The organism is Sphingomonas sp. BK069 (assembly GCF_014193405.1).
GTDB lineage: Bacteria > Pseudomonadota > Alphaproteobacteria > Sphingomonadales > Sphingomonadaceae > Sphingomonas.
Genome location: NZ_JACHZH010000013.1, coordinates 1 through 57,671 on the forward strand (window position 1 = coordinate 1; position 57,671 = coordinate 57,671).

Here is a 57,671-nt window from a genome sequence, read left to right on the forward strand (position 1 = left end):
GGGTTAACCCCGCCCGTTGCTTCACCTGCGCTCATGCGCGACAACACCGGTCAGTCTCTGGTTGCCGCTGGATGAAAGGCGGGGGTCACGTCAGGGCGCTTCGACGTCCATAGCAAACATTCGCTCCGATAGCTGTGGAACCGCAAAGACCTAAGAGCGAACGTTCATATCGCCTGGTCAGCTCTCAAATGCAGAATGCGTTGCGGGGCGGCGCTCAGATGCTCGGGCTGACGCTCACACCGAGTGCGCGCCTCTGGCTGACTCATCCGCAACGCGGATAATTCCCAGTGAGCTATACTCACGGCCGGTGACCTGGTCGCTGTTGCATCCCCATGCGTTCGCGCTATGTTCGAAGAAGGGGGTGCGCGTGGCCTTTCAAATCCTTTCGCTTTCTGGGGGCGGGTTCCTCGGCCTCTACACCGCCGCCATGCTGGCGGAGCTGGAGGAGCGGTCGGGCAAGCCGCTGAACCAGTGCTTCGACCTGATCGCGGGCACCTCGATCGGGGGCATCATCGCGCTCGGGCTCGCCGCCGGGCGCTCGGCCAGTGACATCCGCGATGCCTTCATCGAACATGGACCACACATCTTTCCCCGAGCCCAGCCGAAGACGAAGACCGCCTCGTTCGTCCGATTCGCGCGCAACGTGCCCAAGCCGCTCTACGGCGCCGCTCCGTTGCGCGACACGGTCGAGCAGATCGTCGGCAAGGACACCCGCATGTCGGACCTGGTCCGGCCCGTCGTGATTCCGGCCGTGAACCTCACCAAGGGCGGCCCCAAGGTGTTCAAGACCGGGCATCATCCGCGCTTCGTGTTGGACTGGCGCCTGAAGGTGGCCGACGTGGCGCTCGCCACCTCCGCTGCGCCCACATACTTCCCGGCGCACCGGATCGACGATGAGCTCTTCGCCGACGGCGGCATGTTCGCGAACTCGCCCGACATGATTGCGATGCATGAGGCCGAGATGTTCCTCGGCGCGCGGCGCGATGACATCCGAGTGCTCAGCGTCGGTACGACCACCACCGACTTCGCCATGTCCAGCTCGCTCGACCCGGACTTGGGGGTGTGGGGATGGACAAGAAACCAAAGGCTTACCGACGTGATGATCGGGTCGCAGCAGGCATTGACCAACGATATGATGAAGCACGTCCTCGACGACCGGTACATGCGCATCGACCGCCGTCAGGCCGACGAGCAACGCCGGGAGCTGGCGCTCGACGTGGCGACGCCAGGCGCGGTCACGAACCTGCAGTCGATCGCCCGCGCCTCGTTCGCCGAGGTGTCGGGGGACGACCGCCTGCGCGCCTTCCTCGCGCACGAGGCGCCGCCATTCACCTTCGTCAACGCGAGCATCTGAGGCCCCATGTCCCGCGCCGCACGCCTGTTCCATTCCAAGTCCGACCAGACGCTCTACTCGCGCATCACGCCGTCCAGCGACCAATTCGCGACGCAGCAGGCGCGGTGGAACGACCTGGCCGACTTCCTGAAGTCGCGGCTCAAGGACGACACGGGCTACGCGATGAGCACCTGGCTCCAGGGCTCCTACAAGTTCGACACCCAAATCCGCCCGTGGGAATCCGGCGCCGAATTCGACATCGATCTCGGCCTCTACTTCGAATGGTCCGGCGACGACGACGACGGCGAATACGAGCCCGAAGGGTTCAAGGAACTCGTGCAGAACGCGCTGCTGGACTATGCCGACGACAGCGAGAACGACGCGTCGGGTGTCGCAGATCCGAAGGAGCGCTGCTGCCGCATCGCCTTCAAGCCCGACTTCCACATCGACGTGCCCTCCTACCATTTGGACCGCGGCGCCGACCGGCGCGCTCTTGCAACCGAGACCCGCGGATGGGAGGAGAGCGATCCCAAAGCGGTCTACACCTGGTTCAAGGACCTGCACGGGGACGTGGCCGACCGCGCACAGCTGCGGCGCCTGGTTTGCTACTCCAAGATGTGTGCGGCGCTGAAGATCGAGGACGAGACCGCGCGACCGTCGTCGATCATGCTCACCGTTCTGGTCGCCGAGGCGTTCGGCGAACTCGACCGATCGGACCTGACCGACGATGACGACGTGCTGGAGAAGACGATCACCGTGGTCGCTGACCGGCTGGACGCCGATACCGAGGTCCCCAATCCGGCCGACACCGGCGAGAACCTCAACAGGCTGACGGCTGATGCCAGCAAGGACCTCGTCGCGCGGCTGCGCGAGTTCGAGGATACCGCCCGGCGGGCCAATACCGCCACCAGTGAGGAGAGCGCTGCCGAGATCTGGACCGAGGCCTTCGAGCACTTCTTCCCCATGCCCGAGGACGTCGACGGCGAGAATGGCGGCGAACGCAGCGAGGCGACCGTCGCCAAGAGCACAGCGCTGGCGGCCTACGCCTTTGACCCCCGGATCTACATCCGGGCCGTCTCGAGGGACAACGACAGCTACGTCCGCGATGGCGTGAACTCGATCGCCACGATCGTGAAGAACTGCTCGATCCACTTCGAGCTGATCAACGCGGACGAGCTGCCGGCCGGCGCCTCGGTGCGCTGGACCGTCCGCAACCGCGGGCACGACGCCTGGAGCAAGAACGACATCGGGCATTTCGCCGGGGCGGAGCGCACCGCCGACGAGCATTCCGCCTACAACGGCAACCACGCCATGGACATCACCGTCTACCAGTGGGGCCGCATAATCGGCCGCCGTCGGGTTGAGATCAACGTGCGCGGCGGCGTCGTGCCGCCGAGGAACAAGCCGATGAAGCGCATCCTCAGGCGCCGCTAGATTCGGCCACGTAGCCCTAGGAAGAGAGGAAAAGAAGCACGTTCAAAATCGGCGGATCGTCCAGCATTCCACCAATCACGCAAATCGGTGTTTGCTGAAACTAGCGGCGGCTTCCAGGATCTGTAGCGGCAGGCGCAATGACCGTCATTTGGGGCGCGTAGCTGCCGATCGGCTACCGTTGAACGAAGGGACGCTTACGCCATCTCAGCGCCCGTAAGCGGACGGGCCTTAATGCACCATCCGCGGGCGTTGAGGCCCCCTCCCCTTCGCCTGAACGGACGTCTGTTTTCTCGCGACGCTCGCCCGAAAGCCGACAGGCCGCTTACCACCCTCGGCAGGCACTCAAGCCCCCCTCCCTGCCCTATGAAGGAAGGCTGGTTTCTTCCGGGTCAAAACTGCAAACATGCAGCGCGCCTGCAGCCGAAGAATCGGCGGGCAAATCGATCGATGAAAACGCACGGCCCGCGTTGACCCAGTGCAAGCGCCAGCTTTTGCTTTCATGTTCAGGATCAGAACCTGTGCCACGGATTCTCGCGGGTCGACGTGAGCCACTCGAGCGTGGCTCGTTCGTTCCAACGTGCCGTAGCCGTGAGAGGCGCTTTCCTCGACAATCAGTCAGGCAGACGATCGCATCCCGTCCGCATATCTCCGCTGTAACCGTGCGGGTGCAACCGTGCGGGTCGCCCAGAACGCCACGAGCAAGCGCGTTGCATCTTGGCGGCCTGCTTGCCCCCTCCCCTGCTCCCCAGATCGTTCCCTTCGCTCCGATACTTCTATTTGGCCTTGTTGCGGGCCGCCTCGGCCTCCTCAGCCAAATCCAAGAGAAGCCTCATTGCCTCCCCCTTCCTCATGCGATGCCTATACGCGAAATCGTCATAGCGATCGCGATCCTCCGGCGTCGTCCGGATGTGAAAATTTGCGGTGTAGACGGCAGCTCGGACGGGCGGAGGCGCGGACGCGGGCTTCGGTGCCGTATCGCCGGGCTCGGACTTGAAGCCAAGCCGCTCCCCGCCCTGCCGCGCGGCCGCGCGCTGTTCTGCCGTCGGCACAGGAATATCATCATCTTCGTCGAGCGCGAAATTCGCGAGGCCGGGGCGAGCGCTGCCTTTGGTCATGCCGATGCCTTTTCGTTGAGGAGGGTCAACACGTCGACGGTGAACGCCGCCGCATTCGCACGGGCGGTCGCGAGCGAGCCGACGTCCGTTGCCTTCAGCGTCGCGAGCGTCCCGCCAAAGCTGAACAGCGCGCGGAACGCGCCACGATCCGCCAGTGCGGTGCTAATCACAGGAATGCCAGCCTCTCGAAGTCCGGCGATGATTTGCTTGAGGTCGCGCGGCCATAGGCGGGCGGATGCCTGGGTCTTGGCCAATACCGCCGCGAACTTGAGCGGCTTGTCACGGTGCTTCGAGACCTGCTTAACATTCTTGAACGCACGCGCTGCTTCGTTGGAGTCGAGCGCCGAACCCTGAATTGGAATCAGCGCAAGGTTGGAGACGAGGAGCGCGTTCGTTACTCGTCCAGACGCCCTTCCCTCTAAGTCGACAATGACGAACTTCGCGCGCTTGCGTGCCTCGGTGATCGTGTCGATAATAGTCTCCTCGTCGATCTCCTCCAGCACATCAATGTTCTCAGGCTTGCCGTTCAAAGCTGCCCATTTCGACAGGGGGAAATTTGGGTCGGCGTCGATCAAGATGACATTGGCACCTTGGGCCGCGAGCTCCGTGGCGAGGAGCAGCGCGGTCGTAGTCTTCCCCACCCCGCCCTTGGGTGAAAGCAGCGTGATGACGGGCATTCGAACCTCCAACTTGCACGTTCCCGTGACACGCTGCGTTAAGGCGGTTCGAGCGGTTCGGCAAGCCACAGCGGTTCGAGCAGCCGCAGCGGAGCGCGCGGTTACAGCAGCACGAGGAAACAATACGAAGCGCGGTTGACGAACAGCCGATGCCCTTACGAGGTGTCCGCTCGGCACGCCCCCTTCCCTGCTTGGCAAATCGGCGCACGTCGGCTTCGCGTCCGAGCGGCACGCGCACATTGCCGAATCTTTGTGGCGTTCATCGCCGACCTGGTGGCCGAGAGGCAGACCGAGGTATCCTCGCCTAACTATCGACACACGCCCGACAGCTTCGATTCTCCATTCCCGCCGCAGGAAAGCTCCGAACCAGCTCGGTCGAACGCAGCGTCAGCTCGACAATCGAGAGGAAGTCCGTCTCGATCGGACCGGTTCTACAACTCGCACATAAGTCTTATGTGACTTCAGGGCCGTTGCGAGTTGGCGCGCGTGAGGAGTCAGCCCGGGTGGAGCGCCGGAAGCGCGCGGAGCACGCCGAGAGTGGCGGGCACCGAAGGCGCTGCGGGGAACGGAGAATGCGAGCCGTACGGAGCGTACGGAGCGTACGGAGCGTACGGAGCGTACGGAGCGTACGGAGCGCACGGACTGAGCGGGAAGGCCAGACGGGGCGGAGCAGGGGGGGGGGGGGCGCGTGGAGCATGCGGAGCTTGTGAAGCGTGTGAAGCGTGTGGACCATGCGGAGCTTGCGGAGCTTGCGGAGATTGCGGAGCTTGCGGAGCTTGCGGAGCTTGCGGAGCTTGCGGAGCTTGCGGAGCTTGCGGAGCTTGCGGAGCTTGCGGAGCTTGCGGAGCTTGCGGAGATCGCGGAGATCACGGAGCTTGCGGAGATCGCGGAGATCGCGGAGCTTGCGGAGGTCCCGGAGCTTGCGGAGATCGCGGAGATCGCGGAGATCGCGGAGATCGCGGAGATGGCGGAGATGGCGGAGATCGCGGAGCTTGCGGAGCTTGCGGAGCTTGCGGAGCTTGCGGGGATTACGGAGATTACGGAGATTACGGAGATTACAAAGATTACGGAGATTACGGGGATTACGGAGATTACGGAGATTGCGGAGATTGCGGAGATTGCGGAGATTGCGGAGATTGCGGAGATTGCGGAGCTTGCGGAGCTTGCGGAGCTTGCGGAGCTTGCGGAGCTTGCGGACGAGCCCGAGCGGGAGGAGCGGGCAAGGCGAGCGGGACGTGCGGAGCGTACGAGCGGGAAGGGCCGAACGGGCGGAGCAGGGGAGCGTGTGGAGCGTGTGGAGCGTGCAAAGCGTGCGGAGCGTGCGGCCCGTGCGCAGCAGAGGGAGCGTGCGGAGCGTGCGGAGCAGGGGGAGCGTGCGAAGCGGGCGGAGCAGGGGGAGCGTGCGGAGCGTTCGGAACGAACGGAGCGTACGGAGCGTACGGAGCGTACGGAGCGTACGGAGCAAACGGATCGAAAAGAAGGGGCCAAGCGGGGGGAGCGTGCGGGAGCGTGCGGAGCGTGCGGGAGCGTGCGGAGCGTGCGGCAAGGTACCGGGATGGGCTGAGCCGAGTGCTTAAGCGCTTTTGGTGTCTCCTCGCCGGCCCAGCTATCTGCAGTCGACCGAAACAGATCGTGTTTGCGAGTTTGCGGTCTTATAACTGGGGCCGTGGTTTGAAGGGGAGGGGAGGGTGCTTCAGGCCCGCGTGTCGACCGTCCATCCGATCCTCTCCTCCCTCCTCTTCACTGCCTCGGCGCGACTGCTGCCGGTGCCGCCGGACCGTTCGCAGGCGGTGACGCTCCAGTGGTCGGCGTGGTTGGGGCAGGAGTGGGCGCAGCCGCGGGTGCGATCCGCGACTGCGCCTGCGTCGTCAGCTTCCGGAAGGCGTCGAGCATGGCAAGCGAGGTGATCTTGCCCATGTCGGTGCTGGTGTAGGTTCCGCCGAGGGCACCGACGCCGGCGTTGTTGAGGAGGCCTCCTCCAAGCACGGAGATGTCCTTCTTCCGCGCAGACCCGGTCGCGATCGCCTGCTGTATGCCCGTCTTCACCTCGACGAGGGTGAGCATCGTTTGGCTTGATTTCACCTTCTGCTTGAAGCCGAGGCCGCCCGGGAACATCGATCCGAGCCCGCCTCCGCTGCCACCGGAGTCATTGTCAGAGTAGAGCACCTTCGCCTGCAAGAGGTAGTCGGCCGCCTTGAGCGTCGCCTGGTTGTTCGCTCCGGCGACCGAACCACCCGCAGCTAGCTGCCGCTCACGCTGAAGAGCGTCGAACCCCTCGCCGCGATCGACGACCTGGAAACAGCCCGACTGAGCGACGAGCAGCTTGAGAAGGGGGAGGGGGTCGACACGCTGATTGCCGCCATTCTGCGCCTGCGCCATCCGCATCATCGCGGCTATGCCTGGCGGCAGGCCTTCCTCTGTGCCGCCTGCAGCACGTTCCTCTACCAGCGCGATGGTCCCAAGCGAGCGGTCGCATCGCGGCACCTCAGTGGTCTCGTCGATGCCGATGCCGCCCTTGCCGGTCTTCTGTGCCAGCGCTGGCGCCGTTGTCAGCGCCAGCACCGATATGAGTGCGAGTGTCCTGTGCATTGTACCCTCCCTTGGTTTAATTCAGTGGCTTCGGATTTTTGATGTTGATGCTCGTATGGAGAGTGCCGGCCGGCGATTGATGAAGATCGATGCCGGCTCCGCGCCGACGCGTGAAGACCATCGGTCGCACGACCGTCTCGTACGTCGTCGACGGCCCGAAATAGCTCGTCGTCCCGTGCCATTTGTCCCCCTCGATGATTTTCATCCGGTAGGTGCCAGGAGGCACGGGCACTGTGACATCATCGTTACGGTGAACATAGACCGAGATGACGTGAGCGTCTGTCTCGCGCTTGAAAAGCTGGACGACGGCGTTGGCCTGGTCGGTCGCGACTTTCATCTGCGAGGTAGCACTGCGCGGATCCACGTCGTTGCTCACGGTGACAGTCCCAGTGGCGGGGAACGCGATCTCTGGTGTTCTGTCCGGAAACCAGCCCGCCCTCTTTGCCTCGCGATACGCCGGGATGAGGATGCCGACCGCTGACAGCAGCAGCACCAATCCCTGAAACGGATGCGGTTTGAAGAGCGGAGGGGAAGGGCGAAAGCGTCCCTTCTGATAATCGAAGCCGCGGTTCTTGGCGGCGAATCACGCACCGCCTCCGGTGCCGCTTGCCTTCATCTTGATTGGCTTGCCAACCCAGCTGGCGCTACCGAGCGGCACCGTCTTCTTGTAGCCGGCGCCGGCCTGCTCACGCCGTGCCTTCTTGTCGTTCCAAGTCGTGTCGCCTTGGTCGAGGCCCTGACGCTTTCGATAGCGCTCGCGCATGTAGTCACGGTCATCGAGCCCCATCAAACTGCTCCCCTTGTCGAAGTTGCTGCAGGCGCCTGCGACGGTGGATTGCTGCCAGCTGGGCGGCAAAATCAGCTATCACCTCGCCATAGAAGTCGGCGACCTCACGCTCCTCGCGGCACTCGGGCGCCAACGTGGCCGCTGCGAGGACGAGATGGGCAGCGGCGACGTTCGATCGCTCCATGACCTTGAAGGCCAGCGTACGATACTCGGCCGCCAGCTCGGCCAGATCCTCGCCACCTTCGGTGACGTCGTTGGCAACGAGCCGCGTCACGCGGGCTGTTCCGTGAACGTCGCCGCGACGGGGGCACGGAGGTGGCCCACAAAGGCAACGACGTCATGGTAATTGGGTTGGACACGACCGGGTATCCGGACCGTCCGGTAACCGGCGTAGCCTGTCATCTCGTCGCGCACGCGGTCCCGAGCGGCGTGGTGACTTCGGTCGTCGACCTCGATCAGCGCGAGGATGGCGCCAGTCGCTCGATCCTGCGCTACGAAGTCGACGATCTTCTGCGAGAACGCATTGCGATCCGAAAGCTTGCGCTTGCGCAGCGGGTTATTCGGCACCTGCAGCAGTGCGCCCATCGCGACCTGGGCGTGGATGCGGCAATGGGGCAGGGCACGCTCCAGCGTTGTCAGCATCGCTGTTTCACGCGCGGTCAGGAAGCGCTTGGCAATCGGCCGCGGTGGACCGAACAGGTTGCCGGCGCCGATCGCCTTTAAGATGGCCACGACGCATACGATGGCGACAAGCAGGGCTATCGACCGGTCCACTGGGCACCTCCAGCCGACTGCAGAGCGCGTCTTGCCGCGACGTTCTGACCTGTCTTGTCCGGCTTTCCTGCGAGATGGACCGGCCGGCCCCTAGCTGCCTCCATCTCGACGATGCACGCGATCGCCGCGGCGATCATCGGATCTCGCCCACCAGGTCCGCAAGCCATGAAAAGGATACTGCCGGCCGCGCCGGACAGCCAACGTCGGAGCGAGACGCGAGGCATCTTACCCTCGTGTGGCTGGAAGCTACAGCTCAGAACCAGGTAGGCGAGCACGGAGAACGACAGCCGATCCGCCTCGTCACCAGATGCAAGGTCGAGGCGTTCCAGCCACGATCTCACCCGACCGGGTTGCAGCGAAAGGGCCCGCTGCCGCACGCCGGCGAGACTGCCATGCGGCTCGCTGGCTTCGCTGTGGAGGAACTCTTCGACCAACAGTGCGGTCACATGGTGGAAGAATAGCCCGCCGTCTGGCGAGGCGGTGATCGCCTCTGCGGCTCGCGCGAAATCCTCATTCGAGCGATGGTCGGCGAAGAAGTCCCAATTCCCGAATGCCGGGTTGAGCAAGAGATCGACCTGCTGGTCGGCGATCGTCGACGGCAGATCATAGCCAGTGTCGATGATGACCACACGCTCGCCATCACGCCTTGCGAGCCCGACAAGCTCCTCGAGCAGTGCTCCCGGAAGGGTGTCCAATGTGCCTTCTACGATAAGGGTCATGGCGGTCCTCACATGTCCAGGCCAAGGTGCTTCTGCGGCAGCCCGGGTATCTGGTCGGCGATCGCGGGCATCGCGGGCAGGGCGCTCAGATCGTCCATATTGAGCGGCCGCAGCCCAAGTTCGTCATCCTTGCGCAGCTCGGCCGGCTTCTCGCGGTCCTCGCCATTCTTACGGTCGAGCGACGGCGCGTCGGCCTCGAATTGCTTCGGATCGGAGTAATCCGTCTCCGACTTGCCCATGTCCGGCAGATCGGTGAGATCGAGGCTGGCGACGTCGATGAGCGTCTTGCCAACCTCGTCATGGTCGAGCGACGCGACCGCGGCGCTCAGGGCATCGTCGGCCGCCTGGTTCCGCGAGGAGGTGCCGTCGATGTCGAGGCGGCCCAGGCTCTCCAAGGACGCGGTCTTGTCACCGCGGTTGCGATCCAGCTGCCGCTCGAGCTTCTGCTGGTTGTCGACGACCATGGTCAGGTCGAAGCGGATACGGGTGACCCCAACGTTGAAGAGGCGCTGATTGGAGAGGTTGCGCTCGTAGCTGAGCATCACCGTGATGGCTTTGTTGGTGGTCACGCCCTGCGCCATGTGCATGTTGAGCGAGTAGGCGAGGTCCATCCGCTGCATCATCGGATCGCCCTTCTCGAGCGTGAGCTTCTCCTTGTTCGCCAGCTCGACGGTGACCTTTCCGCCCTCGATCCCCGTGATGGTGGCCAGCGAGGCATTGTCGATGCCGCGCTCCTTGTCGTTGTCGGTCCAGCGGATGCGATCGCCCTCGTGGATCTTGATCGTCTCCAAGGTGGCGAGCGACATGCGATCCCGGCCCATCATGGGATCGATCTTCTGCGGATCGAACCTGATCCGTTGACCGTCTTTGCGGATCTCGACCTTCCCGTTGGCGAAGACGCGCGTCACCTCGCCCGAGCCACGTTTGAGGTCGAGCTCGGCGACGTAGCCCTTTACCTCGAGCCGCTGCCCCTTCTCGTAAGACTGCGCGTAGCGGAGATCCTCTTTCGGCAGGTTGACGTTCTGGATGACGGTGATGAACAGCCCGTCGCCCTTGAGCGTGCCCTCATTCAGCAAGCCCTTCTGCACCGCCTTGTTGATGGCCGCTCGGGTGGCGCGGCCGGAGGCAAAGATGGCGGTCTCGGCCCGCTCGGCAGGTGTCAGCTCCAGCCACATCTCGGAGGCCTTGGCCGCGGGATCCTCGTGCTCAACCACCTTGTCGCCGAGCACCTTCATTGCCTGGCCGGAGCGTCCGATATTGGCGAGCGCGGCCACCGTCTTCAGCTGGTCGCTCTGCTGGCGCAGGTTCTCATCCATGCGCGCCATGCCGATCCTGGCCGCCTGCATCATCGCGAACGCTTTGCCGGCGTTGATGGGGAGGAGCTGCTGGCGATCACCGATGAGGGCGATCTTCTCGATGCCGAGCGCTTCCGCGATCGTCAGCATCTTCAGCATCTGATCGTTTGACACCATCGACGTCTCGTCGACGACGATGACGGTGTCCTTCAACTCGTCGCGGCGGGCCTGCGCCGCGGGCGTGTTCGGGTTGGTGGCGTACTTCTCGTTGTGCCAGACAAAGTGAGCGATCGTCTCGGCGCTGACACCGGCCGCCTCCATCTGATCGACCGACATCTCGCGGGTGGGGTTGGCGTCCGGCCGCGCCATGCCCTGCTTCATGTCGGTGACCATCTTGTTCTGGAAGGCAAGGCCGAGCACCGACTTCCCCTCGGCCTCCACGACGCGGGCGACCGCCTGCAGCATGGTCGACTTGCCGGCACCGGCGATGCCCTGGACGGCGACGATGCGGTCCGTGGTGGAGACGATCAGCGTCGCGGCTGCGAGCTGGCCTTCGTTGAGTGGGTGAGGGGAGGCGGCCTGCAGGCGGTCCGGAGCCTCCGAGGGCGCCACCAGCGCCTTTCCGCTGTCCTTGCCTGCCTCGACCCGCTCGAGGATCCTCTCCTCGGTCCTGAGCGCCTCCGGCGTCGTCACGGCTGCCACCATCCGTCCCTCGTGACGGATCTCGCCCGGCAGCAGCTTGCCCTTCTCGATCAGCTGCTCGATGCGGGCTTCGACCTGCTCGATCGTGACCGCGGATATGTTGTAGTTGAGCGCCTTCTTGGCGATCTGGTTCTTCTCGATGGCAGCCTCGTTCTCGCTGAGGCTGCGAATGGCCGAAGCGACGGCTATCTGCGCGCCCGCCTGACCGGGCGTCTGCGACAGGCGGACGATGCCGCGATCAATCAGCGGATCGGGCGAGCGCAGCATGCCGGACACCGTCTCGCGCGCGACCTTCACGGCGTCGGCGATGGCATGGTAGCTGCGCGCGATCGGACCGGCGGCTTCACGCTGCTCCATCTTGGCAGCGAGCCGCATCGCGTTGTCGAGCAGCTCCTTGCCGTCGAACCCCTTCTCGGCCGCCTCCTTCATCCACTCGAGCACCAGGCCGTCGCGGTCCTCGATGCTGAGTTTCGGATCGCGGGTGGTGACGGTGACGCCGTCGCGTCCCTTAGGAGAGACGATGCCGAGCTCGGCTGCCTTCTCGAGGATCTGTTCGCGGCGCTGGCTGAAGGTGTCGAGCACCTCCTTCGGCACGCCGACGATCTCGAACGTACCGTTCTTCCCGCTGGCCACCAGCTGGTAGCCGAGCTTCTCCAGCTCGTTGCGGAGGTAGGCGTGATAGATCGCGCCGATGAGGGTGTTGTTGGCCCAGATCTTGTCGGCGTGCAGCGCGTGCCACTCGCCGTCCGGCCCCATCGTCATGTTGCCCGTGATCGCGTGGATGTGGGCCTGCGGGTCGAGCGCCCGGCTCGTGTCGTGCTGGAAGAGCGCATAGACCAGGTTGCCGGTCTTCAACGTCTCGGTTTTGCCGTCCTTGGTAATGCGCGTCTCGGCGAGGTTCTTCTCGACCCAACGCATTGTCTGCTGGACCGCCTTGGTGTGCGCGCCGTCGGGACCAAGAATGCGCTTGTCGCCGGCGATATAGGCCATGATCGACACCGACTTCGGCGCCGAGAAGGTGAGGTCGTAGCCTGTGCGGCGCCCGGGGCGCTGGTCGACCTTCTCGCCCGACGGCAGCTCGCCGTGCAGGACCTTGCTGAACGCCTCCTGCGTGACGGTGCCGGTGAGGCCGGCTGCGGCCGCGCCTTCACCGCCCCACAGGCTGACCTCACCGGCCTTCTCGTCGGTGTAATAGGCACCGGCGACAAAGTCGTCCTTGGTGAAGTATTTCGCCGCGCCCGAGGCCGACTTCACGCTCGCGATCGAGTGCATGTCAGTCGCCCATGCCCAGGCCGTCGTCGATCTCGTCGGGGAAGGCGTCACGTGCCTCCCGGATCGACAGATCCTCCGAGCGTTCGTCCATCGACATGCGATCGCCGCGGTCGCGGTGTTCGGGCTGCGGTGTGACGCTCTGGCCGTTCATCGACTGCGCCCGCTCGTCGCGATCCTCCTCGCCGGATCGCTCCGAGGAGGATGCCGCACGCGGGTCACTGCTGCCCCGCGCGGTGGCATCGAGCGACAGGCCGTCGTTCGACCGATCCAGCTCGCCCTCGGTCGGCTGCGAGAGGATGCTGGCGGCGAGGTTGTTCGCCTCATTCGCCGGCGTCACCTCATCCTCCGTCAGCGCCAGCGACTCCCCACGCCCGCCTTCGTCATCACCACCTTTCGGCTTGCCTCCACCTCCGCGCGCACCCGACCGGGCGTCGTCCGGCTTGTCCGGTTTGCGGGGCACGAAGCCCTCGGCGACCTTGGGGTAATGCTCCCACTCGAGCTGGATGCGCGCGGCGGGGAAACCATCGGGGAATTTGATGAAGCCGTGCATCGACGGCAGGTTCGTGATGTCGTCGGGAATGACGAGCGGCTCGATCTGCTTGCGGGGCGTCAGGGTCGAGGCGTCGCGGGTGCTGTTATAGCCGTAGCTATAACCCTCATCCATTTGCCGGATTTCGCGGTTCCCGATGTACCGTGCGCACTGCTCGGCGGTATCGAGATCGGCCGCGGCGAGGATCAGCTTGGTGCGTGCGAGCGACGAGAGGTTGCGCGCGTTTTCCTCTCCGTAGACCTGCACCAGCTTGTCGAAGGAGTGCAGGCCGAGGATCATCGCCCCGCCGTAATTTCGCGCGGTCTGCAGGCCGCTCTCGATGGCCGGCAAGCGGTGCAGCGCGCCCAGCTCGTCGAACATGAACCAGGTCCTGAGCGACCGGGTTTTCGCCATCGTCATGAGCGAGTGGATCGCGAGGTTGGACCACAGCGTCAGCAGCGCGCGGTTCATCTCGAGGTCGGTGTAGTTGGAGGTGATGAAGAGGATCGAGCCAGGCTTCTTCTCGCCCGTCATCCAGCCCTTGATCGAGTAGCTCGGGCCGGTGTCGGGGAGGAAGCGGAGCACCTGCGCGTTGGTGTTGAAAACGGCGCGGATCGACTCCGCCATCTTGGCCGCTTCCGGAGCCGTGATGGGGTCGGCGATCGTCTTGGCGAGGTGCTTGTGGACCTGCTTCAGGTCGGCCGTCATGAGGTTGTCGGCCAGCGCCTGGTTCGACATCATGTTCTTCTCGATGAGCTTCATGCACATCTCGATGAACAGGGTGCGCGCGGCGAGCGCCCAGAAGGGCTCGGCCGCGCCGCCATCCGACGGGATCAGGGCCGCGGCCGCAGCGGTAAGTTCGCTGTAAGTGCTGCAATCGTTGAAGATCGACCAGGCCGGGCAGCGCGCGTCGAGCGGGTTCAGGATCGTGTCGCGCTCGGGGTCGTAGAAGGCCTCCACATAGGCGCCCGTCAGGTCGAAGATCACGGCGCTGTCCTGGCGCTCGCGCATCTGCTGGATGTGCTTGCGCAGCGCCGTGGTTTTGCCCGAGCCGGTGGTGCCGAGCAGCATCGTGTGCGACTGCTCGAGGCGGTGCGGGTAGGGGATGCCGGCAATGTAGTAAGGGTGATGGATGCCGCCCGCTTTCCGCGCGCCGAACGGCAGCTTCAGCACCTCGTTCGCGGTCTTGCCGGGGAAGAGGGTCTGAGCCTCCTTCACGAACTCAATCTTGTTGTGCTGGACGATCTCAGCGTAGAGCAGATTGCGCTCGACCAGCATGGCACCGCGCTCGTGGCGTTCCTGGATCATGGCCTTGCCGCGGCGCTTCGAGAAATCGACGAACCAGATGGCCAGCGGCACCGTCACGCAGGTGGCGATCATCATCGATCCCAGCACCCCGCGAACCGCCTTGTCCCACGCGCGGGCGACCTCCGGAACGTAGGGCACGTAGCCCATGATCGTGCGGTGCAGGCTGTTGTCCGGCATGCGCAGGTCGACCTGCTTCAGATTGTCGAGCGCGACCCAGTTCCAGAGGCTCGACAGGATGCGCATGCAGATGAGCTGCACGTTGTTCTCGTCGAGGGTGATGGACAGGATGATGACATAGGCGAGGGCGAACACGCCGAGCCACATCAGGACCGGCAGCTTGGCCCCCTGCAGCCACATCAGCACCTGGGTGTTCAGGAGCTGCGAACCGCGGGTGAAATTGCCCGAGTTGCGGGGTGTATCGCCGCGGGAGGAATGGTGCTCCTGCGGGATCGCCAGGCGGTTGTTGCGGATGTCGCGCCGCATGCCCTTGGGGTCATCGCGCGCCATGGTATCGCTCCATGCGGCGATCCGTTTCTAGCACCAGCGTATCGCGCAGCTCCGGGTGTTCTTCCCGAATGATCGCGTCGAGCGCGACCTGCGTATATTCGGCGACGCGAAGGTGGCGCAGTTCGCTGGCCGAGAAGCGCTGGTGGCCCTCGAGATACTGAATGATTGCAGACCGCAGGATCTCGGCCATCGATCGATTTTGATCGACGGCTAGCTGTTCCAGTCGCTGCAGGTGCTCGGGTTCGAACCGGACGGTCCGAGCGAACTTTGAGCGTTTCAAACCAACCTCCTAGCAGGGAGGATGGTGGGCACTTCGACCGTTTTGCTATATTCTCTCTCGGCCGGCCTGGCAACAGCCGTCGTAGGCTGTGGTTAGAATACGCACCGGTGAGAACTTGTTAAAACGGCGGAAATCTGCCAGTTCTCAAACGGGTTCAACCCGGTGCGCAAACGAGTTCAACCCGGTGCGCCCTCGAAACGGGCAGAAAACCCCAGAAATCAGGGAAAAACGGCAAGCGAAGCTTGCGTAGGGTGTGCTGTCAATTCAGCACATGGTACGCGCGAATAAGGCTGGCGTACAAAGCGTTGAACACGACCTGATTACCGCCTTTCTGCAGGGATTTAGGCGCGCGGGACAGCGCGCCTCGATGCCGCTCCGAATCGCTCTCCAACGCGGCCTGTTCCCTCTTTGGCCCGCTTTGGGGATCAAATAGCCATCACAAGGATCCGAACTACTTGCGATCGCCTGAGGCACAGCAGACCAGGGTCGCTTCGCTGCTACTTGCTCCGCCACGGGCGGTACCCGAACGCCTACAAAGCCTTCTATGAAGCGATTGGCCCACGTGCGCGGCTGTGGGAGCTGCAACTAGAAGCTAGCTTGAGGGCTAAAGCGACACGCGAGAGCGACGGCTCTCTGAAGCCGGCTTTGTCGCAACGGGCGAGCGCAATTCGCGAGCGACGACGTTTGTAAAACCGGAATTTAGAGGGCGCGAAGCTCGCCCGGCGCCTTCTCAAGCTTCAAACCGCTTTCGGCGGCGGCGGCTTCCGCTTCGCGTTCAAGATCCGGCGCGGAAGGCCGTTTCGAGCGACTGGGTGCGAGGCGGTATGCCGCTCGCCGGCTAGCCGTCAGGATCATCAGCATAGCAGATCGGCCGTCCGATCTGTGCAGGATCAAAGATCGCTGGCGGTTCCGTTTCGGCCCCGTGTTCTTTGGATCAGCGATCGTGTCAGAGGAAGGCCTGCGCGGCCCAGACGCCACTATCCGGCGGGCACATGTTGGACGCTGCGACCAGCTTGGCGCTTGCCTCCAATTGGATGCAACGGCGAACGACGTGGACCTGAACTTTGCGTAAAAGGTCGGGAGGCGATTCTCCGTCAGCGAGCGCGAACCCGGCCGCGGGGGACGGTCGTTGTGGGGGGGGGCAGATGGACGTCGCTGCGCACTCATTGGTGAAGGACTTCGACCCATGGGACTGCTGGATCGCATCACCTCGTTGTTCGACGATTGGCATGCCTCGCCATGCCTCTCGACGACCATTGAGCCTGCTTTAAACCCCGCTAATGGCCTGCCGATGACCGGTGGCATCGGCGGCGTTGATGTGCTCGGCAATACCTTCGGCACTGACCTGACTGCGCACCGTCATGACGACAACGTGAAATAGACTGCGCAGCCCAAGAAATCGGCGACCTAAATTGCGGCCCTTCATTGCGGTCCCGTTGACCATGCGGCCGCCGCAGGTAAGACACAGGGCCGTGGACATGGCGCCGGCTCCGCACCGTGCAGTCCTGCGAGGGTGACAGCGCGAGGGACGCGCGTCCGGCATGCCGACGAGCTTGCGTCGGTGGTTAGCTGCCGTCCGCTTTCGGGAACCGGCCGGCGAAAGCCGCTGTTCGTTCAGCGGACAGGGGAGGGGGCTTGAGCGCCTGCCGGGATGGAAAGCGGAATGGCCGCTTTTGCCGGCGATCGCGAAAAAGTGGACGTCCATACAGGCGGCCTAGCGGGGGGGCTTGAACGACTGCAGCTGGGGGGTAAGCGGCCCGTCTGCTTTCGAGCATTCGACACCGGTAAGCTGCCCCTGTTCGGAAACCGGCGCAGGGCGCTACAAACGCCCGTTGATGGTGAACCAACGCGTGATCTTCGTACCGGAATGCACGTCATGATAGCGCCGCGGGTGGCGCGTCGGTCAATGGATCAACGACGCTAACGAGCGCCGGATGCTCTCGCGTTTCGGTCGGCGGGCGAGGCCCACGGGCGCCGTCGCGCGCGCCTACTGGGCGGCCGCGCCGCGGAGCCCGAGGGGGACGCCGACCCACTGCGCGTCGTGCGAGCCCAGCGGGCAGCCAGCCTCCGGGGCGCCCGGGTCGGCGCCGAGCGCGCGCGCGATCTCGTTGAGGGCCGCTCGCTGGCACGCGACCGTCGCCTCGGACCGGGTCGCCGGCCGGCCGGAGCGACCTGCGGCCGACGGAGGTCGCCGTGTTAGCGCGGCGTCGATCGCGTTGCGCGAGCTCAGCGACAGCGACCAACTCATGGCCGTCTTGCGACCCGCCAGAAGCGGCCCGAGGTTGAAGGTCGCGCGGTAGGTGTCCGTCAGCCCGACCGCGCGTAGGGAAGAGAGCCGCTTAGCGCCGAGCACGCCGCGCGAAGTGCGTGTGCCGTAGAGAGCGCCGACGACGGACCGCACCCCCGCCGCAACGCGGAGCGTCGATGCCTCGGGCAGGGCCACTCCGAGGCTCGTCGCCGCGCTGTCGGCTGGGTCCATTTCATTTGGATAGCGGGCCAGGTTGTCGACCGAGTGCGGATCGCCAGGCGCGTCGTCGTCGTTGTTGATCTCGATGATGAGGATGGGGCGAGACCGCCCCACCGTGGCGCGGATATGACGCGCCACGTCGTAGAGCGTCTCCAGCCCCCCGTTTTCGAAGTAACCCCCGTCGACCAGATGGAGCGTTCCACCGGGCGTCGGCACGGTCGCGGCGGGGCTGATCAGCGGAAAGCGGGCGGAGTTCAGGATCGCCGTCGCCCCGGATACCGACCGGCCGAACAGGTCGACGAAGTCGTGGCTGTCCTCGAAGACGGCCGGCTCGACGCGGATCGGGGCGGTGATGACGCGCTTCCCGTCCTCGACCAGCGTGCCGTTGGCAAGGACGAGGGGAACCCAGGGACCGCCAGCCTCGAGCGAGCTCTCCCAAATCGCGAGAAAGTCGGCAGCAAGCTTCCCTGCCTGCGGCGCGCAGCCCGTGCGCCGCTGCCCCACGGCATCCGTCCAGCCGATCGACCAGCCCTCCTCGAGCGAGCTCGCCCGGTCGCGGAACACAGGCAGCGGCATCGTCGACTGGGTCAGGTCGGGATACAGGAGCCCGGCGATGGCGGGCGACAGGTAGTCCGCACCCACGAATGCGCGGTCGAAGGCGAGCCGCGCGGCTGGATCGTAGGGGCAGGACGCGCCGTCGACCTGCTGGTCGGCGAGCCACGCCGCGTATCCGGTGGCCGCGAGCGTTCCGCCCGAGACAGAGCTAATCGCGAATACCTGCCGGCCGAACCTGCCGCCAGTCCGATCGTCAAAAGCCCGCAGAACGGCGGCTGTCCAGTATGCCGCGCGGGAGGCTCCGCCTGCCGTCGCGACCAAGATCACCGGACCTCCAGGCGTCCGGCGCTCCCACGCGGCGAAGGCGGCGTCCAGCGTCGGCCTTCGCGCGACGAGCTGGGAGGGGACGGGCGAGACCGCGTGGTTGTCGTTGGTGGCGCTGAACAGCACGATCAGCAGCAAAACGACGCTCACTACCGGCAGACGCGACCCGAAGAGAATGAGCAGCAGGAAGCTCGCTAGGGCGATGACCGAGCCGACGGCCCCGAACGCGATCGACGCCGCGCCCACTCCGACGGCGAAATGCGTGCGCACGACGGGTGTCGAGAAGAGGACTAGGACCGCCACGGACATGGCGAAGGTCACGCCGACGAAGGCCTCGTCGCCGAGCGTAAGGCTCAGATCGTGTCGGCCGCCGAGCCTGCGGAGCAGGGGGGCCAGCCGCCCAGAGGGGCGGACCCACCAGCTGAGCCGCAGCCGCCTCTCGACGAGGGCGCGCCGGCGCACAAAGAAGCCGGCCAGGACCAAGGTGGTGCCGGCGAACAGGCAAAGGGCGATCCACACGTCGCGGAGGTGCTCCCAGCCCGTCACCATGACCGCCGCGGTGCCGGCCAGAAGGGGTCCTATTCCGAGCAGGCGCCGCAGCCAGCGGAAGCCAGCAGGCTCCTCCCGCGAGACCCTAGCGCGGGTCAGGAGGTGCGGCCAGTACCACGCGATAAGGCCGCTCCACACACACGCGGCCAGAAAGCAGCCCCATCGGAAGTAGGATCGAATGGCAGCCTCGGTCCACCAGCCCTGCGGATCGCGTATGTAGCTGTTCGCGGAGTCCACCAAGTCCCGCACCACGTCGAGGCCCTGGGGCCGCGCGAGGATCATGATCCCGAGCGTGATCACAAGGATGGAGATACGCGCGTCCATCAGGCGGCGCCACTCGCCGCGGCGCCGCAGCACCCACGACCTCAGCCTCGCAACCCAACGCCATTCGCCAGCAACCTGCGACACAAACCGCTTCCCCACGTCCCCGGTCTCGACGATGCGCCGTTCCGCGATCGAGGTCGAGCCGCAGATCGCGGCCGCGAGCATCACCCCGGGCGAGCGGAGGTGCGCGGTCAGTCGATCCGGCCGATGATCTCCTCGAGCAGGCGGACCCGCCGCTCCGTTGCCTCGGCTGCGCGGCTGTCTATGGCGTGGTTAATGGTAACGGCCTTGGACCGATGCAGCCCCCAGCTCTCCCACTGCCGCAATCCGCCTCGCCGGGTCGCCAGCTGCTCGCGTGATGCCTTGAGATAGCCTCGCATCGCGACCACGTCGATGTCGGGCCGGGCCTGAAAGGATTGTTCGAGGCTCCGCTGCAGCATCTCGTCATCCGCCGCCATGACCTCCGTGAGCAGCTCGGAGAGCCCGGACCTGATTAGTCCCGACGCCGCCAGCTCGTCGAACGCGACCAGGTCGGCAAGCAGGTCCGCCCGTCGCGCGCCCTCAACACGGTCGGATCGCTCGTTCGCTTTCACTAGGAGATCGAGGATCCCGTTGAGCGCCGGCGTAACCTGCAGCTCCAGCTCCGGGTAGGTCGCGGCGATCCGATCGGCCTCGGGAAGGAGCGCCTTGGCGAACGCGTTCGAGATCGCGGTCTGCCTGGCGGAGGGCGTAAGCACCCGATCCCCGTCAAGAGCGGACATCGCCTCGACGTTGCGCGGCGCGAGAGCCGGCCTGAAGATCTCGGCCGTGACGTCGACCATAAAGTCCATGTCGTCCAGGGCAGCGGGCGTGACACGGTGCATGGCGAGGCTTTGGAACGCTAGGCAACCGGCCGCAGCGAATACATGGGCGACGAGCGCCGAGCAGAAGATCCCACGGTCGCCAATGAGTCCGATGGTGGCTGCAGGAAACACGGACCCGATCGCCCCCGCGAGCGAATAGTCGCGTCCCACCTCGTATTGCGCCAGCCGCGCCGCGCGGGCCGAGATGCGCAGATCGGGATGCCGCAGGACTCGGACGTTCGCGATCTCGTGCGCGAAGCATCGCGCGAGCGAAAGCGTGCTTACTCCGGAGCCGATCGCCTCCACGAAGCTCGGCGGCGAGGAGCAGATCAGCGCATGGCTGAAGCGGCCGTTCGTCACCCGGCGGATGACCATGGAGTCCTTGTTGCCCTTCCGCCCACTGGCCTCGACATTGCGCGTTAGCAGGATGTCGCCGGGCCGCAGTGCGCCGACGTCCGGAAGCTGCACCATGCGTGCATCATACCGCGATGAATGGCTCGGGTCCGCCATACCGTGAATATAGGCACCGCTGCGCATCTAGCCAACCGCGTGCCGACGTGCGCCGGCTCGGGCCAGAGATTTGGACCGACGCGCTGGGATCGCGGTCTCGTCCGCTTCTGGCCCGAGCCGCATCGCGAGCAGCCTGTCGCCTATTCGGCTTTCGACGTCGGTCCGCCTTGTCGGCTGCGGCGGGGTCGCCCCCGGCCGTCATGGGACGCCGAGGCGACGCTCGCACTCTGCCAAGATCTCGCCTTCGATCCGGAGGATCAGCTGCAGATGGATGGCGATCATGGCGTGCATATGCCGAAGGCGCTTGAACAGCCGCAGCCGGCGTTGCGCCAGGATCTCGTCATAGGCGGCGGCGTTGGCCTCGTGCCTGGCGAGAGCTGCCTTCCGGCCTGGCAACAGGGCGCGCAGCCCGGCGGCGAGCACAGGCAGGTCGAGGTCGCGGGCGGAGCCCACGTTAAGCCGGGCCCTCTCGATCAACCGGCGACCGGCCGCCGCGGCCAAGTATCCGTCCGCCAGATGGAAGTAACCACGCCGGTCGAGCTCGTCGACCAGCCGGTCCGAGATGGCGCGCGCCACCGGCTCGTCCAAGACTTGGAGCAGGGCCATGGCCTCGTAGAGATCGGCCGGCGGCGACGTGAGCCCCTTCCACGGCGGCATGGGGATGGCTGGGTACATGGGCCGGATCAGCGCGAACACCGCCTGCACCACTCCCATCTCCGCAGCCATCGGGGATGCCCCATACGCCCGGTCGCGGTTCATGATCTCGGTGGCCACGGCCCTGACCGCGCCCGTCGGCTCGATTAGCGGCGGCGGCGTGACCGGTTCCAGACATGCGTCACGGATCAGCATGTTGGGCGTGACTTGGTGCGGCGACAGGTCGGCAAGGAGGGGGTAGCCAGCGCGCTCGTAGGCCGTCGCGACCAGCTGGGAGCAGAATAGCCGGGTCGGATCGAGCCGGGCGAAGGGCGTGATCGACGTCAGCGCACCCAGGAGATCGTAGCCCCTGTGGGCCATGCTTCTGCTCACGACCGCCGCGGCCGCACCTGCGGCGGGGTTGGGATGGCGCAGGGCAAGCCAGTTCGCCGGCTCACGTACGGGTACGCGCGCGAAGCCGATCGGGCGCACGCCGCCTTTGACCGCCTCGAGAAACTCACCGCCGCCAATCCAGATCAGGGCGTGGCTGTATCGGCCGCGATCGACTGCGGTGATGAGCGGGCTGAACTTGCCATGGCCGCGCTCGAGAACGACGTCACCGGGAAGCAGGCGGTTCTGGTCAAAGCACCATAGACCCCCGGCGGGTCCGTCGGCGCGCTGCTCGTCATCCATGACCAATCTCCGTGATGGGCGCAACGGCGACGTGCCGCAGCTCGTGGAGAGCGTGCCGTGGGTCTCCGGCGTCCCGCCCGCGGACCGCGGCAGGCAGATAGACCAACCGCGTCCATCCGCAACTCCAGAGCCCGACGGGCTCCGTCGAGCCTACCGCAGGTGCCGTAGACCGTCCGTCCTCGGAGGGTTGGAACCTGAGCCGTTGGATGTCGTCGTGCTCATTGCAGGGCGCCACAGCTGATGCGTCGTATCGGCCTGACCCTCGAGGACGAATCGATCTCAAGGTTGCAGCGCCCGCGAAGCGCAGCTCCATTCAGACGGTGATTGTCTGCCATTAGCCCGGCGGGACCTAGCCATCAGGCGAGCGAGCCTCGCCCGGCGGGGTGGGGGTGTAGTAGCGTCGGCTGATCACGGGTGCCGGCGGAGCGTGGGTAGAGCATGAAAGACCTGGGGATCGACATCTTCGACGCGCGGGACCTCCGCGAGCGGCTCACCGGCGGCCGCACCTCCGGACGCGAGGTGGTCTTCCTGGCCGGGTCGGCGCTGAGCGCGCCCTTGGTCGAGGGAGGGCCGGGCTCGCCGGGCGTCTGGGGCGTGGTCGAGCTAATCGAGCGGGAGTTCGGCGAGGAGCAACGTGGCAGACTCCGCGCCGAGTGCGACCCCGCAGCAAATCCGTAATATGCGGCTTTCCAATTTCTGCTGAGGCGCCGTGGGCAGCAGGAGGTGAACGGCGTCATGAGGAAGGCGGTGGCTCGCGCACGACTGCTGCCGACGGATGGGCCTGCCACCCCGTATGAGATCGGTGCGACGACGCCGAAGGACGTCTGCCGCTCCTTTGACGCGGATCTCGCCGGTTGGCACCTCGCGCCCGGCGTCGAGGCGCTGGCCCGCCTCGCGGCCGGTTGGCCGGACCGGTTTGGCAGGACCGTGCTAACGACCAACTTCGACCCGCTCCTGTCGGTCGCGGTCGCTCGAGCCGGTGGGCCGACCTTTCGCACGATGCTCCACCGGCACGGAGACATCGGGCAGTCCACCCGGGTCGTCCACCTGCATGCTACTGGCACGGCGCCGACACGCTGCACACGCCCAGGCAGCTTCTGAAAATAAGAAGGATTCGGGTGTGCCGGTGGGGCGCCGAAGGCGGTTTGTGCCTGCGTCAGGTGCGCCCGTCTGCTGCAAATAGACGCCCCGGCTACCAAATAGCATCCACAAGACGGGCTGGTTCAGCGTGCCACAAAGGGACTAGCGCTACTCAGCCTGTTCGACCGGTGCGCGCCCAACGCCCAGCGACCTTTCTCATTGAGACTCATGAACGAGTTTCTCAGAGGTGAGCTCCGTCGCTTGTTGGCGCGCGTAGCGAAACCAGTTGTAAGCCCCTATGGTCCGCCAGAAGCGAGTCAAATTGAGGGCCTTGGAGGGCCGAAGCATGGTGACGTACGGGACGGTCGCGGAGGAGGTTACGGGAGCTGAGGCCGCTGTCGTCGAGCAGACCGACCTTATGGGCAAGGGGACCGGTGTGGAGGTCGACGATGCTGCGCCCGACGGCGCTGAATCGATCGCCGAGCCCTTCAACCCGGAGGACATCGACGTCGTCACTCGCAACATGACGGTGAACCTGCTTCTCTCCCGGACGAAATCCGGCATGATCGATTTGCAACCGGACTTTCAGCGACGGTGGGGCGTATGGGATACACGTCGGCAGACCCGTCTGATCGAGTCCCTCATGCTACGCATTCCACTACCTGTTTTGTATGCCGCTGAGGACGATGATGAGCGATGGGAAATCGTCGACGGTATTCAAAGATTGTCCACGATTGCCCGATTTGTGGAGCCTAAGGCAATCGACAGTGCGCCCCTCGTGCTATCGGGATTGGAGTACCTCAGCGACTACGAGGGTAAGCGTTTTCCCGACCTCAGTTCCCGAATGCAGCTGCGTCTTCAGGAAACGGAACTTATCATTCATTTGATCAAAAAGGGCACCCCGCCCGAAGTCAAATTCAACATATTTGCCAGGATCAACACGGGAGGAATGGCGCTTTCTCCGCAAGAACTCCGGCACGCAATAACTCCCGGAAAGGCGCGCTCCGTCCTTGAGGAATGGGCAGCATCCAGCGCGTTCAAGAGCGCGACCGATGGGAGTGTGCAGGCTATTCGGATGGACGATCGTGAACTCGTTCTCCGCTTCCTAGCTTTCTACTGCCTGGGGCTGGACAGCTATAGACAGCCCGATATGGATGGTTTTCTGATAACCGCCATGAAGTCCATCAATGAGCTGTCTGAGGAACGTTTGGCGGAGGTCAGTCTTCATTTTTCACAGGCCATGAGCACCGCCCGCGCGGTCTTTGGTAATGATGCTTTCCGTAAGCGCTTCTCCGACAACGCTAGTCGCCTGCCGATCAATAAGGCTCTGTTCGAAGCAATCTCCGTCAATCTCGCCCGCCTCTCAGACCAACAGGCCAGAACGCTGATCGCCCGTGCGTCCCGCGTCCGCCAAGGCCTCATCGAGCTTTGTAACACTCGAGCATTCGAGTCGGCGATTTCGCAAGGAACGGGTGACGTGCGGAAGGTGCGTAGGCGCTTTGAGGGAATAGCGGAATTGCTCGAAAGGGTTCTGTCAGGTGCTTGATTTCCTCGCACTCAAGAACTTCAAGAGCTTCGAAGAAGTCGAAGTTAGGCTGGGCAACCTCACCCTGCTGTCTGGACTGAACGGCAGTGGGAAGAGCACCGTGGTTCAGGCCCTCGGGCTACTTCGCCAATCTTTCGATGCAAATTTCCTCCTAGCTGGAGAGGTCGCGCTGAATGGCGAGCTGGTCGAGATTGGGACTGGGCGTGACGCGCTGTATCACGGGTTCGACGCGCCGGAAGTTTCCATATCTCTCGGCCATTCGGATGCGGCAGGCACGCGTGACCTGACCTGGATCATGCAGGTTCAACCCGATGCAGACGTCCTGTCGTGCAGCCAGCAGCCTGAGCACGGTTCCCTGCCTCCTTTGAACATTCTGGGAGAAGGTTTTCAGTTCCTGCGAGCTGACCGGATCACGCCTGCTGTGGCCTTCCCGAAGTCGCAACATGCTGTTCGTCAGCGCCGCTTTTTAGGCGCGCGGGGTGAGTTTACGGCACATTTCCTGCTGGAGTTTGGGGAGGAAGTGAGCACGTCGCCGTTGGTCCGCTGGCATGGTGAACCAGACACACAGAGCCTCGGGGCTCAAGTGAACGCTTGGATGCAGGAGTTCAGTCCGGGAGTACGGGTGGACGCAATCCAGGTTCCGATGACGGACTTCGTTCGACTCGTCTTCTCCTACCGAGGGGAAGCCGCTGCTTATGGTGAGCCGTTACGTCCGACGAACGTGGGTTTCGGATTGACCCACGCCTTGCCGGTGATTGCCGCGTGTCTAGCGGCTCAACCCGGTACAATGATGGTGATTGAGAACCCTGAGGCCCAGCTTCACCCGCGTGGTCAAGCAGCGATTGGCAGGCTCCTTGCGCTAACAGCAGCGGGAGGCGTCCAAGTCATCGTGGAAAGTCATAGTGATCATGTGCTCAATGGTATTCGGCTGGCCATCAAAAATGGTAAGCTGAGCCCCGAGGACGCGGAGTTGCACTTTTTCAGCCGGGCTCGTGGGGCCGCCAGCTCGTACGAGACGCCTACCGTAGATGAGGCAGGTCGTTTGTCCTATTGGCCCTCAGGCTTCTTCGACCAATGGGAGCGAAGCCTAGATCGCCTGCTCGACTGAACATGCCGCTCCAGCTCTTCCTGAATGAACTGACGCTCACGGCAGAGGATCTCTCGCATGCCGAAGCAGTAAGAATGCTAAAGGGCATCGTCGAAGTCGCAAAGGCGGCTCGCGCCGTCAGCGGTGCCGCCGTTCTCAACTGTGAGTGCGCAATCAATGCCCTTCCACTCGGAGCCAACTTCACAGTGGCGGCGGTGAGAAACGCGGGCGACTGCGTGACTGAAACCCTCTTTCTGAAGACGCTGCAGGACAGGGCGCCATTGAACCAAGCTTTGCAGGACCCTGGTGCGCCCGATGCCTCAAACGTCGAATACAAACTTCCTGAGGACTCTCCCGTATCGCCTGGAGCTGCTGCTCAGGCGCTGGGCCTTTCTCATCTTCTAGACGGACTAACCGTTAGTTTGCCCACCCATGCGCACTGGCGTGGTCCGGAAGTACCGCTCGATCGGCTCGAGTTGCTCGGAAATGGAGAACTGCAAAGCGCAGCCGTAATTGCGAGAAATGCCTACTGCGCGGATGACGTGAGCTATCATTCCGAGGCGTTGCGGCAGCTGAGTCTGCCGCAATTTAGCAGCGGGGCCGAGCTATGGTTGAACCGGGAGGCTCTCCTTCCACGTCTTCGCTTCATACCTCGGACACGGGCTCAGATCGAAGGAATACTCGAAGGTGATCCTGTCCTTGAGTCCGTTTGGGGCAAACTCATGGGCATAGATCGAGCTATCGAAACATGGCGTCGGACCGGGGGCGCCCGACCGAGGTTCCCATTTAATGTGCGGCCCGAGAGCCGCAGCCGAATGGGGCTAGTCGCCTTCAACGACGCGGATGGTAACTCTCGCGCATTCAGTGATCATACCGACTTCGCTCCGGGTGAGGGTCGCATCCACTTTATCGTTGGGGTGGAACCGGACCGGCACGCGCTGATCGGCCATGTCGGCCGAAAGCTCGGTATTGGCTGACGACCTCGTCCCAGACCTGCTCCAATTGTCGCCGCCGGCTCCCTCGTTGACCACCATAGTTCTAGGTGGGAGGAAATCGGGGCGTCACCGGATGCATCTTAAGCCGTCACGAATTTTGTGACAGCCGCGTCCGCTAGCGACGCCGAAGCTATTCAGGGCACGAGCTTGAGCTCCCACACTAAGGCATCACGCCTTACATGAACACGCAGGAAACAGCCGTGGCACTTTACCGACCGGCAAAGTGCCACGAGTGGTCAAACAGTGTCGGATCGAAGAAGGGGATTCACTCGCGAGTCCGACTGTGCTTGTAATGTTCCATGTTCCAGCACGACCTCTTCCCGCCCGAGCGGCGCGACGAGCAAGCCAAGCGTAGCGCCTCCCGCCCGCTGCTCGACCTACCGGCAATCCTCGAGCGATTAACCGCGTCTTGCGAGCGACCGCGATACAGCTTCATGGTTCTAAACCTTATCGCTCAGGCCGGGGCGCGCAGCGGCTCGGCAGGACCGCACATCCGCGAAGGCGATACGATCATCCCGATCCGCGACTGGCTTTGCGACGCCTTATTGCCAGTTGCGCAGCGCGATCCTCGGCGGCTCGCTCTTTCCCAGAAGGTGCGTTGCGAGCTCGAGGCCGAGCGGGTTCTCCCGGCCGACCCGGAGCTTGCGCAGCGCCTCGTAGACGAGAAGGTGGGTGAACGTCTCCGTCGGTCGGGCCGTACCAACGTCAGTCGTGCCGTGTCAGAGCTAGTCCGCGCCGGCCTCGTCACGCGGCACTACCAGGGTTACCGTGTCGATCATCGAAACCGCGGCGCTAAGCGTCAGGCGGTCTACACGGTCGTCCCAGAGGCACGGCGGGCGCTCGGATCTGGCAATTGAAGGAGCAGCAATCGGTCGACAAGGACACATCGCGTCCGCTTTACCTTGTTAGTTTCAGCGCGAGAGGAGTCCACTCACGCCGAAGCACGACTGTTTTAGCCGGCTGGATCAATTGCGGGAGTTCGCTGACGGGCAGTTGGCGCTTAGTGACCGGAGTTGGGTCTCCCCGCCTCGTTGCGGTTGGTTGTTCCACAAAACATTCGCAGCACCTTGGGACAGCTCCTAGCATGAGTCCACGCCAGTTGACTTGTCGGCATGCTCAATGAAGGGGCAGCATCGGCCAATTTGCTATCCAACGCTCGCAGAATAGTACCTGCTTTAGGCTCTTTAGCCAGGTGGTGCTCGTCGCCCGCCGGTAGACCAGGCGCATGCTGATCAGCATGTTGAGCCATGGCGCAAAATTGAAGGCTGCCAACTGGCAGCACGGTCAGCCTTTCGGCTAATAAACTTTGAAGCATGATAATCCCGGTCTCACGCTGGTCCACTGTAATCAATGAAGCGATTGGCCCACGTGCGCGGCCGTGGAAGCTGCAGCTAGAAGCTAGCTTGAGGGCTAAAGCGGCACGCGCGAGCGACGGCTCTCTGAAGCCGGCTTTGTCGCGACGGGCGAGCGGCAATGGCGAGCGACGACGTTTGTAAAACCGGAGTTTAGAGGGCGCGAAGCTCGCCCGGCGCCTTTCCGGGCTTTGAACCGCTTATGGCGACGGCGGCTTCCGCTTCGCGTTCTAGATTCGACGCGGCGGGCCGTCGTGAGCGACTTGGTGAGAGGCGGTATGCCGCTAGCCGGCTAGCCGTCGGGATATCATCAGCATAGCAGATCGGCCGTCCAATCTCTGCAGGATCAAAGATCGCTGGCGGTCCCGCTTCGGCCCCGTGTTCTTTGGATCAGCGATCGTGCCCGAGGAAGGCCCGCGTGGCCAGACATCACTATCCGGCGGGCACATGTTGGACGCTGCGACGAGCTTGGCGCTTGCCTCCAAGTTGGATGCAACGGCGAACGACGTGGACCCGAACTTTGCGTAAGAGGTCGGGCGATGACCTCCGTCTGCGAGCGCAAACCTCGCCGCGCTGGACGGTCGTTGTGAGAGGGGTCAGACGGACGTCGCTGCGTACTCATTGGTGAAGGACTTCGACCCATGGGACTGCTGGATCGCATCACCTCGTTGTTCGACGATTGGCATGCCTCGCCATGCCTCTCGACGACCATTGAGCCTGCTTTAAACCCCGCTAATGGCCTGCCGATGACCGGTGGCATCGGCGGCGTTGATGTGCTCGGCAATACCTTCGGCACTGACCTGACTGCGCACCGTCATGACGACTGGCATTCCGCAAGCTCCGGTGCGTCCTCAAGCCACTACGACAGCTCGTCGCAGTGGCTCGATAGCGGCTCATGGAATAGCATCGGAGGCGGACATGATCCCTGGCGTGGCTGACCCCGTGACCGCGGCCGACCGGGCGCTCGCCGCATGGGAGGTAGGGCCACTCAGCGGCATGCCGGGGATCATCCATCTCCCAATTTCAGGCGTGATGCTGTTAGCTTCGCTGACGGTCACTTTCTTCGGCGATAGGACGTCGGCGCTCGTACTGCTTGTAGCGCTCGGAGGATGGCTGTTGCTTGCGCTGGCCGACCTCGCACGAGATCTGTGGATACGGCGACACCCCTACGCTTCGGCACGGTGGCTGGCTGGTGTGCGGAGAGCAGTGGGCGACGACTTTCTTGGCGGCGCGCTTGAGCGCCTGAGGACGTGCTATGGTCCCGACAACGCCTATGTCGTGCGCCGAGCCGATATGGCTCTCGAGATCAGGATCGTCCGGGCGAATCAACGCGCCGGTCAGCGACGCGCCGAAGGCAACATGCTCGCGACCATCGCATGGCCTTGAACAAGCTTGGATAAACGACGCCGGATGACCGGAGGACTACAACCGATGCCGGGTACCGCGGGCAGTCGATTCGTGCAGTCGCGGAGCCGGTGGTCGGCGCCCCCTGTCCGAGCCGGCAATGCTAGTTGCCGAAAGGTCCGACGGATGAGCTTCTCTGGTGGGGCGCGGCGTGGCACGGGCGGGCGATGCCGTATTGACGCGCTCACGCGCGAGGAGCCTATTTGGCTCTTGGTAGCGAGAGGGCTCCTGTTGCGAATCGCGCGTTGCCGCAGGTCGGTATGCTGAGTTCGGGCGTGCAGCGTCGGGCGGCCGACGTCGAGTGGGACGCGTCGCAACGGCGCATCATCCAGGCCGACGCCTCGGAGCGCATGGTCGTCGACGCCGGGCCGGGCACGGGTAAGACGGCCGTGGCGTGCGCCCGGCTCGGACATCTCATTGAGACCGGTGCTGTGCTGCCCTCACAGGTCTGGATGGTGAGCTTCACGCGGACTGCGATCGCGGAGATCCGCTCCCGCCTTCATAGCCATGTCGGCGACGCCGCATCGGCCGTAAAGGTGGCCACCGTGGATGCGCACGCCTGGACGATCCACTCGGGCTACGACCCGAAGGCGAGTTTGACGGGCGGCTACGAGCACAACTTGAAGCGGGTCATCGAGCTGCTGTCCGAGGACGACGAGGTGGCTGACTATTTACAGAACGTGGAGCATCTGGTCGTCGACGAGGCCCAAGACCTCGTCGGACTCCATGCCGAGCTGATCGAGCGGATGGTGGAGCGGCTGTCTTCGGGGTGCGGCGTGACGATCTTTGCCGACGAGGCGCAGGCCATCTACGGCTGGTCCGAGGAGGCCCACGTCGCCGAGGACGAGCGCGAGTGCCTGCTGGAAAGGCTGCGGCGTCATCCCACGACACCGTTCCGGAGCGATGCGCTCCAGACCATCCACCGTACGTCCGCACCCGGGCTCCGGCGCATCTTCTCGGAGGTCCGCACATCGGTGCTGACCGGCTCGGGGGCGGGGCTGTTCGCCCGGATACGGGAGGCCGTCTCCTCGCACGCCGACTCCGATGACCTGGAGCGCACCAAGCTCGGGATCGATGGGCTGCCCGCGGGGACGCTGGTCCTGTTCCGCAGGCGGTCGGAGGCGCTGGAGGCGTCCCAGTTCTGCAAGGCGCCTCACAGCCTCAGGCTGTCCGGCTACGGCGCGAACCTGCCGCCCTGGCTGGCGGCCTGCTTTTTCGACCAAACTGCCCGCCGGATCACGCCCGGCGAGTTCGCGGATCGGTGGCAGGCCAGGGTGACGGCCGCCTGCATGCCCGAATACGGGCCTGAGGATGCGTGGCGCCGCCTGGCGCGGGTCGCCGGAGCCGCGGACGGCTCGATCGACATAAGAGCGCTCAGGAGCGCGCTGTCGCGCCGCGCGGCGCCGCTCGAGTTCGCCACGCCCGAGTTCGGCCTCGGTGGTCCGGTGATCGGCACCATCCACGCGAGCAAGGGCCGCGAGGCGGACAGCGTGCTCCTGCTCATGCCGGTGGGGGACGAGTTCCGATCGGAGAAGGCCGAAGAGGAGGAGACCCGCGTGCTCTTCGTCGGCTCGACCCGCGCCCGGGTGACCCTGCGCGTCGGCAGCGGCAATCGCTGGCCGGGATCATCGGTCCAATCGGGCCGATGCTACCGGACGCTCTCCAAGGGCGCCAAGCCGGCCGCGATGGTGGAGATCGGACGTCCCGAGGACCTGAACGTGGAAGGGCTGGTCGGCATTGGGCACCAAGATGCGGGCTCCGCGCGCCTTGCGCAGGACTGGCTTCTCGCGCGCGCCGACCAGATCATGGCGTTCGGCATGGCACGCGACGCGGAGCACGACTGGAACTGGCGGCTGTCCGCCGCGGACGAGGAGGTCGGCGTCGGGCTGATGTCGCCGGCTCTCCGCCAGGATCTTTGGGAGGTGGCCAGGCGGCTCGGTGGCGAGTCGGGAGGCGTTCAGCCGCCGCTTCGGGCATCTCACATCCGCGCTCTCGGATGCCGCGCCATGGTGGTCGGACCCGATGATCCGGTGGCCTCTAAGCTGCATGCCCCCTGGAACGCGTCCGGCTTCCTCTTGGCGCCCCGCCTCGCAACCTTCACCCGCGTGGGCTTCTGGAGGAGGCGCGGGTGATCGCCGACCGCACTCCCGACCGCGACCTCGTCGTCCGCCGGCTGTTCGACGATCTCGTCGGTCCGCGCGCCGAGGACGAGGTGCTCCATGATCGGCCGACCGACACCTATCTAACCGGCGTACTGTGGCCGCAGCGGACCGCGATGCAGGGCGAGGACGACGACAGCCTAGCCGCGGGACCCGGCGGCAGCGACGGGACGGAGGAGACCGAGACGGCGGCTGTCCCGGCCAGCTCAATCCAGAAGCCGTCGGTGGCCGGCATCAGCTTTGGCTTGGCCCGTACCGACCGTCCGACCATCGACGTGCGCTGCAGCTTCGGCAGGTACCGGCTGTTCGATCCGGCGGGCGCGGATGGTGATCGGACCAACCCGCCGGTCGAGGAACCGTCCGGGGACGCGGAGCACGCCGTCGCGGAGGTCGCGTCGGGCCCGGCGTCGACGACTGCTGGCGGCGACGCCGGTGCGCAGCCGACGACCTCGCGGGGGGCGAGGCACGCCGTCTCGTGGAGGCGCGTTCCGGTCGCGGTGCGGATCGCGGATCTCGACCTGGCTCCCGGGAGCCGCTTCGTGGAGCTGGCCGACCACGAGCCGGCGGCGGCTGGCGTCAGGCTCCACGTCCGCTGCATCGACGGCGGGGACCGCTGGCTTGCGACGGTCTCGATGGTGAACGGCATCGAGGCCGAGCCCGGCCGCGAGGGGATGGAGATGGCGGCGCTGCTGCAAACAGCCATGGAGATCCGGCCCGGCCCCGGCACCCGGCTGGTGCCCCGTCCGACCGGGAAGAGCGTCGCCGATCCGGACGAGCACTCGGACGAGAGCTCAGCCGCGCTTCTCTTCCGCAACGTTCACTCCTTCGCCGCCGGGCACACCTGCTCAGCGGTGTGGCGGGAGGCGCCCTTGGGCGAGACCGGTCCCGAGGCCGAGGTGATCGCGTCGTCCTGGGTCCCGTCGGCGATCGTGCCTGACGTCAGCTCGTCCGGCCACGCTCTGTTCGCGCAACTAAGGCCCGAATCGGGCGAGGTCGATCCGCTCGGGGCCCGATCCCTCGCGGAGGCGACTCCCGAGAAGCTCCGCGCGGCGCTCGACCGTGTCTGCGACTGCTATGCGGACTGGATCTCGCTCCAGCGGCGCTCACGTCTCCCGACGCCTGAGAGCAACGAGCGCAGGACCGCGGAAGCCAACTTGGACGTCTGCGACGGGGTCCTTAGGCGGATGCGCCGGTGCGTCGCCGAGGTCTGCGACGACGCGGATCTCCGCCACGCCTTCCAGCTCGCGAACTATGCCATGCACATCCAGCACGGCTGGGATCCCAAGAAGGCCAACCGTGGGGAGCTGAGGTGGCGTCCGTTCCAGCTTGCCTTCCTGCTGCTGGGCGCGCCTTCCTCGGCGGTGCCCGGCCACGCCGACCGCGTGATTATGGACCTGCTCTGGTTTCCCACCGGCGGCGGGAAGACGGAGGCGTATCTCGCCCTCATCGCGGTCACGGCCATCCGTCGGCGGCTCGCCCCTAGCGCGGCGGCCGACGGGGTGTCTGCGCTCATGCGCTACACGCTCCGTCTCCTGACCACGCAGCAGTTCGCGCGGTCTGCGGCCATGATCCTGGCCTGCGAGGCGATGCGGACCGGGCGGATCCATGCGCCGCATGCCGACCGCCTGCGCGGCGCGCCCGCTTTCTCCATAGGTCTCTGGGTCGGGGGCGACGCGTCCCCGAACTCGCTCGCGACCGCGTGGGCCTCGCTCCAGGGATCGCGCGAGGTTCCATCCCCCAAGCAGCTCGCGCGCTGCCCGGCATGCCGCACGGAGGTGGACTGGATGCAGGCGAGCGTCGCGTCACCGGTAATCGTGAGCTGCACGACACGGGACTGCGCGCTCCGGGGGCCCCTGCCGGTCTGGACGGTTGACGAGGACGTATACCGGGAGCGGCCGACGCTCGTGATCGGCACGGTCGACAAGTTCGCGCAGATCGTCCGCCAGCCCAGGACGAACGACCTCTTTGGGGTCGCCAGGGGCTGCCCGCCCGACCTTATTATCCAGGATGAGCTGCATCTCATTTCCGGTCCGCTCGGCACCGTTTCGGGGACCTACGAGACGGCGTTTGACATGCTCTTCAGCTCGGAGGCCGGGCGGCCGAAGGTCATCGGCTCCACGGCCACGATACGCCGCGCGGCGGAGCAGATACGCGATCTATTCGATCGCACGGCGGCACAGTTCCCGCCGCCGGGTCTCGATCAGGCCGACTCCGGGTTCGCCGTGCAGAACCTCGAGGCGCCGGGCAGGCGGTATGTGGGCGTCTCGACCGCTGGACGGTCTGCGAAGTTCACGCTCCAGTCGGTGGCCGCCTCGCTGCTCCAGTCGGCGGCGGGCGGGTTCGACGAGGACCGCGCGCGGGACCCCTACTTCACGCTGGTCGGCTACTTCAACTCGCTGCGCGAGCTGGGCGGCGCGCTCGTCTTAATGCAGGACGACGTCACGGACGCGATCGCGCTCTACGCCGCGGCCCGCGGTGAGCCCGAGCGTCCGATTCGCAACGTTGAGGAGCTGACGTCGCGGCGGACGCAGGAGGAGGTGCTCGCGATGCTGGAGGCGCTCGACACCCCGGTCGGGTTGCCGGGGGTCCTCGACGCCGTCCTTGCCACCAACATGCTCAGCGTCGGCGTCGACATACCAAGGCTCGGCGTCATGGTCGTGAACGGCCAGCCTAAAACGATCTCGGAGTACATACAGTCCACGAGCCGGGTCGGCCGCGGCGAGGTCAGCGGGCTCGTTGTCGCGGTCCTCAACAACGCGAAGGCGCGGGACCGGTCGCGCTATGAGACGTTCGCGACGTGGCACGGCACCATATACCGCGAGGTGGAGGCGACGAGCGTCACCCCGTTCGCCTCGCGGGCCCGGGACCGCGCCCTGCACGCCGCCCTGGTGGCAGCGGTGCGGCACCTAGCACCGGGCATGCTCGACCGGCCCGGGCTCGACGATGACGCGCGGGACAGGGCCGAGGAGCTGATCGACCGCATCGTCGAGCGCGCGGCCCGCATCGATCCCGAGGAGACCGCGGTGCGGGCCGAGCTGGAGGCGCGGCTGGAGCGCTGGGCCGCGCGGGCGCCCCTCCACTACTGGAATGACTGGAAGGACACGCAATCGCTGATGCAGAGCGCGGAGCGGGCCGCCTGGAAGAAGGCGCTGGGAAGGGATGCGGGCAAGGCTTGGCCGACGCTCAACTCCATGCGGACGGTCGAGGCCGGCACGCCGTTCCGCATGGCGCCGGTGCTTAGGTCGAGGGCGTCCGGCGATGGCAAATGAGCTTCAGGAGCTGCGCCGCAGCGCCGTCGTCTCCGGGTTCGGCCCGGGGGCCGTGGTCGACTTTCGCGCGGACAACGCGCCTGTTTCCGGGATGGCCGCGGGGCTCGAGGAGTGGGACCGCTCGTTCCCGCCCGCCGGACTGGCTAACCCGCAAACCGTGCGCGAGACTCGCCTGCAGAAGAAGCTCGGCGTTCAGGGATTCCGGCTGCCGCCCGTGATAGAGCAGCGCCGCAAGGAGGAGGATCCCGACATGCGACGCCTCGTTGCGGTGCGCTTCCCGCTCTGGCTGCAATGCCCGGAGTGCGACCGCGTGGCGCCGGCGAGGCACTGGTCGGACGACCCGGGACGGGCCTACCGCTACTGCGCCAACTGCACTGCCCGCGCGCCGGGGCGGCGCAAGGTGTTCGCGATCCCCGTCCGCTTCGTCCTGGCGTGCGGGAGGGGGCACGTCGACGAGTTCCCGTGGCACTGGTGGGTGGGGCACGCCGCGTCGTGCGCGAACCGGAAAGGCGCACTGGCGCTGAAGTCGGAGGGGGCGGGCCTCGCTGGCCTCATCCTGAGCTGCCCGAAGTGCAGGGCTAGGCGCTCCATGGATGGGATCTTCGCGAAGCAGACCTGGGAGCGGTTCACCGCCTGCTCCGGTCGCCGTCCTTGGCTGGCCGACGCGGACGAGACCTGCGGGGAGAAGCCCGTCGCGGTCCAGCGCGGCGCCTCCAACCTCTACTTCGCTGTGACCCAGTCCGCGCTCAGCATCCCCCCGTGGTCAGACAGGCTTCAGGAGGCGCTCGGCACCTACTGGGACGCCCTGGTGAACGTTCAGGAAGATCAGCGCGAGCAGTTCATCGGCATGCTCGCGGTGGGTGAGCTCGGGCCCGTCCTGAAGGAGCTCGGCATGGATCCGGCGCAGCTCGCCCAGGCGATCGACCGGCGGATCCGCGGCTACGCCGAGATCGACACCGCCGACCTCAGGCCGGCTGAGTTCCGGCAGTTCACCGACCAGGCGGGCGATTTGGTCGAGCGCGACCTCGACTTCGAGATCCGTCGCGAGGCGGTCCCCAATTCGATCGCGCCGTGGGTCTCCTCGATCGTGCGCGCGGTGCGTCTGCGCGAGGTTCGGGCGATCACCGGCTTCACGCGTATCAACCCTCCTGGGGATCCGGACGGTTCCGAGCACGCCAGCCTCTCGGCCGCGCCACTCAACTGGCTTCCAGCCATCGACGTGCGGGGGGAGGGGGTGTTCCTCGCCTTGAACGAGGCGGCGGTCGCGGCCTGGGAGCGGACGCCCGCCGTGGCCGAGCGCGCCGCAAGGGTGCACGCGCTGTACCGGGCAGACTGGCAGTCCCGCCACGACGAGGACGCCGAGCCTCCCCGGACAATCAGTGCCCGCTACCTCCTCTGCCACACCCTGGCCCACGCGCTGATGCGCCAGCTGACGCTCGAGTGCGGCTATGCCAGCGCCGCCCTCCAAGAGCGGGTCTACGCCGCCGAGGGCGAGAATCAGATGGCGGGGGTCCTGATCTACACGGCGACCACGGACTCGGACGGGACCCTCGGCGGCCTCCAGCGCCAGGGCAAGGCCAACCGGATCTCCGGCATCCTCGGTCGTGCGTTGGCGGCCATGGAGTGGTGCTCGTCGGACCCTCTCTGCATTTCGGAAATGATGAACGCCTCCGCCAGCTTCTCCAACGCTGCCTGTCACGCATGCGTGCTCGCCCCGGAGACCTCTTGCGAGGCGTTCAACTCGTTCCTCGATCGCGGGCTCCTGATCGATGTCCCCGGCCACCCTGGCACCGGCTTCTTCTCCGGTCTCGCGGAACCCGACTGATGGCGACGACCTGGCCGCGAGAGCTGCCGCTGTCCGTTCGCGACCACCCTAGACGGCAGGCTGAGGTGCGCACTTTCGACCGCCTGAGGGCCGAGCTGGATGACCAATTCACGGTCTTCTACTCGAGCCCATGGCTCGGCGAAGACCGCTTCGGGAGGGAGCGGGACGGCGAATGCGACTTCCTCGTCTGCCATGCAGTTCACGGGATCCTTGCGCTCGAGGTCAAGGGCGGCAGGATCTCCTACGACCCGGCGCTCGGGAGATGGCAGAGCAGAGACCGGCACGGCTTCGTCCATGCCATTAGGGATCCGGTTGAGCAGGCAAGGTCCGCGAAGCACGAGATGCTTAGGCGGTTGGGCGACTCGCCGCGCTGGCGCCGTCGGCCGGTGCACGCCGCCCATGGGGTGGTCTTCCCGGACTCCGCAATGCCCGACCGCGACCTCGGTGCGGACAGGCCGGCCCGGCTGTTCTGCGGCTCGAGCCGATTCGCCGCCGATCTGCGCGGCTGGGTGGGCGAGCGGCTGTGCGTCGGCGCCCGTCCGGCGGGATGCGAGCCGCTCGGCGCGGACGGGATCGCCGCACTGGAGCGATTCCTCGCCAGCCCCTTCCATCTGCACTTCCCCGTGTCCGCGCTGATGGCGGACGCGGCGGAGCGCATGGGCGTGCTCGAACCGACGCAGTACCTCATTCTCGACAACATCGCCGACATCGACCGGGCGGAGATCCGCGGCGGGGCCGGCACGGGCAAGACGGTGATCGCGGCCGAGGAGGCGCTGCACCTCGCGCGCTCGGGACGGCGGACGCTCCTCACCTGCCACAGCGCACCGCTGGCCGCCGACCTCCAGCGGCGGCTCTCGGGCGAGGCGGATTTGACCGTCGCGAGCTTCCACTCGCTGTGCGGCACCCTCGCAGCGAAGGCCGGGGTGCGGGCAACGGGATCCGGACCGCTCTTCTACGACGAGGTGCTCCCGGCGGCGCTGATGGACGCGGCGCGCCTGCTCCCGGGCGAGCGCTTCGACGCGGTCGTCGTCGACGAGGGGCAGGACTTCCGACAGAACTGGTGGATCGCGCTCACCGAGGTCATGGCCGCGGAAGTGCGCCTGCGAGTGATGTCGGACGCGAACCAGCGCGTCTACGGCACCGGTCGCGTTCCGGGTCTCGACTTAGAGCTGGTGCCGATCCGCCTTACGCGCAACCTCAGGAACACTCGCGCAATTTGCGACGCGGCGTCCGCGCACTACACCGGGCCCGAGATCAAGGCGGTCGGTCCCGATGGGCCGGAGGTGAGGTGGATCGAGCTGCGGGATGGGCAGGACCGGCTGCACGCCGCTTATCGCGAGCTCCGCCGCCTCGTGCACACCGAGGAGGTCGCGCCGTCGGACGTCGCGGTGCTCGTCCCGTCGGCGGATCTCGCGGAGCGGTTCCGGGAGGTGGCGGCGAGGTCGGACTTCGAGTTCGTCGGGGCCGACGGACTGCGCTCGGATGCGACCGTGCTCGACACGGTCCGGCGCTTTAAGGGGCTGGAGCGTCCGGCGGTGATCCTTGTGATTGCGCCGTGCGACATGATGGAGGCAGAGCTCGCGTATGTGGGCTTCACCCGGCCGAGGACTTTCCTCGCCGTGGTGGCCGACGCCGGCGCGCTGAAGTGGCTTCGCGCGGCAAAGGCCGCGCTCGAAGGTTCGGACCCCGCGTCGGCGTCGGACGCCGCAGGCGCGGGCTGACAGGCCCCATCCGTCTCCATGAAGCCTGGGGTTCCGCGTGAGACAGAGGCCGATCCCGCCGCACCCTGAGGATCTGCAAACCGGATGCCGCGGCTCCGGTCGCCGTGAAAGGGCATCATGATCCCCGCTGGGCGGCGACGGCCTATTCGCCGCCGATCGCCAGTTCCTCGGGACCTTCCTCCAGCCACGCCGCCAGTCGCGCGGCGACCTTCGCGTTGTCGATCCTGGCGCGGCCGACGAGGGCGCATTCCCACACCGTGGCGACGCGCCAACCCATCCCCCGCAGGGCGGCGGCCTGTTCGGCGTCGCGCTCCCGGTTGCGGGCGAGCTTCGCCGTCCAGAACTCCGTCCGGGTGGCCGGTGTGACCCCCTTGGGGCAGTCGTGAGCGTGCCAAAAGCAGCCGTGCACGAAGATCACGGCCCGGCGACCCGCCATCACGATGTCGGGCCTGCCCGGCAGGTCCGCACGATGCAGCCGGTAGCGCATGCCCGCGCGATGGATGGCGCGGCGGAGGAGGAGCTCGGGCTTCGTGTTGCGAGCCCCGATGCGCGACATGTTGCAACTGCGCTGCTCGGGCGTCAGCGGGTCGGGCCTCGAAGCCCGGCGTGGCCGGCCGCGCGACGGAGCTGCAGACGGGGCCGTCTGGAGTGCGTCGGCACGTTCCGTCGAGCCTTCTCGGAGGCGTCGATCGCCATCGGAACCCGGCCTGCTGTCCCCGCACTCCTTAGCCCCGCCGACGGCGGGGCCGGCATAGGCCCTCCGCACCGCCCACTCGCGATCGTCTCCAGTCCCGTACAGTGCCTCATCTCCCGATGTTCTCAGCGCATATGGGTGGACGCAACCGCATCGCCAACGCCTGTTGATCCGCGCGCGCGCACGCCTCGGACGTGGCTCGTGGACCGGGCTGGCCCATCATCGGGCATTACGATGATAGGGGACGCATGGCCGTCATGAAGGTTTTGCCCGTCCGCCAGAGACCGGGAAGACGTGGCGCGCGGCGCGCGAGGCGGTCCGGACGGGCTGGTGCTCGAGTCAACCGAGTTGAGGCGCAAGGAACGGGTGGCGGGCGAGGACGATCAGCCGGCGCAGGGCTTCGTCGACTTCTGGACGCTGCGCAGGTTCGCCGAGCACGACCTTCCCGCCTCGGACTTCCGGCTGCACGGCGGCAGGAACGAGCGCCGTCGGGAGGTATCGCGACTGACGGGCCTACCGACGATGTGGTTCACGAACGCCAGCCGCCACGCCGCCGTCTCCGAGGCGCTGCGCCAGGAGAGGCTTCAGCTGCGGTACACCGCTCGTCGCGCGCGGCTTCGAGATAGCCGGGCTGCGCCGTCCCTTCGCGGTCATAGGCGTACACCTCCCCCACGCTGGTCCACAACGGTCCGGCGGGCGCTCGCCTTCCGCGCGATCTCTGCGCCCGAGTGACGGCGCTGATCGGACCGGCCGGCGCCGCCGGGGCTCAGCCGCGCTGACGCGCGACTGCTTCGCGGCCGGCGACCTCGCGCCGATGCAGCACCACGGCCACCCGCGTGGCGATCGCGCCGCTGATCATCGGCGGGACGGCATTCCCGATCATCTTGAAGGCCTCGGTGAGCGCGACGCCGCCGAAGGCGAACCAGTCGGGGAAGGTCTGAACGCGCGCGGCCTCGCGGACGGACAGCGTCCGCGGCGCCGAGGGATGGACGTAGGCGTAGGTGTCCTTCGACATATGGCTGGTCATCGTCTTCGATGGACGCGAGGCGTCCAGGCGCGCCAGCCAGTCGCCGTGGTTGCTCTCCTTCTTGGCGATGTAGCCGCCCTCGAGCAGGTGGTGGGGCGTGCCCAGGCGCGCGCCGATCTGCTCGAGCAGAAGCCGCAGGGGCAGCGCGCCGTCGATCCGCGAGCGCAGGTCCAGCAGGGCATCGCGACCCGGGATCGGGCGACCCGGACCGGTGGCGGACGCGCCGAGTCGACCCAATTCGTCGTCCGAAAGGTCGAGCAGCGCGTCGACCAGCCCGGCCAGCAGCGCGCTCGTGTTAGCCTGCTCGGCGCGGTAGTCCATCCAGCGGCGCCCCGGTCCCATGAGGGCGAAGAGCGCGGCGTCGTCTGAGCGCGGCGCGCGGCACACATGGGCGTCGACGGTGACGGGCGACACCTTCGTTCCTGGCCGCGGCTGCCTCACCCATCGCGAGAAGGCATGGGCGTCGGCGTCGCTGTGGTCGAGCGCGTGCTGGGCGTCCATGGCGCCGGTCGACCTGCCGTCGCCGCCCGCCACGCCCGGTGCCGGCAGTCCGGCGAGCGCGAGGGCGAGTGGAGCCTCGCGGTCACGCCTCAGCTCCAAGCAGGCCGCCGCGAGCCTCGTCGACGACTCTGCGTCGCGGCCTGTCAGCACGCCCGCCATGAAGTAGCGCTGCCGCGTCTGGGGTACGCCGTGCCGCGAGGCGTCGATCACCTCCTGCGCCACCTCGTAGCGGGTCTCGCCATGCGACACCCGCTCAATGGCCTCCTTGAGCAGCTCGGTGGCCTGGAACGCGGCCCCGTCGACCCTGACCACCGATCGGAAGTGGGCCACATTCTCGAACAGGAAGACGTCGGGCCGGAGCGCGCTCAGCACCGTCACATACTGCTGGAAAAGCCGGTTACGGGCGTCGCCGGCCTCGGTGTCGGGATGGGCCTGGATCCTGGCCTCGCGCAGGCTGCGGATCTTGCCGCGCCCTATCCGGCTGAATCCCTGGCACGGCGGCCCGCCGACGAGCACCGCGACCTGAGCGCGCTCGTAGAGCCTGCGGAGCCCCGACGCGAACCTCGCGTCGCAGAACAGACTGGCGCGCAGCCACTCCCTCCGGGCGCGCCACTCGATCCAGGCCGCGCGCACCTGCTGCATCGCGTCGGTCGCCAGGAAGTCGGCAAACGCGCCCACGCGGCGCGCCGATGCGGTCAGCTGGCCGCGGCCGTCGCCTTCGCGCCGTCCGGCCAGGAGCTCGACCTCCGCGTCCCATTCGGCCTCGACCTCTGCGATCCAGTCCTGATCCGTCCGGTCCTTCCCTCCAGGCGAGGCAGGCGAAGCGCGCTCCGGCGTCGGCGCGCTCCAGAGGAGCGGCGGAAGGGTGGCCACCTTGCGCGACGGACGAGGGAGGCGCAGCGCGTCGTGAAACCGCCCCACCGAGGTCTGGTCGACCGCGCGGGGGTTCAGCCCGCCGCAGGCCGCCGCCCAGTTCGGCGTCGAGCGGATGGCGTTGAGCCGCTCGACGAAGGCCCGGTCGGTCCGCGCGATCTCGTCGAGGAATAGTAAGAAGGCGCCGTCGTCGAGCGTCCGCAGGCCTGCCTGCAGCTCCGCGTCATCGAGCGCCTCGCCGGCATGCTGGAGGTAGAAGGCCAGGAACTCCGTGGCGTTCAGAAACTCGGTGAGGTCGACGACCCGCCCGATCGCGCGCTCGCCATGGCCGAGGGCCGCGGCGTTGCGGTTCAGGGTCGCGATCGGCGCGACCTGGTTGTCGAGGGCCAACACGGTGCGGAACTGGGAGCCGCCCTCGAGCAGATCGAAGCCGAGGCTCAGGCCTCCGCAACCCGAGAAGATGTCGACTACCAGCCTGGGCCTGGACGGAGGAGGCGGGCTCTCCTCGCCGGGCAGCTGGAGATCGAGCTCCCGCTCGGCTGACGGCAGGACAAACACGTTGCTGGCGCGCTGGCGTCCGGCGAGCCAGCTCCGGTACTTCTCGGCCGAGTCGCTGCGGACGTGCTCTCCCGCGAGATGATCTTCCAAGGTGTTCTTACCGACACCGATCAGCGCGGCGGCGTCCTTGTGGGACAGCCGCCTGGCCGCGATCGTTGCGCGAACGCGCTCCATGAGCGCGCCGGTGCCATTGCGGTCTGGGTCGGCGTTGCTCATGGGGTGGCCGCGGCATGCACGTCGATAGGAGCCCTCAACTCTGGCTTGCTCGGGTTCTAGAATAATTGGGCCAGGACGGCAAACGATCGATCATGCACACTGGCGGTGTGTAGCTAATCCTGACGTTGGCGGCAAGATCGCCTAGGATGGAAACGGACGCGTTTTTGGCGGCGATTGGGGCGCAGGTGCGGCGGGTCCGTGTCGCGCGCGGCCTAAGCCAGGAGCGCCTGGCCGAGTGCGCAGGGATCCATCGCAACTACGTCGGGCTGATCGAGCGCGGCGAGCGCAACGTCACGCTCGGGGTCGTGGTCGACGTCGCCGAGGCGCTCGACATCACGCTCGCCGAGCTCTTCGCCGACCTGCCTCGGCGCGAGCCCATTTCCACCCAGGCCGTTGGGGCGTCACCGGTCGACGGTGAGGCGGCGTGACCGCCGGCGCGGCGTGACGCTGCTCTCCCTCTGGCGCACCGGGGCCGACGGTCTGCGGACACTGGCGGTGCGGCAGGTCCTGGCCCTCGCGGGTGATGGCCGGCTCCTCGACGGGTCCGAATGCTCCTTTGAACTCCGGGCGTTCCTCGCTGAGGTCGAGGCGGACGACCTGGGCCGTTACGTCCTCGAGTGCCTTGGTCCACGCGAAGGTGCCCGGCGCGGCGAGAGGGGCTTTGAGGACAGCGGCCTCGTCCTGCAGGATGCAGTGAACGAGGTCGGTCGCCGGCTCGACTACGACGTGACGAACGGCGTGTACCGCGGGAGCCGTGGCCGCGTGGGCTTCGACGGCATTTGGCGGGACGGGTCGGGGAGAGACCTGCTCGTCGAGGTGAAAACGACAGATGCCTACACAATTCGGCTGGAGACAATCGATGGCTACAGGCGCGCGCTGATCAACCAAGGCTTGTTCGGCCCCGAAAGCTCGGTGCTGTTCGTGGTCGGCCGCGACGACACCGGGGCGCTGGAAGCGCAGATCCGCGGCTCCCCCCACGCGTGGACCATGCGCATCATCGGCGCAGCCAGCCTAATGCGGCTGCTCCAAGTCAAGGTGAACGCAGAGGCTCCAGACGTGGTGGAGCGGATTCGCTCGGTGCTGCGTCCGATCGAGTATACTCGGCTCGACCGAATTGTGGACCTCATGTTCGACGTCCGCGTCGATGCCGATGCTCCGCCGCCCGAGGCCAAGGCTGCGCCCACTCGAGATGAAGCTGTCGCCGCGGACTCCGAAGGGGAGGACCCGGATGCCCGCGCCGCCCTGCGGCTGCCCTCCTCGCTCGCGAGCGGCGGAGTCGAGCCGCTCCGGCGGCTGGCCGCCGATGCGGTGTCCAATACCGTCGGCGCGCGGCTGACCCGGCGGCGTCGGTCTTGGTACGAGTCCCCTGACGGCTCGCGCCGCGCGGTTATCGCCGTCTCGAAGCGGTACGAGCGCGACTACCAGTCCTACTGGTATGCGCTCTACGACACCCAGCGTGCGTTCCTGACCGAGGTGCGAACGGCCTGGCTCGTGCTGTGCGCGCTCGACAGCGGGCGGATGTGGGCGCTCCCGGCCGAGATTGTCGAGGGGTATGCGCCCGCCATGAACTCCACAGAGCGACCGGATGGTCAGACCTACTGGCACGTGCTTACCAAGCTGGTTGGGGACGCCTGTATGCTGGTCACCACACGAGGCGAGACGGACCTGACGCCGTACGAGATCGACGTGCGCGGGCGGACCGCCGGCTAGTCCAGGCGGCCTGGCTACGGCCGCGCGCCAGGTCCGAAAAGCTTTAGTCCTCGGAGCGGTAGTGGGCGGCGGCCTTTATGGTGCGAAATCTCAAGCATCATTATGCGCACGCCGGGAAAAGTCGGCTTCAAGCGCCTTCGTCAGCACGGCTAAACTACGCCGGTCACCTTTGCAAACCGAACAGGTGACGTGCTAACTAGCAAAGGCACTTCCTCCGGTGGTGAAGAGCTTGCCTACTATTTGCAGCCGCACAAGCTGGGCAAGGTCATCGGCGAGATCACGCGCGGGGGCGCAAACCCTGCGGGACCGGTTGATCTCGGCGACGGGATAATAGCGGTGCCTCAGTTTGATCGGACGGAAGACTTAATCACGAAATCAAATTGGGAGGGGAGAGGCGTGCGGCTGGATGTGCGAATTCCATCAAGGACGAGAACCGGCGACTGAAGAAGCTGCTGGCGAAGTCGATGCTGGACGTGTCGGCGCTGAAGGATCTGCTCGGAAAAAACTGACTGGTCTGTGAACCGCTACGCTGCGGTGGCGAAGCTGATGACCCACCACGGCTTCTCCGAGCGTCGCGCCTGCAGGCTGGTCGGGGTCAGTCGGTCGGCGTGGCAATATGAGCCGCTTCACGGAAAGGACGATGCTGACCGCGAGCGGATGCGCGAGATCGCCAACGAGCGTCGCCGGTTCGGCTATCGCCGGCTGGCGATCCTGCTCAGGCGCGAAGGCAAGTGCATGAACCTGAAGAAGGTGTACCGGCTGTACATTGCGCCGGAAAGCCGCAGCAGAACGCCTTTGTGGAATCGTTCAGTGGTCGCTTGCGCGACGAGTGCCTGAACGAGCACCTATTCCCCTCGCTGCTGTGGCGAGGCGGATCATCGAGGCATGGCGGACGGACTACAACACCGTGCGTCCGCACAGCAGCGTCGGCATGGCACCCACCGAGTTCACCAACCGCCCCAGCCAGGGGCTTGAAGGGGCGAGATGAACAAGCGTCCGAATGTAGGGGAAAGGGGAGTAGGTGGCCTTGGGTCATAGTGATTTTCGATCATGAGAAAGGAAGGACGCACTCGCCCGGCAGAGAACGTCCAGAGGCGCTTCTCTCAGCCATAACAGGCGATCGTTCATCGCTCAGGCAAGCATCTGTTCGATCGCTACTCCAATTTGTTCCGCCGCTTCGACAACGTGTTCGTGACCCAGGTGCGCATAACGAGAGGTCGACTGCATACTGCGATGACCGAGGAGACGACCAATCATCGGCAAGGTCTCCTTCCTCATTGCCGCATGACTGGCGAATGTGTGTCTGAGGTCGTGTAGTCGCACGTCGCGGAGCCCCGCTCGATCGCGGATCGCGGGCCACGCGTTGCCGAGCCGCAGCACAGGCTTACGCAGGATCGGGTTCCAGAAGAGCCATCGTACACCGCGATACCGGGGCAGGGCGGCAATAAGCGATTGCGCCTCCTTGCCCAACCAGACGGTCCGAGGGCCCGACTTGCTATCTCGCAGCTTGAGCTTATTGGCTCTTACGTCTTCCCACCTCAGGCTTGCGATCTCGCCCGAGCGGCATCCGGTCAGAAGCAGCAAGGTCAGTGCGGACGCTACCGAAACCTTCAACTCGTCCTCTCCCGCACGATCCTCCGCCAGCACCCTTCCAAGTCGGTCCAATTCCGCGTCTGAGAGGAACCTCTCGTAAAACCGCTTCCGGTTGAGCCTTACGGCACGGCAGGGATTGGTGTTCTCCACCCGGTAGCCCCAGCTTTCCGCCTTGCTCAGCATGTTAGCGAGGATGTTCATGCATCGGTTGGCCGCGCCCGGTCCGGTCTCGTTGTTGAGCGTGGCGAACCACCTCGTGATATGCGCCTCATTCAGTTCGTCGATGAAAACGCCAGCGAACGCCTTGTCGAGGTAGAGGCGGCGGTAAACGTCATGGGTCGCCAGCGTCGACGCTTTCCACCTCGGCGACCAGCGCCGCCAGTATTCGTCGAGGAAGTCGTCGAAGCGAGGTGCGGTGCGGGTTCGCTGACGATCGCTGGCAGGATCATGCCCGACCTGCGCATACGCGATCACTCGTCGCGCGATCACCAGCGCTTGATGTTGGCTGACCAGAGTGGATGACGCGATTGTAACTGTACGGAGCCGTCCGCCCATGCGGGTCTGGACGACGTAGACCTCACGACCGCTCGCGTACTGTCGTAAGCCGAAACCGCGTTCGCCCGGCAACCACGTGGTAGCGCGATGCTTCCCTCTCGCTGCCTGGTAGCGATCAGCAAGCCCGATCTCGGCCAAAGCCTTCTGCACCACCTCGCTTAGAAGGTGCGAGGTCATGGCCGAATCCCCAATGCCTGAGCAAGCGAGCCCGAAATCCGCTGGGCGGCGTCGGCGATCACTTCGTCGGCGAGGTGCGCGTACCTTGCGGTGGTCTCCGGTAACAGGTGCCCGAGCAGCTTGCTGATGGTCGCCAACGGAACGTTCGCCATGATCGCCGTGGAGGCGAAGCTGTGGCGTAGATCGTGGATGCGCAGGTTCGGCATGGAGCAGCGACCGCGAAGCCCTGTCCACCAGGCGGTTATGGCGATGGGGGCGGTGCCATCCTTGTTCGGGAACACGAAGGGAGAGCCGGTTCCGCACGACAGGGCTTCGAGAATGGCCACGGCCTGGCTGTTCAGCCAGATTGTTTTCGCCCCGGTCTTGCTGTCGGGAAGGTCGAGCCTCGGCGGACGGACCCATTCCCACCGAAGCCCTTGTATCTCTCCGAGGCGTGCGCCGGTGTAGAGAAGCAGCCGAACGATGGCGACCTGTGCGGGATGGGTCACCTCAGCCTCGCGGAGTGCTGCGCCAAGCCGGCGGTACTCGAGCGGCAGCAGATATCGCTCCTTCGCCTCTCGCGGGTACCGCGGCAAACCTCGGCACGGGTTCGAGCCCTTGCGGCGGAGATGCAGCGCTTCGGCGTACTTGAATAGACTGGCGAGCACCGGCACAGCGCGGTTGTAGCGGGCTTCCGCCGAACCCGCGCAATCGTCGCGCCAGCGGATCACATCAGCAGGCAGCACCTCGGCGACGCGCATCTGCGCGAACACCGGCGCGAGGTCGCGCCGCCACGCGTCGCGGTTGCGCTTGGCCGTCGACGGCTTCCAATACCGAGCGATATCGGTCCAATAGCTCTCGACATAGGCGGCGAGCGTCGGCGTGACCTTGACCACAGCTCGCTTTGGCAAGCCGTCAAGTACCACTTCCGCGAGGAGACGCCGCGCCTGGGCACGCGCGACGGTCGCGTCAACGTCCTTGACGCGGCCGAGGGTAACACGGCGCTGCTTGCCGCGATGGCGCAGCCGCACCGTCCAGAACGCGCTCCCGCTCGGCCGAACGCGTAACCCGAAGCCGGCGAGCTCGGTATCCCAGATGACGTACTCGGAAGGCCGGGCGGGGTGGCTTCGTCGGGCAAAGTTGCCGTCGAGAAGCGCCTTTCTCACCCGCGCAGAGGCATTGGGGAGCAGATAGCTATCGGAGACCGTCGGCTCGCTTGCATAAACGTCGAGAAAACCGCCGCTTTTGGGGAGCAGATGGCCATCGCCACACCTCGAACAGCAGACCAGCTCCGGCAGGGTGCGCATTGATTTTGCTGGGCTTTTTTCCATTCTGCAAGCGTAGCTTGCGTAGGGTGTGCACTACTGTAGTCCCAGATCCTCCATGCTGCCTTGATCCCCTAGGTTCTTCGAGGATGTCTCGGGCGTGTCCCGGTCGTCCGCCGGGACCCTCTCCGCCGTGAGGCGGAATGGCAGGTCTTGAGGGGCGCTGCGCGCCTTGTCGGCGAGGCGACGCCGAGGCTGTTTCATAGGTCGTCTCCGGGGTTGGTCGCAGGTGCTGCGAGATGGCTTCCAGATCGCGAGTGTGGCCGATATAACGACGCCGTTCAGAAGCCGATGAGCCTGACCGAAAGGCAACACTATGGCGAAGTCACTGGACGCTGAAATGGCCGCGATCGAAGCCGACGAGCGGAAGATCGCCGAGCGCCGTCAGGCGCACTCGGCAAAGGTCCGCGAGGCGGCTGTCGGAACGGTCGAAAGGGCGGGGCTCCTGAAGCTCCCGCTCGATCGACTTGAGGGGCTGATGAAGGCGGTGAAGACGCTGGGCGTCGACGAGGTGGAGAAGCGGCTCACGGCGACAGCCTGAGCCGGTTCGAGACCGATGGTCACGGCGATGGCCGCACGGGGCTGCTACCCTGTGCGGCCATTCTCTTTCCGACGAGGGTCGAGGCGCAGCCGGCTTGAGATTTGCAGGCAAAAAAAGGGACGCGCCAGCCGTCAGGCTGGGCGTCCCTGTGGGTCGCTGTCAGTGTCGAGCAGAGCCGTTAGGCCCATGCGAGATGATACTCGCCGTCGACGGGTTTCAGCGCTGCCATCGTGGTCAGCGCCTCGACGTAGCGCGTCATGTGCGGGTCGTCGTCGAGCCGTCGCCGAATGCGTGGGTCCATGAGCCGCTGCCGCACCTCCGACATAGGCACGGCACCGCAGCTTTCCTCGTCCAGTCCGAGGCTGGCGAGGATCGCATAGGCATTGCCGTTGGCGACCTCCAGCTCGGGCGCGGCGTCGGGGTTGAGGCCGAGGCCGAGCTTGATGTCACCGCCCGGCTCCGACTGCCAGATGCGCGCGCGGCGGCCGAGGAATTGCGCCTCGTCGACGACGGTGATGACGGCCGGGTCCCAGTCGAAACAGCGCGCGATCGACGCCAGCGCCAGCGGGCAGACCCGGACCTCAATCTCGAACGATCCGGACGCGGGGATCGCCGTGGACCGGGACCACCATGGCGACGCCGCTGCGCACGACATGGCGGCCGAGCAGATCGCGCAACGCGCCGAGCTGGTCGGGCGTGATGACGGCAGGGGAGGGCGACAGGATATTGTGGCCGTCGTCGACGCGGAACGTGATGGTCATCTCGACCTCCTTCGTTGAAACCGCGTCTCTCTTTCTCTCTCCTCTCCAGCGAGGATGTACCGCCCGCTGGTCGGGGCGTGACGGCAGTCTGCGAGCCCGCCGGACCGTCTGCGGCGATGGCCGCGTCAGCAGCGCCAGGGCGGGCTCGATGCCCGCACTGGCGCTTCCCGGGCCGAGGCGTAGCAAGGGCGGCCCGGCGGGGCCGACCAATGCGAGCGAGCCGGGCCGGGGCAGGAGCCAAGCGGGCAGCAAAAAGGGCCGCCCGGTCGCCCAAGCAGCCCTTGTTTTCGAAGGCAGGTAGCGGAGCCTCGCGGCCCCGCTGAGTTACTTGACCAGCTGCACGTAGCTGGCGATGCCGACCAGCGCAGTGCCCTGCAGGATCAGGAACCATTTGAGACCGTCGATTGAGGTCTGCATGCCCTTTAGCCCGGCGTCGAGCTTCGCTTCCATAGAGCCGAAGCGTGCATCCATCGTGGTGCGTAGTGCGGCGATCTGGGCTTCCAGCGGCTTGTTGGCCAGTCCGACAGTCATGTCGATGTGTTCCTCGACAGCGGCGACTGCGCGCGCAGCCACATCCTCAGCGATATTAGCCGAAATCAGGGCCTGAAACAACGTTACCTGCATGTCTGTTCCTCCTTCGTCTCTATGACGAAGCTCACGCGTCGGTCGGGGCGGCGAGGGTCAAGGACCGCGTAGCGGCCGCGTCAGCGGCGGTGGGGGTCACGATTTTGCGTAGCAAAATGGTAGGGCCCCGCCGTCCTTGAGGCTCGCCGCCCCGGCCGACACACTGGGACGACTTGAGAGCGAGTTTTTCCCCGCGGCAGCAGCGCCGGGGCGGGCTCGATGCCCGCTTCGGCGCTTCCCGGCCGAGGCGTAGCAAGGGCAGGCCGAAGGGCCTAACCGATGCGAGCGAGCCGGGTGCCGCGCGCGCCTCGAGTCTCACCCCGGCGAGGGGCTTGCCGCGAGGATCATCAGCGCCGCTTCATCGTCGCGGCCCTGTGCGATGATGATTCCTCGCGCGTTCCCGCGTGCTGCTTCGGCCGCGATGCGCTCGGCGAACTTGTGAGCGTGCTCGTAGTCGTCGGAGCAGTCTCCATCGACCACCATCTCCTCCAGCTCCAAGTCCCAGTAGCCGATATATCGACCGGCCCATCCGTCCCGCTCCCGGAGCGCGTCTTCCAGCCGCTGGATCGTCTGGAACCCGTGGCACTGGGCGGCGAGATAGCCGGCTTCGTGGGTGGCGTAGCGGTGCTGCGTGTCGATGGTGTTCATGACCGTCTCCTTCGTCTCGATGACGGTGTCCTCGCGTCGGTCGGGGTGGCGAGGGTCAAGGACCGCGAAGCGGCCGCGCCAGCGGCGGTGGGGGTCACGATTTTGCGTAGCAAAATGGTGGGGCCCCGCCGTCCTTGAGGCTCGCCGCCCCGGCCGACACACTGGGACGACTTGAGAGAGAGTTTTTCCCCGCGGCAGCAGCGCCGGGGCGGGCTCGATGCCCGCTCCGGCGCTTCCCCGGCCAAGGCGTAGCAAGGGCAGGCCGAAGGGCCGGACCGAAGCGAGCGAGCGGGGTGGGGCGGGGGGTTGTCCACGGCCGACCCGAAACCCCTTTCAGCGGGGAGACGGTCGCCAATATGACGGTGGCAGATCCCGGGTGCCGCTCGTCAGCTGGCCGGGCCGTCATCCCCCGGTCGACCGTGGACGATGCGGCTCTAGCGGACACCTCCTAACAACATGCGGTTGATCTCGGAGCAGCTCGCCGGCGCCGCGGGCGTGCGGCAGCGCCTTACCGGAAGGGGGAAGGTGATCGGCCGCGCGGCGACGAGGTGCGGCCCGCCAAGGCCGCGCCAAGGCGTCGCGCGGCCGATCACCTGGCGTGGGGGAAACCAGTGGGTTTCCCCCACTAAGCGACGCTGGCGAAAAGAGGCCAGCGCCGGGGCTCACCCGTCGCTGGCCTGAGGCTTTTCCTGCCAAGGAAAGGGGAGGGCGGCGCGAGGGGGGAGCGCGCCGCCCGATGGATCAACCGAACGCGGCGCGCTGGGTTGCGACGGGGGCGGGGGCCTGTCCGTCGATCCGGAAAGCGTGGGTGGGGATGCGGGCGGTTTTCAGCACCTGCAACAGGTTGGATTGAAGGCCGGAACCCTGACAGACAACCGCCTCAACCGGGTTGAGGTTGGCCAGCTGCTCGTTGCGGACGAACCCGGCGCGCTTGCCATAGCGGGCGGTGTTCGGCGTAAACGCGATCAGGGTAACGTCGCGGCTCGCGGCCCAAGAGGCGGCGATAGCGTCCGCGCCTTTGCGCTGTGCCGTGGTGCATAGCGTCATATGCGGCACGCGCGTCTTGATCTGGTCGAGTTTGGCCCAAAGCTGCTGCCAGTCGTGCCACTCCTGACCGCCCGAAAAGACGACAAGCGGGCCGGTCGGATTACGCTTTTCGCGGTGGTCGGTCGCGCGCGCTTTCAGGAAGTCGATTGCGGCGATCTGGCTTGCGGTGCCTCCGCTCGAAACCTTCGATCCGCGCGCCGGGGACCATGGGTGGCCGGTCTGCGCGCGGTAGCAGTCGGCGGCATAGTCGCGCATGCATTCGATGGCGGCGCGCTGCTCGGTCTTGGTCTGGGCGCGAAGCTGCGATTCTTCCATCTCCACCGCGAAGATTTCGGAAGGGTCCATGCGGCGCGTCATGTCGGAAAGCTCGGCGCAAAGCCGGTCCTCCTCGCGCTCGAGCTTCTGCGCCTCGTAGTGGAAGGAATTGACGAAGCCCCACGCGATGGCCTGCGCGCTCGCCTCTAGGCGGGTGTCGCGGAACAGGTCGAACAGCGTTGCCATGATCGCCGCGCAATCGTGCTGCGCCTCGATCGGCTCGGGCATGTCCAATTCCTGCCGCTCGCCGCCCAACTCCACGATGGACAGCGCGCCGACGTCGCCGAACGCGTCCTGAAAGTTGGTGGTGGCGGTCGCCTCGGCGTGGCTCCCGGCGGCATCGTCGGCCGCGTCGGTCGCGTGCTGGTCGTGCTCGGCGCTGTCATCCTGCGCGCTGCAATCGGGCGTGTCGTTGCGGGCGGCGGGGTTCAGGGCTTCGCCCATCGCGGCGAAGCTGGTAAAGCGGGCGGAGGTCGTCGGCTTGGTCATGGTTCGTACCTTTGGCAGGGTGTGGCGGCTAGGGCTGGGGGAGGGTTGCACCCCTCTCCCCGCCCGACTTGGTGGGGATTACATCTGCGGGACGTAATCCGGATCGTTCACCTGCTCGTCGGTGATCTGGCCATCGTCGGTTGCGTTGCCCGCGAACTCGTCGGCGTTGGTGGTGCGGGCGGCGCGGCGGTTGCTGCGGCTGCCGTCCAGATTGGACTGGCGCGGCTCGGGGCGGTTCCACACGACGCGGTAACCTTCCTCCATGTTGCCGAAGAGCATGATCTGCAGCGGCTCGCTCAGGCTGGGGTCGTCGAGCTTGCCCTGAAAGAAGACCTCGCCGGTGCTGTTGCTCTTAAGCTCCCACAGCGCGCCGATCTGCACCCAGCGCTTGGCGACGTTCAGCACCATGATCTCGAACGCGGGCGCGCGCTCGTTGGTGCTGTTGGTCGCGCGCAGGCCGAGGCGCGGCAGGTCGATGGTGGCGGTAGCGATCGAACCGAGAAGCTGACCCTTGACGACGGCGAACTGACCGATGTTCATAGCACTTACTCCATCTAGGCGGGGGCCTGTCCCCCTGTTGTTTGGGCTTGGGGCCTTTCCCCTCCCGACATCTTTCTTTTACCCCCTCCGCTCCAAGTATTGAAGCGCATTGATTTCTTGACACCTTTGTCATCGTACTTGGTGAGTCCGAGCACAAATAGCTCCCGACTAGGGAGCGTAACTAATCAAATCAAGTACGCATTGATCGCGGTAGCGAGCAATTCAGATAAACAGGAACGATGTTTGGGGGGCGTAGCCCCGGCCTGTGATCTCATCGCACCCGGAGCCGTCCTCGCAGGGGCTCAAGAGGCAGGCACGGCCGGCGGGGTCAACACGAATCACGGAGTGTCTGCCGCTTTAGCGGTAGAAACCGTTATTCTTGTTGAGGCGTCTTCAAACAAATAAAAGCATTGCCAGCTCTACTGGCAATTCTCCTTCGACGCCGACCCCGTCGGACGGGTCTGGCACGCAGAGACACTGAGAGACGGCGAAGGGTGCGATGAGATCATTGGCCCAACAAACAATCATCATGCGCGCAAGCGCATGATTCCCCAGCCGCAGGCTGCCAGCGGTGCCCACCGATCTGGATAGGCCGCGTGAGGAGAGGGCAGGGGGCAGCGCCGCGCATCCGCGCCAGACGCCGCAGGAGCGCCGTGGAGGCGTCTCGGGACCCGGACAAGGGATCGTGACCGCTTGCGGCGGAGACCCGCTTCAGCGGGGCTCCGGTCGGCTTTAGCCGACTAGAGCCCGGCCCCGCCCACCGGGCGGGGTGGCCCCGCCTGCCTTTTCTCTTCTATCTGCAGGATAGCTGCACCATGGTGTCCTGATCCAGGCAGAGACCGATTATGATCTACCGCCTACGATCCCGCCTGCAAGCCAACCGGAGGATCGCAAATGCCAGGAGTCGTCATGAGCCATCCCATGGTCGCCGCATCGCTCGCGACCGCATTGATGCTGAGCTCATGCGGCAGCGAGCCGACTGCAGCACCAATGTCAGCGCCTTCTGCTACTCAGAGTGGTCAGCCGGATACTGTCGTCACCAGCCGGTCCGGGGGCAAGGCGATACCAAATCCCCGTCGGGGCAGCTTCAAGAAGTCTGATCCGAACCAACCAGCGGGGTATAGGTCGCCCGACTGAGGCGAAGGATCGACGAGGTGGCGGTATGGGGAGAGGGGTTTTTCGAAGCGACGGCGGCATGTTGGCGACCACGGCCGGAAGGGTTGCCTGGATGGGCTTCGCGATTAACGTCGCCCTCTGGCGATAAAGTGGCGGCATGGAGATCAGACGTGCTCACAGTCATTGTCGCTGCGATTCAAGCCAGTGTGCTCGCGCCAACCGCGGTCCCTCGTGCGCCTATACCGCTGCCGCCTTTCACGAAAGACGTCGAAGATGCTGCGCGACCAATAGCCACGCGCGTTACCGTTTCTTTCGAGCGCTGTGGAGACGCGATGGCGTTCAGCAACAAGTACGCGATCGAGGCATTCGGCACGGAGCGCTTTTCTACCGAATGGAACAGGGCTGCTGACGCGTTGGGAAAGGCGCTAACTTCTTGCCGTGACAAAGAGGAGGCGTTGAGCGCGCAGGTGGCTTTCCTCAAGACGATCTCGACGAAAGGCAATCGGCACGACGCGCAACTGGCAGTGGAGCGTCTCAAGGGCGTCACTCATGTACTTAGCGCGACAAGGGAGAGCCTTGAGCAAGAGGCACTTCGTTTCAGCAATTTACGACGCGAAGGATGGGGAGATCCGCACTGTCTCGAACATCCCGATGGGTACATGCAGGCTTCCAGACTTTGCCGATGATGAGGCATTCTAGGCGAAGCTGCTAAGCGCGCTTGTCGTGCATGCGATCACCCCCTGCGACGCCGAAGCAGAATGGCCCGGGCGAGCCAAAGGGTGAATGGCCACGAGACGTAGCCTGCCATGGCGAGGATCGGCCCGGGTGGGAAGCCATCGATCGGAAGGGTTTTGGGCAGCCACCAGGGCCATGGAAAGGCGAGGTAGAGACCTCCGCCGAGCATGAGCAGGGGCAGGGCGGAGCCGATCGCGACGTAGAGCAGGTGGTGCGCCGGGGAATGGAGCAGCCGCTTGGCGGCGAGCGCCACAGCAGCGGTGATGCTGGCAGCGATGATTCCCGGGATGCCTATGAGGTTGGCATGAAAGAAGAGGATCGTCGCGAGGACCTCAGGATCGAACGGTTGCACCAGCTGTGCGCTGCGTCAGGCCGTAAAGCTCGCGACCGTGCATGCGGATCGCATGTCGGCGATGCGAAGATCACAGGTGAGGCGGACCTGTGACGGATGCCAGGGGCCGGTCCAGGTCACCCCGCCGACGATGGGGTTACCGGCGCCGTTGAAAAGGCGGACCTGAAGGCTTTGCGGACCTTGTCGAGGCATCGCGAACTCACGTCGTGCGGACGGGCTGACGCACCGGCTACCGACAGTCTGACATTGCGCGACCCGCTGGTCTGGCGCGAGCGGACCCTGTCGGAAAGGGCTCGAGCCTTGTTCGCCGTAGATGAGCATTAGCGGCGAGCTGCGTCCACCTTGCGGCGCTCGAACGTCGACGACGACCTCTGGCATGACCGGGCGACGATTGGTGGAGTGGATATATGTCGCTCCGGCGACAAGCACGGCGGCTACCGCAGGGATGGTCAGCATCAGCGCTGTTTTCATGATGCGTCGCCTGACAGGTGTCGTTGCGGCGCCGGTCGGCGGAGGTGCTGGAAAGCCTGCACGTCGGGAAAGAGCAGGCGGGGGAGGTCGAGCAACCACCCAGAGGCGGTCCAGCAGCCGATCGCTGCCAATGTCCAGACGCCGAGGCAGGACTGGCCGGCGACGTCGTCGACGAGCGTGCCGTACGACTTCATAAGCCAGACGAGGAGAGCGCCGAAGAGGAACATGCGCTTCCACGTGTAGCGGTCGGTGATGCGCCGCAGGCGGCGCTCGAGCTCGACCACAGGATCTCGGCCGGTTTCTCCGCGGTGCAGGGTCATGCGGTCACTCTCCATCGATCGGCAGCGTAGTGCCAGCTCTCCCGCCAAGGAACCCCGGCATCTCGCGCGCGCGGCACCGATCCGGTAAGCGGCGAGCCGGGCACGGGCGAGCCAGTCGCGAACGCAGGCGAGGCTGCCGCACTGAAGCAGTTCGGGCAAAAGTGTCACAAGTGCTTGCGCCAGCGTTATCGGCTAGAGCTGCCGATACCTGGTGGCTCGATGCGTCGCCGCAACCGGCGCTGCGTGCCCGAAGGACTGGACTTGATGGCTAGCCCGCTCTCTGCCGACACAGATTACCCGCAGGTGTTTTTGGCCTGCGCAAGCCCTATGCTCCTCGTCGCTGCAGATGCGCCGGACTTCACGGTCACGGACGTCAACCAGGCCTATCTCGCCGCTACGATGCGGACGCGGGAGAGCCTGGTCGGTCGAGCGCTGTTCGAGGCTATGCCGGACAACCCGGACGACCCCGTAGCTACCGGTACGCGCAATCTCCGGTCATCGATGGAACAGGCGATTGCCAGCGGTAAACCCGACCGCATGGCCTTTCAGAAGTACGATATCACCACCCCAAACGGCGGCTTCGAAGAGCGTTGGTGGGACCCGGTCAACACGCCGATCAAAGATGCGTCGGGCAGGGTCACCGCGGTGCTACATCAGGTGAGCGACGTTACCGCCCGCATTCGAGCGGAGAGTGCTCTACGGGCGTTGAACGCCGATCTCGAGTCTCAGATCATCACGCGCAGCCGTGAACGCTCGCTAACGTGGACGGTCAGCTCCGAGCTTCTATCGGTGATTGACCTACGAACCGGCTGCTTCGATCGTGTGAACCCCGCGTGGGCAGCGGTACTGGGTTGGACTCCGCAGGAGATGGAGGGGGTCGCTCTCTCCGAGTTCCTGCTGGTCGACGATGTCGACGCCAGTAAGGTGATCTTTGATCGGCTTCGCGATGGCGAGCCCATGCTCAAGTTCGAGAACCGCTGCCGTACGAAAGACGGTGATTGGCGGTGGTTGTCCTGGGTAGCGGTGCCCTTCGAGGGCAAGCTCTATTCGAGCACGCGAGATGTGCACGCGACGCGCCTGCAGGCCGACAGTTTGGCCGTAGCCGAGGACGCTCTAAGGCAGGCGCAAAAGATGGAGGCGGTCGTGCAATTGACGGGTGGCGTTGCGCACGACTTCAACAACCTGCTGACCGTAATCCGCGGCTCGGTTGATCTGCTGCGGCGGCCCAACCTCGATGACAGTCGCCGGGCGCGTTACATCGATGCGATCGGTGACACCGCTGATCGTGCAGCGAAGCTGACCGCCCAACTTCTCGCCTTCGCCCGCCGACAGGTACTCAAACCCGAGACCTTCGACGCGGGAGAGAGCCTCAATGAGGTAGCAGCGATCATCCGCACGCTGACTGGGTCACGCATCGTTCTAGAGACGATCGTTCCAGACGAGCCGTGCTTCATCCTTGCCGACAAGGGGCAATTCGACACCGCGATCGTCAACATGAGCATCAACGCACGTGACGCGATGGAGGGGGAGGGCAGCCTGACGATCGCGGTTGGGCCGATTTCCGGCATTCCCGCGATACGATCACACGCTCCCATCGCGGGCGACTATGTGGCTGTGACGGTCACCGACGATGGCAGCGGCATATCGGCCGAGCATGTGACTCGCATCTTCGAGCCGTTTTTCACCACCAAGGTTGAGGGTCAGGGGACTGGTCTCGGACTATCTCAGGTCATCGGCTTTGCCAAACAGTCGGACGGTGACATTCAAGTTGAAAGCTCTCCCGGCAAGGGCACAACGTTCACGTTGTATCTTCCGCGAATGATGGACGAGGCTGCCGAGCCGGTCGGG

At 65.7% G+C, this 57,671-nt stretch carries 52 protein-coding genes and 1 pseudogene (1 of these 53 running past the window's edge); 25 read left to right on the forward strand and 28 right to left on the reverse strand.

The annotated features are described in order from the left end of the window. Positions 1-307 precede the first annotated feature (307 nt). Positions 308-1,354 carry a CBASS cGAMP-activated phospholipase gene (locus tag FHY02_RS21075; protein ID WP_183926037.1) on the forward strand — a complete coding sequence of 349 codons (1,047 nt, stop codon included), beginning with the start codon at positions 308-310 and terminating at the stop codon, positions 1,352-1,354. A gap of 6 nt (positions 1,355-1,360) precedes the next feature. Continuing rightward, positions 1,361-2,767, forward strand: coding sequence for a CBASS cGAMP synthase (locus tag FHY02_RS21080; protein WP_183926039.1), 1,407 nt, complete (start codon positions 1,361-1,363; stop codon positions 2,765-2,767). A gap of 773 nt (positions 2,768-3,540) precedes the next feature. On the opposite strand, the gene FHY02_RS21085 is transcribed toward FHY02_RS21080, so the two are convergent. Together FHY02_RS21085 and FHY02_RS21090 are read right to left on the reverse strand one after the other, a co-directional pair. After that, positions 3,541-3,882: a hypothetical protein gene (locus FHY02_RS21085; protein ID WP_183926041.1), complete on the reverse strand. Its 342-nt coding sequence runs from the start codon at positions 3,880-3,882 to the stop codon at positions 3,541-3,543. After that, entirely contained in the window at positions 3,879-4,559 is a 681-nt protein-coding gene (locus FHY02_RS21090) for an AAA family ATPase (RefSeq protein ID WP_183926043.1), read from the reverse strand. The genes FHY02_RS21085 and FHY02_RS21090 overlap by 4 nt, the downstream gene beginning before the upstream one ends. A gap of 688 nt (positions 4,560-5,247) precedes the next feature. Between FHY02_RS21090 and FHY02_RS21095 the strand changes: the two genes are divergently transcribed. Further along, the gene (locus tag FHY02_RS21095) at positions 5,248-6,123 is read left to right on the forward strand and encodes a hypothetical protein (protein WP_183926045.1); all 876 of its coding nucleotides are present in this window, start codon (positions 5,248-5,250) and stop codon (positions 6,121-6,123) included. A gap of 176 nt (positions 6,124-6,299) precedes the next feature. Here the strand turns inward: FHY02_RS21095 and FHY02_RS21100 are convergent, their stop codons facing one another. From FHY02_RS21100 to FHY02_RS21140, 10 genes are all read right to left on the reverse strand, one after another. Then, positions 6,300-7,148, reverse strand: coding sequence for a CsgG/HfaB family protein (locus FHY02_RS21100; RefSeq protein ID WP_183926047.1), 849 nt, complete (start codon positions 7,146-7,148; stop codon positions 6,300-6,302). A 16-nt stretch (positions 7,149-7,164) separates the two neighbouring features. Next, entirely contained in the window at positions 7,165-7,641 is a 477-nt protein-coding gene (locus tag FHY02_RS23160) for a hypothetical protein (RefSeq protein ID WP_311731903.1), read from the reverse strand. Between the two features lie 90 nt (positions 7,642-7,731). Continuing rightward, on the reverse strand, positions 7,732-7,935 hold the full coding sequence (locus FHY02_RS23165) for a hypothetical protein (RefSeq protein ID WP_260173052.1): 204 nt from the start codon (positions 7,933-7,935) through the stop codon (positions 7,732-7,734). Continuing rightward, entirely contained in the window at positions 7,922-8,209 is a 288-nt protein-coding gene (locus FHY02_RS21110) for a hypothetical protein (RefSeq protein ID WP_183926049.1), read from the reverse strand. Before FHY02_RS21110 ends, FHY02_RS23165 begins: the two co-directional genes overlap by 14 nt. Beyond that, entirely contained in the window at positions 8,206-8,709 is a 504-nt protein-coding gene (locus tag FHY02_RS21115) for a DUF2726 domain-containing protein (protein WP_311731904.1), read from the reverse strand. The genes FHY02_RS21110 and FHY02_RS21115 overlap by 4 nt, the downstream gene beginning before the upstream one ends. Next, positions 8,694-9,428 (reverse strand): type IV secretion system DNA-binding domain-containing protein, encoded by a 735-nt coding sequence (locus FHY02_RS21120; protein WP_183926050.1) that lies wholly within the window; start codon positions 9,426-9,428, stop codon positions 8,694-8,696. The genes FHY02_RS21115 and FHY02_RS21120 overlap by 16 nt, the downstream gene beginning before the upstream one ends. Positions 9,429-9,436: 8 nt before the next feature. Continuing rightward, the gene (gene mobF / locus FHY02_RS21125) at positions 9,437-12,697 is read right to left on the reverse strand and encodes a MobF family relaxase (RefSeq protein WP_183926053.1); all 3,261 of its coding nucleotides are present in this window, start codon (positions 12,695-12,697) and stop codon (positions 9,437-9,439) included. A 1-nt stretch (position 12,698) separates the two neighbouring features. Continuing rightward, complete coding sequence (locus FHY02_RS21130) at positions 12,699-15,017, reverse strand: type IV secretion system DNA-binding domain-containing protein (RefSeq protein WP_183926055.1); 2,319 nt, start codon at positions 15,015-15,017, stop codon at positions 12,699-12,701. A 10-nt stretch (positions 15,018-15,027) separates the two neighbouring features. Further along, positions 15,028-15,321, reverse strand: a complete 294-nt coding sequence (locus tag FHY02_RS21135; RefSeq protein WP_183925344.1) for a ribbon-helix-helix protein, CopG family — start codon at positions 15,319-15,321, stop codon at positions 15,028-15,030. Between the two features lie 699 nt (positions 15,322-16,020). Then, complete coding sequence (locus FHY02_RS21140; protein WP_183926057.1) at positions 16,021-16,182, reverse strand: hypothetical protein; 162 nt, start codon at positions 16,180-16,182, stop codon at positions 16,021-16,023. 325 nt (positions 16,183-16,507) lie between these two features. Between FHY02_RS21140 and FHY02_RS21145 the strand changes: the two genes are divergently transcribed. Beyond that, a complete protein-coding gene (locus FHY02_RS21145) occupies positions 16,508-16,702 on the forward strand; it encodes a hypothetical protein (protein WP_183926138.1) in 195 nt (64 codons plus the stop codon). A gap of 606 nt (positions 16,703-17,308) precedes the next feature. Here the strand turns inward: FHY02_RS21145 and FHY02_RS21150 are convergent. The 3 genes from FHY02_RS21150 to FHY02_RS21160 all read right to left on the reverse strand — a co-directional run bounded on the left by FHY02_RS21150 (position 17,309) and on the right by FHY02_RS21160 (position 22,218). Beyond that, positions 17,309-19,705, reverse strand: coding sequence for a hypothetical protein (locus FHY02_RS21150; RefSeq protein WP_183926059.1), 2,397 nt, complete (start codon positions 19,703-19,705; stop codon positions 17,309-17,311). Between the two features lie 26 nt (positions 19,706-19,731). After that, positions 19,732-20,853 carry a hypothetical protein gene (locus FHY02_RS21155; protein WP_183926061.1) on the reverse strand — a complete coding sequence of 374 codons (1,122 nt, stop codon included), beginning with the start codon at positions 20,851-20,853 and terminating at the stop codon, positions 19,732-19,734. A 237-nt stretch (positions 20,854-21,090) separates the two neighbouring features. Next, entirely contained in the window at positions 21,091-22,218 is a 1,128-nt protein-coding gene (locus FHY02_RS21160; protein ID WP_183926063.1) for a hypothetical protein, read from the reverse strand. Between the two features lie 438 nt (positions 22,219-22,656). On the opposite strand from FHY02_RS21160, the gene FHY02_RS21165 reads away from it, so the two are divergent. The 12 genes from FHY02_RS21165 to FHY02_RS21220 all read left to right on the forward strand — a co-directional run bounded on the left by FHY02_RS21165 (position 22,657) and on the right by FHY02_RS21220 (position 38,656). Then, positions 22,657-22,896 carry a hypothetical protein gene (locus tag FHY02_RS21165; protein WP_183926065.1) on the forward strand — a complete coding sequence of 80 codons (240 nt, stop codon included), beginning with the start codon at positions 22,657-22,659 and terminating at the stop codon, positions 22,894-22,896. Positions 22,897-22,953: 57 nt separating this feature from the next. Beyond that, entirely contained in the window at positions 22,954-23,319 is a 366-nt protein-coding gene (locus tag FHY02_RS21170; RefSeq protein ID WP_183926067.1) for a hypothetical protein, read from the forward strand. Between the two features lie 325 nt (positions 23,320-23,644). Further along, a complete protein-coding gene (locus FHY02_RS21175; protein ID WP_221198773.1) occupies positions 23,645-24,844 on the forward strand; it encodes a DUF262 domain-containing protein in 1,200 nt (399 codons plus the stop codon). After that, positions 24,837-25,952, forward strand: coding sequence for a DUF3696 domain-containing protein (locus FHY02_RS23375; RefSeq protein WP_183926069.1), 1,116 nt, complete (start codon positions 24,837-24,839; stop codon positions 25,950-25,952). The genes FHY02_RS21175 and FHY02_RS23375 overlap by 8 nt, the downstream gene beginning before the upstream one ends. Positions 25,953-25,954: 2 nt before the next feature. Beyond that, positions 25,955-26,908 (forward strand): hypothetical protein, encoded by a 954-nt coding sequence (locus tag FHY02_RS21185; protein WP_183926071.1) that lies wholly within the window; start codon positions 25,955-25,957, stop codon positions 26,906-26,908. 317 nt (positions 26,909-27,225) lie between these two features. Beyond that, the gene (locus FHY02_RS21190; protein WP_183926073.1) at positions 27,226-27,783 is read left to right on the forward strand and encodes a hypothetical protein; all 558 of its coding nucleotides are present in this window, start codon (positions 27,226-27,228) and stop codon (positions 27,781-27,783) included. 1,136 nt (positions 27,784-28,919) lie between these two features. Continuing rightward, complete coding sequence (locus FHY02_RS21195; protein ID WP_183926075.1) at positions 28,920-29,216, forward strand: hypothetical protein; 297 nt, start codon at positions 28,920-28,922, stop codon at positions 29,214-29,216. 4 nt (positions 29,217-29,220) lie between these two features. Next, the gene (locus FHY02_RS21200; RefSeq protein ID WP_183926077.1) at positions 29,221-29,664 is read left to right on the forward strand and encodes a hypothetical protein; all 444 of its coding nucleotides are present in this window, start codon (positions 29,221-29,223) and stop codon (positions 29,662-29,664) included. Between the two features lie 263 nt (positions 29,665-29,927). Continuing rightward, positions 29,928-31,814, forward strand: coding sequence for a UvrD-helicase domain-containing protein (locus FHY02_RS21205; protein WP_183926079.1), 1,887 nt, complete (start codon positions 29,928-29,930; stop codon positions 31,812-31,814). Then, positions 31,811-35,110 (forward strand): helicase-related protein, encoded by a 3,300-nt coding sequence (locus tag FHY02_RS23380; protein WP_221198774.1) that lies wholly within the window; start codon positions 31,811-31,813, stop codon positions 35,108-35,110. The genes FHY02_RS21205 and FHY02_RS23380 overlap by 4 nt, the downstream gene beginning before the upstream one ends. Beyond that, on the forward strand, positions 35,100-36,935 hold the full coding sequence (gene drmB, locus FHY02_RS21215; RefSeq protein ID WP_183926081.1) for a DUF1998 domain-containing protein: 1,836 nt from the start codon (positions 35,100-35,102) through the stop codon (positions 36,933-36,935). The genes FHY02_RS23380 and drmB overlap by 11 nt, the downstream gene beginning before the upstream one ends. Continuing rightward, the gene (locus FHY02_RS21220; protein ID WP_183926083.1) at positions 36,935-38,656 is read left to right on the forward strand and encodes a nuclease-related domain-containing DEAD/DEAH box helicase; all 1,722 of its coding nucleotides are present in this window, start codon (positions 36,935-36,937) and stop codon (positions 38,654-38,656) included. Before drmB ends, FHY02_RS21220 begins: the two co-directional genes overlap by 1 nt. Before the next feature lie 142 nt (positions 38,657-38,798). Here the strand turns inward: FHY02_RS21220 and FHY02_RS21225 are convergent, their stop codons facing one another. Then, complete coding sequence (locus FHY02_RS21225; protein ID WP_260173056.1) at positions 38,799-39,239, reverse strand: very short patch repair endonuclease; 441 nt, start codon at positions 39,237-39,239, stop codon at positions 38,799-38,801. A gap of 405 nt (positions 39,240-39,644) precedes the next feature. Between FHY02_RS21225 and FHY02_RS21230 the strand changes: the two genes are divergently transcribed. Beyond that, a complete protein-coding gene (locus FHY02_RS21230; RefSeq protein ID WP_183926087.1) occupies positions 39,645-40,082 on the forward strand; it encodes a hypothetical protein in 438 nt (145 codons plus the stop codon). 34 nt (positions 40,083-40,116) lie between these two features. Here the strand turns inward: FHY02_RS21230 and FHY02_RS21235 are convergent, their stop codons facing one another. Further along, positions 40,117-42,525, reverse strand: coding sequence for a DNA cytosine methyltransferase (locus FHY02_RS21235; RefSeq protein WP_183926089.1), 2,409 nt, complete (start codon positions 42,523-42,525; stop codon positions 40,117-40,119). 146 nt (positions 42,526-42,671) lie between these two features. Here FHY02_RS21235 and FHY02_RS21240 point away from each other — a divergent pair, with 146 nt between their 5' ends. From FHY02_RS21240 to FHY02_RS23190, 5 genes and pseudogenes are all read left to right on the forward strand, one after another. Continuing rightward, positions 42,672-42,953, forward strand: coding sequence for a helix-turn-helix domain-containing protein (locus tag FHY02_RS21240; protein WP_183926091.1), 282 nt, complete (start codon positions 42,672-42,674; stop codon positions 42,951-42,953). Positions 42,954-42,966: 13 nt separating this feature from the next. Then, a complete protein-coding gene (locus tag FHY02_RS21245; RefSeq protein ID WP_183926093.1) occupies positions 42,967-44,235 on the forward strand; it encodes a hypothetical protein in 1,269 nt (422 codons plus the stop codon). A gap of 189 nt (positions 44,236-44,424) precedes the next feature. Next, positions 44,425-44,679, forward strand: coding sequence for a S41 family peptidase (locus FHY02_RS23490; protein ID WP_183926095.1), 255 nt, complete (start codon positions 44,425-44,427; stop codon positions 44,677-44,679). A 213-nt stretch (positions 44,680-44,892) separates the two neighbouring features. Then, a complete protein-coding gene (locus tag FHY02_RS23495) occupies positions 44,893-45,072 on the forward strand; it encodes an IS3 family transposase (RefSeq protein WP_409322825.1) in 180 nt (59 codons plus the stop codon). Then, positions 45,009-45,223: pseudogene (locus tag FHY02_RS23190) on the forward strand (transposase); the annotation flags it as partial. The gene FHY02_RS23495 and the pseudogene FHY02_RS23190, both read left to right, overlap by 64 nt. A 143-nt stretch (positions 45,224-45,366) precedes the next feature. Here FHY02_RS23190 and FHY02_RS21265 read toward each other — a convergent pair. After that, positions 45,367-46,560 (reverse strand): site-specific integrase, encoded by a 1,194-nt coding sequence (locus tag FHY02_RS21265; RefSeq protein ID WP_183926101.1) that lies wholly within the window; start codon positions 46,558-46,560, stop codon positions 45,367-45,369. Further along, positions 46,557-47,846, reverse strand: a complete 1,290-nt coding sequence (locus tag FHY02_RS21270) for a site-specific integrase (protein WP_183926103.1) — start codon at positions 47,844-47,846, stop codon at positions 46,557-46,559. The genes FHY02_RS21265 and FHY02_RS21270 overlap by 4 nt, the downstream gene beginning before the upstream one ends. 334 nt (positions 47,847-48,180) lie before the next feature. Between FHY02_RS21270 and FHY02_RS21275 the strand changes: the two genes are divergently transcribed. Then, positions 48,181-48,405 (forward strand): hypothetical protein, encoded by a 225-nt coding sequence (locus tag FHY02_RS21275; protein WP_183926105.1) that lies wholly within the window; start codon positions 48,181-48,183, stop codon positions 48,403-48,405. A 178-nt stretch (positions 48,406-48,583) separates the two neighbouring features. On the opposite strand, the gene FHY02_RS21280 is transcribed toward FHY02_RS21275, so the two are convergent. From FHY02_RS21280 to FHY02_RS21305, 6 genes are all read right to left on the reverse strand, one after another. Further along, positions 48,584-49,060, reverse strand: a complete 477-nt coding sequence (locus FHY02_RS21280; RefSeq protein WP_183926107.1) for a hypothetical protein — start codon at positions 49,058-49,060, stop codon at positions 48,584-48,586. Then, positions 48,987-49,166: a hypothetical protein gene (locus FHY02_RS21285; protein WP_183926109.1), complete on the reverse strand. Its 180-nt coding sequence runs from the start codon at positions 49,164-49,166 to the stop codon at positions 48,987-48,989. Before FHY02_RS21285 ends, FHY02_RS21280 begins: the two co-directional genes overlap by 74 nt. Before the next feature lie 324 nt (positions 49,167-49,490). Next, positions 49,491-49,790 (reverse strand): hypothetical protein, encoded by a 300-nt coding sequence (locus tag FHY02_RS21290; RefSeq protein ID WP_183926111.1) that lies wholly within the window; start codon positions 49,788-49,790, stop codon positions 49,491-49,493. 315 nt (positions 49,791-50,105) lie between these two features. Continuing rightward, entirely contained in the window at positions 50,106-50,438 is a 333-nt protein-coding gene (locus FHY02_RS21295) for a hypothetical protein (protein ID WP_183926113.1), read from the reverse strand. Between the two features lie 741 nt (positions 50,439-51,179). Then, on the reverse strand, positions 51,180-52,289 hold the full coding sequence (locus tag FHY02_RS21300; protein ID WP_183926115.1) for a DUF2493 domain-containing protein: 1,110 nt from the start codon (positions 52,287-52,289) through the stop codon (positions 51,180-51,182). 78 nt (positions 52,290-52,367) lie between these two features. Then, positions 52,368-52,829 (reverse strand): DUF736 domain-containing protein, encoded by a 462-nt coding sequence (locus FHY02_RS21305; protein WP_183926117.1) that lies wholly within the window; start codon positions 52,827-52,829, stop codon positions 52,368-52,370. 1,448 nt (positions 52,830-54,277) lie between these two features. On the opposite strand from FHY02_RS21305, the gene FHY02_RS21310 reads away from it, so the two are divergent. Then, a complete protein-coding gene (locus tag FHY02_RS21310; RefSeq protein WP_183926119.1) occupies positions 54,278-54,631 on the forward strand; it encodes a hypothetical protein in 354 nt (117 codons plus the stop codon). Positions 54,632-54,678: 47 nt separating this feature from the next. Here FHY02_RS21310 and FHY02_RS21315 read toward each other — a convergent pair whose 3' ends face one another. Genes FHY02_RS21315 through FHY02_RS21325 form a run of 3 tightly spaced genes read right to left on the reverse strand, consistent with a single transcriptional unit; the run spans position 54,679 to position 55,823 of the window. After that, positions 54,679-55,032 (reverse strand): hypothetical protein, encoded by a 354-nt coding sequence (locus tag FHY02_RS21315; RefSeq protein ID WP_183926121.1) that lies wholly within the window; start codon positions 55,030-55,032, stop codon positions 54,679-54,681. A gap of 15 nt (positions 55,033-55,047) precedes the next feature. Further along, positions 55,048-55,503, reverse strand: a complete 456-nt coding sequence (locus FHY02_RS21320) for a hypothetical protein (protein WP_183926123.1) — start codon at positions 55,501-55,503, stop codon at positions 55,048-55,050. Then, a complete protein-coding gene (locus FHY02_RS21325) occupies positions 55,500-55,823 on the reverse strand; it encodes a hypothetical protein (protein WP_183926124.1) in 324 nt (107 codons plus the stop codon). The genes FHY02_RS21320 and FHY02_RS21325 overlap by 4 nt, the downstream gene beginning before the upstream one ends. 264 nt (positions 55,824-56,087) lie before the next feature. Between FHY02_RS21325 and FHY02_RS21330 the strand changes: the two genes are divergently transcribed. Further along, positions 56,088-57,671: the 5' portion of an ATP-binding protein gene (locus FHY02_RS21330; RefSeq protein ID WP_221198775.1), read on the forward strand. The gene runs 396 nt beyond the window's last position; 1,584 of the gene's 1,980 nt are visible here — the first part of the coding sequence; the start codon lies at positions 56,088-56,090; its stop codon lies off the right edge, out of view.

Bases quoted from the DNA above. Each gene is read 5' to 3' on its own strand.
- FHY02_RS21080 (WP_183926039.1), top strand. From the start codon at position 1,361: ATGTCCCGCGCCGCACGCCTGTTCCATTCCAAGTCCGACCAGACGCTC.
- FHY02_RS21085 (WP_183926041.1), bottom strand. From the start codon at position 3,882: ATGACCAAAGGCAGCGCTCGCCCCGGCCTCGCGAATTTCGCGCTCGAC.
- FHY02_RS21090 (WP_183926043.1), bottom strand. From the start codon at position 4,559: ATGCCCGTCATCACGCTGCTTTCACCCAAGGGCGGGGTGGGGAAGACT.
- FHY02_RS21100 (WP_183926047.1), bottom strand. From the start codon at position 7,148: ATGCACAGGACACTCGCACTCATATCGGTGCTGGCGCTGACAACGGCG.
- FHY02_RS23165 (WP_260173052.1), bottom strand. From the start codon at position 7,935: ATGGGGCTCGATGACCGTGACTACATGCGCGAGCGCTATCGAAAGCGT.
- FHY02_RS21120 (WP_183926050.1), bottom strand. From the start codon at position 9,428: ATGACCCTTATCGTAGAAGGCACATTGGACACCCTTCCGGGAGCACTG.
- mobF (WP_183926053.1), bottom strand. From the start codon at position 12,697: ATGCACTCGATCGCGAGCGTGAAGTCGGCCTCGGGCGCGGCGAAATAC.
- FHY02_RS21130 (WP_183926055.1), bottom strand. From the start codon at position 15,017: ATGCGGCGCGACATCCGCAACAACCGCCTGGCGATCCCGCAGGAGCAC.
- FHY02_RS21140 (WP_183926057.1), bottom strand. From the start codon at position 16,182: ATGCTGATGATCCTGACGGCTAGCCGGCGAGCGGCATACCGCCTCGCA.
- FHY02_RS21145 (WP_183926138.1), top strand. From the start codon at position 16,508: ATGGGACTGCTGGATCGCATCACCTCGTTGTTCGACGATTGGCATGCC.
- FHY02_RS21150 (WP_183926059.1), bottom strand. From the start codon at position 19,705: ATGCTCGCGGCCGCGATCTGCGGCTCGACCTCGATCGCGGAACGGCGC.
- FHY02_RS21155 (WP_183926061.1), bottom strand. From the start codon at position 20,853: ATGGTGCAGCTTCCGGACGTCGGCGCACTGCGGCCCGGCGACATCCTG.
- FHY02_RS21160 (WP_183926063.1), bottom strand. From the start codon at position 22,218: ATGGATGACGAGCAGCGCGCCGACGGACCCGCCGGGGGTCTATGGTGC.
- FHY02_RS21165 (WP_183926065.1), top strand. From the start codon at position 22,657: ATGAAAGACCTGGGGATCGACATCTTCGACGCGCGGGACCTCCGCGAG.
- FHY02_RS21170 (WP_183926067.1), top strand. From the start codon at position 22,954: ATGAGGAAGGCGGTGGCTCGCGCACGACTGCTGCCGACGGATGGGCCT.
- FHY02_RS21175 (WP_221198773.1), top strand. From the start codon at position 23,645: ATGGTGACGTACGGGACGGTCGCGGAGGAGGTTACGGGAGCTGAGGCC.
- FHY02_RS21185 (WP_183926071.1), top strand. From the start codon at position 25,955: ATGCCGCTCCAGCTCTTCCTGAATGAACTGACGCTCACGGCAGAGGAT.
- FHY02_RS21190 (WP_183926073.1), top strand. From the start codon at position 27,226: ATGTTCCAGCACGACCTCTTCCCGCCCGAGCGGCGCGACGAGCAAGCC.
- FHY02_RS21195 (WP_183926075.1), top strand. From the start codon at position 28,920: ATGGGACTGCTGGATCGCATCACCTCGTTGTTCGACGATTGGCATGCC.
- drmB (WP_183926081.1), top strand. From the start codon at position 35,100: ATGGCAAATGAGCTTCAGGAGCTGCGCCGCAGCGCCGTCGTCTCCGGG.
- FHY02_RS21220 (WP_183926083.1), top strand. From the start codon at position 36,935: ATGGCGACGACCTGGCCGCGAGAGCTGCCGCTGTCCGTTCGCGACCAC.
- FHY02_RS21235 (WP_183926089.1), bottom strand. From the start codon at position 42,525: ATGAGCAACGCCGACCCAGACCGCAATGGCACCGGCGCGCTCATGGAG.
- FHY02_RS21240 (WP_183926091.1), top strand. From the start codon at position 42,672: ATGGAAACGGACGCGTTTTTGGCGGCGATTGGGGCGCAGGTGCGGCGG.
- FHY02_RS23495 (WP_409322825.1), top strand. From the start codon at position 44,893: ATGCGCGAGATCGCCAACGAGCGTCGCCGGTTCGGCTATCGCCGGCTG.
- FHY02_RS21265 (WP_183926101.1), bottom strand. From the start codon at position 46,560: ATGACCTCGCACCTTCTAAGCGAGGTGGTGCAGAAGGCTTTGGCCGAG.
- FHY02_RS21270 (WP_183926103.1), bottom strand. From the start codon at position 47,846: ATGCGCACCCTGCCGGAGCTGGTCTGCTGTTCGAGGTGTGGCGATGGC.
- FHY02_RS21275 (WP_183926105.1), top strand. From the start codon at position 48,181: ATGGCGAAGTCACTGGACGCTGAAATGGCCGCGATCGAAGCCGACGAG.
- FHY02_RS21280 (WP_183926107.1), bottom strand. From the start codon at position 49,060: ATGTCGTGCGCAGCGGCGTCGCCATGGTGGTCCCGGTCCACGGCGATC.
- FHY02_RS21285 (WP_183926109.1), bottom strand. From the start codon at position 49,166: ATGACCATCACGTTCCGCGTCGACGACGGCCACAATATCCTGTCGCCC.
- FHY02_RS21290 (WP_183926111.1), bottom strand. From the start codon at position 49,790: ATGCAGGTAACGTTGTTTCAGGCCCTGATTTCGGCTAATATCGCTGAG.
- FHY02_RS21295 (WP_183926113.1), bottom strand. From the start codon at position 50,438: ATGAACACCATCGACACGCAGCACCGCTACGCCACCCACGAAGCCGGC.
- FHY02_RS21300 (WP_183926115.1), bottom strand. From the start codon at position 52,289: ATGACCAAGCCGACGACCTCCGCCCGCTTTACCAGCTTCGCCGCGATG.
- FHY02_RS21305 (WP_183926117.1), bottom strand. From the start codon at position 52,829: ATGAACATCGGTCAGTTCGCCGTCGTCAAGGGTCAGCTTCTCGGTTCG.
- FHY02_RS21310 (WP_183926119.1), top strand. From the start codon at position 54,278: ATGGCGTTCAGCAACAAGTACGCGATCGAGGCATTCGGCACGGAGCGC.
- FHY02_RS21320 (WP_183926123.1), bottom strand. From the start codon at position 55,503: ATGAAAACAGCGCTGATGCTGACCATCCCTGCGGTAGCCGCCGTGCTT.
- FHY02_RS21325 (WP_183926124.1), bottom strand. From the start codon at position 55,823: ATGACCCTGCACCGCGGAGAAACCGGCCGAGATCCTGTGGTCGAGCTC.